General features: G+C 60.1%; 40 protein-coding genes and 2 tRNA genes (2 of these 42 running past the window's edge). 14 read left to right on the top strand and 28 right to left on the bottom strand.

The annotated features are described in order from the left end of the window. The 9 genes from K6U75_05175 to K6U75_05135 all read right to left on the bottom strand — a co-directional run. A protein-coding gene (locus K6U75_05175) for an AAA family ATPase (GenBank protein ID MCL6474427.1) crosses the window boundary here: on the bottom strand, positions 1-1,567 show its 5' portion. It extends 284 nt beyond the left edge of the window; 1,567 of the gene's 1,851 nt are visible here — the first part of the coding sequence; the start codon lies at positions 1,565-1,567; its stop codon lies off the left edge, out of view. Positions 1,568-1,855: 288 nt separating this feature from the next. Beyond that, positions 1,856-2,044 (bottom strand): helix-turn-helix domain-containing protein, encoded by a 189-nt coding sequence (locus tag K6U75_05170; protein ID MCL6474426.1) that lies wholly within the window; start codon positions 2,042-2,044, stop codon positions 1,856-1,858. Between the two features lie 172 nt (positions 2,045-2,216). After that, the gene (locus tag K6U75_05165; protein ID MCL6474425.1) at positions 2,217-2,525 is read right to left on the bottom strand and encodes a hypothetical protein; all 309 of its coding nucleotides are present in this window, start codon (positions 2,523-2,525) and stop codon (positions 2,217-2,219) included. 5 nt (positions 2,526-2,530) lie between these two features. Beyond that, positions 2,531-3,448: a tyrosine-type recombinase/integrase gene (locus tag K6U75_05160; GenBank protein ID MCL6474424.1), complete on the bottom strand. Its 918-nt coding sequence runs from the start codon at positions 3,446-3,448 to the stop codon at positions 2,531-2,533. 90 nt (positions 3,449-3,538) lie between these two features. Beyond that, positions 3,539-3,605: transfer RNA gene (locus K6U75_05155), tRNA-Gly, on the bottom strand. A gap of 77 nt (positions 3,606-3,682) precedes the next feature. Beyond that, on the bottom strand, positions 3,683-5,113 hold the full coding sequence (locus K6U75_05150; GenBank protein ID MCL6474423.1) for an MATE family efflux transporter: 1,431 nt from the start codon (positions 5,111-5,113) through the stop codon (positions 3,683-3,685). A gap of 88 nt (positions 5,114-5,201) precedes the next feature. Further along, positions 5,202-8,213, bottom strand: a complete 3,012-nt coding sequence (locus K6U75_05145; protein MCL6474422.1) for a hypothetical protein — start codon at positions 8,211-8,213, stop codon at positions 5,202-5,204. 109 nt (positions 8,214-8,322) lie between these two features. Continuing rightward, positions 8,323-8,883, bottom strand: coding sequence for a phosphatase PAP2 family protein (locus tag K6U75_05140; GenBank protein MCL6474421.1), 561 nt, complete (start codon positions 8,881-8,883; stop codon positions 8,323-8,325). Beyond that, positions 8,883-10,334: a menaquinone biosynthesis decarboxylase gene (locus K6U75_05135; GenBank protein ID MCL6474420.1), complete on the bottom strand. Its 1,452-nt coding sequence runs from the start codon at positions 10,332-10,334 to the stop codon at positions 8,883-8,885. The genes K6U75_05140 and K6U75_05135 overlap by 1 nt, the downstream gene beginning before the upstream one ends. 163 nt (positions 10,335-10,497) lie before the next feature. Between K6U75_05135 and K6U75_05130 the strand changes: the two genes are divergently transcribed. From K6U75_05130 to K6U75_05115, 4 genes are all read left to right on the top strand, one after another. Continuing rightward, positions 10,498-11,943, top strand: coding sequence for a tetratricopeptide repeat protein (locus K6U75_05130; GenBank protein ID MCL6474419.1), 1,446 nt, complete (start codon positions 10,498-10,500; stop codon positions 11,941-11,943). Continuing rightward, positions 11,940-12,818 carry an NAD(+)/NADH kinase gene (locus tag K6U75_05125; GenBank protein ID MCL6474418.1) on the top strand — a complete coding sequence of 293 codons (879 nt, stop codon included), beginning with the start codon at positions 11,940-11,942 and terminating at the stop codon, positions 12,816-12,818. The genes K6U75_05130 and K6U75_05125 overlap by 4 nt, the downstream gene beginning before the upstream one ends. A gap of 2 nt (positions 12,819-12,820) precedes the next feature. After that, positions 12,821-14,482, top strand: coding sequence for a DNA repair protein RecN (gene recN / locus K6U75_05120; GenBank protein MCL6474417.1), 1,662 nt, complete (start codon positions 12,821-12,823; stop codon positions 14,480-14,482). Positions 14,483-14,528: 46 nt separating this feature from the next. Continuing rightward, positions 14,529-14,604 (top strand) — tRNA-Ala (locus K6U75_05115). A 92-nt stretch (positions 14,605-14,696) separates the two neighbouring features. Here the strand turns inward: K6U75_05115 and K6U75_05110 are convergent. Next, positions 14,697-16,034 carry an MFS transporter gene (locus K6U75_05110; GenBank protein MCL6474416.1) on the bottom strand — a complete coding sequence of 446 codons (1,338 nt, stop codon included), beginning with the start codon at positions 16,032-16,034 and terminating at the stop codon, positions 14,697-14,699. 69 nt (positions 16,035-16,103) lie between these two features. Further along, positions 16,104-18,626 (bottom strand): mannose-1-phosphate guanyltransferase, encoded by a 2,523-nt coding sequence (locus K6U75_05105; GenBank protein MCL6474415.1) that lies wholly within the window; start codon positions 18,624-18,626, stop codon positions 16,104-16,106. A gap of 203 nt (positions 18,627-18,829) precedes the next feature. On the opposite strand from K6U75_05105, the gene K6U75_05100 reads away from it, so the two are divergent. Continuing rightward, the gene (locus K6U75_05100; protein MCL6474414.1) at positions 18,830-20,086 is read left to right on the top strand and encodes a phosphopentomutase; all 1,257 of its coding nucleotides are present in this window, start codon (positions 18,830-18,832) and stop codon (positions 20,084-20,086) included. Positions 20,087-20,089: 3 nt separating this feature from the next. Here K6U75_05100 and K6U75_05095 read toward each other — a convergent pair whose 3' ends face one another. The 7 genes from K6U75_05095 to K6U75_05065 all read right to left on the bottom strand — a co-directional run bounded on the left by K6U75_05095 (position 20,090) and on the right by K6U75_05065 (position 29,133). Next, the gene (locus tag K6U75_05095) at positions 20,090-20,536 is read right to left on the bottom strand and encodes a hypothetical protein (GenBank protein MCL6474413.1); all 447 of its coding nucleotides are present in this window, start codon (positions 20,534-20,536) and stop codon (positions 20,090-20,092) included. A gap of 106 nt (positions 20,537-20,642) precedes the next feature. Continuing rightward, positions 20,643-21,956 (bottom strand): O-acetylhomoserine aminocarboxypropyltransferase/cysteine synthase, encoded by a 1,314-nt coding sequence (locus tag K6U75_05090; GenBank protein MCL6474412.1) that lies wholly within the window; start codon positions 21,954-21,956, stop codon positions 20,643-20,645. Between the two features lie 93 nt (positions 21,957-22,049). Continuing rightward, a complete protein-coding gene (locus K6U75_05085; protein MCL6474411.1) occupies positions 22,050-22,871 on the bottom strand; it encodes a sulfite exporter TauE/SafE family protein in 822 nt (273 codons plus the stop codon). A 1-nt stretch (position 22,872) separates the two neighbouring features. After that, a complete protein-coding gene (purH, locus tag K6U75_05080; protein ID MCL6474410.1) occupies positions 22,873-24,453 on the bottom strand; it encodes a bifunctional phosphoribosylaminoimidazolecarboxamide formyltransferase/IMP cyclohydrolase in 1,581 nt (526 codons plus the stop codon). A 73-nt stretch (positions 24,454-24,526) separates the two neighbouring features. After that, on the bottom strand, positions 24,527-26,284 hold the full coding sequence (locus tag K6U75_05075) for an NFACT family protein (protein ID MCL6474409.1): 1,758 nt from the start codon (positions 26,282-26,284) through the stop codon (positions 24,527-24,529). Further along, positions 26,272-27,594 (bottom strand): hypothetical protein, encoded by a 1,323-nt coding sequence (locus tag K6U75_05070; protein ID MCL6474408.1) that lies wholly within the window; start codon positions 27,592-27,594, stop codon positions 26,272-26,274. The genes K6U75_05075 and K6U75_05070 overlap by 13 nt, the downstream gene beginning before the upstream one ends. A gap of 111 nt (positions 27,595-27,705) precedes the next feature. Continuing rightward, positions 27,706-29,133: a family 10 glycosylhydrolase gene (locus K6U75_05065; GenBank protein MCL6474407.1), complete on the bottom strand. Its 1,428-nt coding sequence runs from the start codon at positions 29,131-29,133 to the stop codon at positions 27,706-27,708. A gap of 170 nt (positions 29,134-29,303) precedes the next feature. Here K6U75_05065 and rpoZ point away from each other — a divergent pair, with 170 nt between their 5' ends. Beyond that, a complete protein-coding gene (gene rpoZ / locus K6U75_05060) occupies positions 29,304-29,840 on the top strand; it encodes a DNA-directed RNA polymerase subunit omega (protein ID MCL6474406.1) in 537 nt (178 codons plus the stop codon). A gap of 14 nt (positions 29,841-29,854) precedes the next feature. Continuing rightward, a complete protein-coding gene (gene dnaJ / locus K6U75_05055) occupies positions 29,855-30,994 on the top strand; it encodes a molecular chaperone DnaJ (protein MCL6474405.1) in 1,140 nt (379 codons plus the stop codon). Here dnaJ and K6U75_05050 read toward each other — a convergent pair. Beyond that, positions 30,991-32,154 (bottom strand): PLP-dependent aspartate aminotransferase family protein, encoded by a 1,164-nt coding sequence (locus tag K6U75_05050; protein ID MCL6474404.1) that lies wholly within the window; start codon positions 32,152-32,154, stop codon positions 30,991-30,993. The two genes, dnaJ and K6U75_05050, sit on opposite strands and share 4 nt — an antisense overlap. Before the next feature lie 109 nt (positions 32,155-32,263). On the opposite strand from K6U75_05050, the gene K6U75_05045 reads away from it, so the two are divergent. Further along, positions 32,264-32,974, top strand: a complete 711-nt coding sequence (locus K6U75_05045) for a Uma2 family endonuclease (GenBank protein ID MCL6474403.1) — start codon at positions 32,264-32,266, stop codon at positions 32,972-32,974. 4 nt (positions 32,975-32,978) lie between these two features. Next, positions 32,979-35,303, top strand: coding sequence for an endonuclease MutS2 (locus K6U75_05040; GenBank protein ID MCL6474402.1), 2,325 nt, complete (start codon positions 32,979-32,981; stop codon positions 35,301-35,303). A gap of 54 nt (positions 35,304-35,357) precedes the next feature. Here K6U75_05040 and K6U75_05035 read toward each other — a convergent pair whose 3' ends face one another. Further along, entirely contained in the window at positions 35,358-35,663 is a 306-nt protein-coding gene (locus K6U75_05035) for an RNA-binding protein (protein MCL6474401.1), read from the bottom strand. Between the two features lie 303 nt (positions 35,664-35,966). Here K6U75_05035 and K6U75_05030 point away from each other — a divergent pair, with 303 nt between their 5' ends. Next, on the top strand, positions 35,967-36,617 hold the full coding sequence (locus K6U75_05030; protein ID MCL6474400.1) for a ribonuclease H-like domain-containing protein: 651 nt from the start codon (positions 35,967-35,969) through the stop codon (positions 36,615-36,617). Here K6U75_05030 and K6U75_05025 read toward each other — a convergent pair whose 3' ends face one another. After that, positions 36,618-39,158: a hypothetical protein gene (locus K6U75_05025; protein ID MCL6474399.1), complete on the bottom strand. Its 2,541-nt coding sequence runs from the start codon at positions 39,156-39,158 to the stop codon at positions 36,618-36,620. Positions 39,159-39,346: 188 nt separating this feature from the next. Then, positions 39,347-40,522, bottom strand: a complete 1,176-nt coding sequence (locus tag K6U75_05020; GenBank protein ID MCL6474398.1) for a M48 family metalloprotease — start codon at positions 40,520-40,522, stop codon at positions 39,347-39,349. Between the two features lie 134 nt (positions 40,523-40,656). On the opposite strand from K6U75_05020, the gene pabB reads away from it, so the two are divergent. Both pabB and K6U75_05010 read left to right on the top strand, forming a co-directional pair. Beyond that, positions 40,657-42,132 carry an aminodeoxychorismate synthase component I gene (pabB, locus tag K6U75_05015; protein ID MCL6474397.1) on the top strand — a complete coding sequence of 492 codons (1,476 nt, stop codon included), beginning with the start codon at positions 40,657-40,659 and terminating at the stop codon, positions 42,130-42,132. Beyond that, complete coding sequence (locus K6U75_05010; protein ID MCL6474396.1) at positions 42,107-42,973, top strand: aminotransferase class IV; 867 nt, start codon at positions 42,107-42,109, stop codon at positions 42,971-42,973. Before pabB ends, K6U75_05010 begins: the two co-directional genes overlap by 26 nt. Before the next feature lie 134 nt (positions 42,974-43,107). On the opposite strand, the gene K6U75_05005 is transcribed toward K6U75_05010, so the two are convergent. From K6U75_05005 to K6U75_04995, 3 genes are read right to left on the bottom strand one after another with little or no spacing between them, the layout of a single operon-like run. Further along, a complete protein-coding gene (locus K6U75_05005; protein ID MCL6474395.1) occupies positions 43,108-43,956 on the bottom strand; it encodes a radical SAM protein in 849 nt (282 codons plus the stop codon). A gap of 4 nt (positions 43,957-43,960) precedes the next feature. Then, complete coding sequence (locus K6U75_05000; GenBank protein ID MCL6474394.1) at positions 43,961-45,058, bottom strand: hypothetical protein; 1,098 nt, start codon at positions 45,056-45,058, stop codon at positions 43,961-43,963. Positions 45,059-45,081: 23 nt separating this feature from the next. After that, positions 45,082-45,798 (bottom strand): helix-hairpin-helix domain-containing protein, encoded by a 717-nt coding sequence (locus K6U75_04995; protein MCL6474393.1) that lies wholly within the window; start codon positions 45,796-45,798, stop codon positions 45,082-45,084. Positions 45,799-45,987: 189 nt separating this feature from the next. Between K6U75_04995 and K6U75_04990 the strand changes: the two genes are divergently transcribed. Both K6U75_04990 and K6U75_04985 read left to right on the top strand, forming a co-directional pair. Beyond that, complete coding sequence (locus tag K6U75_04990; protein MCL6474392.1) at positions 45,988-47,214, top strand: hypothetical protein; 1,227 nt, start codon at positions 45,988-45,990, stop codon at positions 47,212-47,214. A 122-nt stretch (positions 47,215-47,336) separates the two neighbouring features. Next, positions 47,337-50,048, top strand: a complete 2,712-nt coding sequence (locus tag K6U75_04985; protein ID MCL6474391.1) for a hypothetical protein — start codon at positions 47,337-47,339, stop codon at positions 50,046-50,048. Here the strand turns inward: K6U75_04985 and queG are convergent. The 3 genes in view from queG to K6U75_04970 are tightly spaced (at most 39 nt apart) and all read right to left on the bottom strand, a layout consistent with a single transcriptional unit that may run on beyond the window. Next, positions 50,017-51,099, bottom strand: coding sequence for a tRNA epoxyqueuosine(34) reductase QueG (queG, locus tag K6U75_04980; protein MCL6474390.1), 1,083 nt, complete (start codon positions 51,097-51,099; stop codon positions 50,017-50,019). The genes K6U75_04985 and queG overlap by 32 nt on opposite strands. Before the next feature lie 39 nt (positions 51,100-51,138). Then, the gene (locus K6U75_04975; protein MCL6474389.1) at positions 51,139-54,516 is read right to left on the bottom strand and encodes a tetratricopeptide repeat protein; all 3,378 of its coding nucleotides are present in this window, start codon (positions 54,514-54,516) and stop codon (positions 51,139-51,141) included. A gap of 19 nt (positions 54,517-54,535) precedes the next feature. After that, positions 54,536-57,671, bottom strand: partial view of a methyltransferase domain-containing protein gene (locus K6U75_04970; protein ID MCL6474388.1) — the 3' portion only. The gene runs 647 nt beyond the window's last position; the window shows 3,136 of its 3,783 coding nt (coding positions 648-3,783); its start codon lies off the right edge, out of view; it ends in the stop codon at positions 54,536-54,538.

Below are 57,671 nucleotides of genomic sequence, written 5' to 3'. Positions count from 1 at the left end.
AGGCGTTCAACACAGTGCGATAACCTGGAAGAGGTTCGCCTAATTCACGCCTAACCTCTTGAGTGTTTAATGGCTTACTCGCACGATACAGCACTGCCTCGATGCGCTGAAGTAGCACTCGCCACTCCATTGTTTCTGCCTCGCCCACGTAGCGCAGGTTGCCATCCTGCCACTGCAGCATCAGGCTGCCACCTTGCGAGGTTCTACCTTCGTAGGAAAGCACCAAATTGCCCTCGCTCTTCTGGTTCAGGCTCAGTAGCATATCAAACATACCACTCAAGGCATTCGTTCCAGCAAACCTATCGCTGAAAGCCTCGCCTTCTGCCTTGCGCTCATGGTGAAGCACCACCAGTGTAAACCGCAACTTGCGCTGTAAATCAATCAGGGGTGATACATCCTGGATCACACGTGAAGGGTGGAGTTCATCACTCAATCGCCATACCCCACGCAGGGTATCCAACACCACCACGCTGTAACCCCCTTCGCGAATCTCAGCCAGAAGATTCTCACGCGATTCTCCTGCGCACAAACGCACGTGGCACTGTTCAGGCAATTCATCATCCGCGAAGCTGGCGAGGCGCACGCGCCAATCTTCGATACCCTCCTCGCTCAGGTAGAGTATTCTCTCGTTGTGCCACTCCAGCACTCCACCACGAAACAGGGCTTCAGTTTTCCCAACACGTGGCTTGCCTGCCAGCAGGTGGCTCCTGCCCTTACGGATGATTCCTGAAACACCGAAGAAGGGCAGGCTCGCCTCTGTTGAAGATTCGTGGGCAGGCGCGTTCTTCAGTTCGTGGAGAGTATACAGGTGGTTAACACCTTGAAGCTTGCAACCCCTTATATATTGCAAGGTTTCATGCAAGGTCTGGGGTTCACTAGCCTCCACAGGCTTCGCCTGCGCCAGCAGTTCGCGAATCTGCTGTTTGAAAATAGCCTTCGCGTTCTCGCCGTGTTGGGCCACACACTTGAGCCACAGTTCATTCGCATCTTTCACGCCTTGTGGTGGCTCGATTAGCCTCACGTTCTGGAACAGCTGCGAAGCCTTCTGCGCGAAGGTTGCGCCCCCTGAATCAGGTTCCTGCCAAACCACCACCTTAAAGCCTGCCAACAGTTCAGCGTGATATTCGCTCAAACTGTTTGCTCCCGCAATGCCCAGTGCTGGCACGCCCATCTGCCACAGTGTTAAGGCATCACTCTCTCCCTCTACCAGCACAATTTCGCGCCTGCCCTTTTCACGCCATTGGGGAAGCCACCACTCGCCATACGCTAACTGGCGAGGCTCAGCACCCTTCTGCCACCTGAAGCGATCGCCTGCCAGTGTCACACGATAGCGAATCGCCTGCAGGTCGCCTTCAGCATCGCGATACTTGAGCAACACAGCAGGCTTACCCTGATACATACCTTGCGTAACCTGCGCCTGGCGCAACAGTTCAGCCTCAAGGTGTTTCGCCTTCGCGAAGGCTTGCAGTGTTAATCCTTCGCCTTCAGGGTGCTGGTGGCTTGCTGGTTCTTCGCACAGGAACAGATGTTTGGGTTCAATGTTCAGCGCGTTGCAGATCGCTTGCAAGGAGCATCCTGCAAAGCAGTGAAGAAGCACCCTTTCATTTTGCAGGGTAATGTGAAGGCTTGGCTCGTGATCATCGTGCGCAGGGCAGTGCGCCAACCAGCTGCCATCGCGCTGTTGGCGCACATTGCCCAATCTGGCTAACACATTTTGCAACTTTTGTGGTATAATCATAGTGTAATCTCCTGGTGCAACCTCCTATGGTTGTAGTGGCTCGCTCAGCTACCAGGTGTCTCGCCTGCGCGTGTGGCTTGCTCAAAACCTGGCGCAGGCGAGTTTCGTTTTGGAATGCTAAGGCGTTAGCTCACCCTGCCTCCTTATCAGTTTCTGCAATTGTGCCTCAGGTATCTTGTGGTTCCTCCCTATGCGCACAGCGCGAAGTACACCCTTGTGGATCCACCTGCGCACGGTTTCCCGGCTTACGCCCAGTTCCTGCGCTGTTTGCTTCACACTCAACAGTTTGTACTGCGTTTCTTGCATTTAGCACCTCCTAAAGCAAAAAGCCTGCTAAGATTCGCCTGTGCTGTAAAACAGCAATCCGGGTATCTTAGCAGGCTAGTTTCAATCCTCTAGCGCATCGCGCCAGCATCTACATTATACCACACCTTGCCACAAACTGCAAGGGTTTGTGTAGATGTTTTTCTGCGCAGATTCATGCCTGTTGCACGAAGGCAGATTCTTTCTGCGCCAGCAGGGCTTCACCTTCTGGTGTGCGCTGTGAAGGTTCAGCCAGTGCCAGTGCTATCACCACCTCTTCTTCGTGAAGCAGGCTTGCTGAATCTTCTTCACCTTCCCACTGCGTGCGATTCACCTGCACATACCTGCCTGCTGGTGTGCGATAGATTTCGCTCCAGCGCGTTTGTGGGTTGCCATTGCGCCTGAAGGTATCCAGCAGTTTGGTGGCAGTGGTGGTGTTCAGTTTGTATACCTTGCCTTCTGCTTCGAAGTAGTGGGTAGCCATCTGTTTCACCTCCTTTCACGCAAGGTTTTCAGTGGGCTGTGCTGTTCGTGTGCGCGTTTCAAATCATCTTCTACCAGTGCCAGGTATTGCTGTGTGGTTTTCAGGTCGCTGTGCCCCATCAGCAGGCGCAGGTGTTCCAAATCAATCCCATTGCGCAGGCTCCACGTGGCAAAGGTTCTGCGCAACTGGTGTGCGCCTAACTGAATACCAGCACGCTTGCCTGCCTTGCGCACCGCCAGTTTCAAGCCATCCAGAGTAAGTGCGCCATCTGCGCCATGCCACAGTGGCTGTTGTGCAGAAGGCTTCGCAGGGCACGCCTTCAGGTATCGCAGTAAGGCAAGCCTTACTTCTGCGCTCAGCACCACCATGCGCTGTTTACCACCTTTGCCACGCACAATCAGCGCGTTCTGCAGAACATCACCCACGCGCAACTGGTGGCATTCGTGAATGCGCAAGCCTGTATCCAGCAACAGCAGAACCAGTGCCTTATCGCGCAGGCGTAGCCAGTGCCTGCCTTCACACGCCTGCAGTAAGGCTTCCACCTGCTCAGGGTTCAGGGCAGGCTTCAGCACCTGTTCACGTTTTGGTGGTTCTACCTTCGCGAAAGGGTTGTGTTCCGTTAAGCCTTCGCGTATGCACCAGTTCCAGAAGGTTCGTGGTAGCCTGTAGGCGTTGTGCAGGGTGTGGGTGCTTACTGCTTGTGCTTGCTTGTGTATCAGCCACTGGCGAATGTGGTGGGGTTGCACTTCCTCTAACTGCTGGCAACCTTGCTGGCACAAGAAAGCCACAAAGCCACTTACCATATCGCTGTAGGTTTCCAGTGTTCGTGATGTAAGCCTGCGTGCCTGTAGTGCTTCCATCCACAACGTGAATGTGGTGTTAATGGTGTTTGTGTCCGTGATGTGCAAGCTGAGTATCTGCATGTGTTGCGCCTCCCGTGTGTGTGTTTGGTGGCAACACAACATGTTGTGGTTTTCAGGCTGATGCAGGGTGAAGAGGCACAAGATGTAGTGTGGTGGGTGAGGCTTTCAGCGCGACATCCAGCTTGGGAAGCTGGCGTTCTGCCACTGAACTACTCCCGCTCGCTCTACGTTAATATTCTACACACTCCCGCAGGAGTTGTCAAGCGATTTTGAGGGTGCTCAGTGAGCACCGGGTCACACTTTGACCCGTTTCCAGCCGCCACGCTGGAAGAACACAGCGGTGAGCAAACCAGAGACCATCATCGAAGCCGCCATCGCCCACCACGCGCCGTGCGTGCCGTAGCCCAAAGTCAATGCCAGCAGGTAGGCAAGCGGTAGCCGGAACAGCCACATGGTGATAAAAGTAATCCATGTTGGCGTGCGTGTGTCGCCAGCTCCCTGAAACGCTCCCGAAAGCACAATCGCCAGCGCGAGAAAGGGTTCCGCATAGGCGTTGATGCGCAGGTAAGCTGCGGCTACTTCCACCACCAGCGGGTCGCTGGTAAACCAGCGTGCAAAAGGATAGGCAAATATATAAAACACTATGCCCATGATGGTCATAATCACGCAGGCTTGCGCGGTTGCCATCCATGCGTAGCGGGTAGCGATGTCCGCCCGTTTTGCGCCCAGGCTCTGCCCAACCAGTGCCGTCGCCGCCATGCTGTAGCCCAGACCAGGCATGAAGGCGATGGATTCGGCGGTTAAGCCAATCGGTAGTGCAGCCAAGGCGGCGGTTCCCTGTGGCGTCGCGGAGAGGATGCGTGTGTATCCCAGCATACTGGTGATGCGCAACAGCGCCTGCAGCGATGCGGGAGCACCGATGTTCACGATGCGCTTTGCCCACATCATATCCAGTCGCTGGAACCGCACGGCTTTGCCCATCACCGGATGCCTGCGCAGCGCCAGCCAGAACATGACAAACCCAAACCACTGCGAGATGGTCAAGGCAGTTGCTGCGCCTGCCAGACCCATGCGAGGAAACGGACCGATGCCGAAAATCAGCGCGAAGTCCAGCAAGATATGCACGATGTTCACGAGAACCATCACCTTCAGCGGCGTGCGCATGTCGCCCATGCCACGAAAGACTGCCCCCAGCGCCTGCCCCACAAACAGGGGCACCACGCCCAGCAAGGCAATGGAGAAGAAGTTAATCGTGGCACGCTCGGCGGAAGGTTCCATCCCCATCAGGTGGAAAGCAGGCTTCGCCAGCAGGTAGCCAACGACCATGCACACCGCGCCCATGAGTGCCGCCACGGTGAGCGATTGTCGCAGCGCTTTACGCGCATCTTCCAGCACCTGCCCCCCAACGAACCGGGCAACCAGCGCGGCAGTGCCTGTCCCCACGATGAACGACACAGCCATCAGCAAAAACATGCCCTGCCCCGCCACGCCCACCGCTGCCAGCGCATCCCGTCCCAATCGCCCTACGAACATGCGGTCCAGGAAAGCGTTGGTGGTTTGCAGCAGGTTGGTGGTGACGGCAGGGAGACTGATGTGCCACACGTCGCGTGCGATGTCTCGCCACGACGGCTCTCTCTGCGTGCGCAGGGCAGAGGGTAGCATCGCCCGAGCGGAGTCCGCATCCGCCCGGTCTGATTTTGATGAGATGGACGTAGGCTCCGGCATCCGCAAGTATCTACCTGTAGAGATGACGCACTTTATCTTACCATATCCTTCTGCCTGATACCAGCGGAGCGCGGAGGAGAACCACCTGCTACCGCTCAATCATGCCCCACGGAAAAACCGGGGCTTGTCCACGCGATTCGCCAGGAAGCCAGCGGCTGTCATCAAAAGAGAGCGTGTACCACCCCTTCGATTCGCGGTCGGTCACCTTCCAGCCGGGGTCGGAAATCACCCACCTTGTCTGCCCGTTGGGCAGGCGGACGCGCATCTCCAGCAACAGCCCGCCAGGACCGTCCACGTTGTCCACCTGCAGGGCAAGCAGGTTCCTTCCCGGCTTGAGCAACCGGGTGACATCGTAGCGCTCGGCGACTGCGAAGTCATCGTCTTCGCCCACGAAGACGCCGTTCACCCACAGGCGGTACCGGTTGTCTGCACTCACCCACAGCGTCGCTTCGATGGGCCTCGCGGGGAGGTCAAAAGTGCGCCGGGCATATACCGTGATGTTCGGCGTTTCCCATTGCCCCGGCAGCCATATCCACTCGGCGCGCCAGTCTGCACCTATCACTTTGGCGATGTCGGGGAAGCGTGCTGGCGCAGGCGGCTGGCGAAATACCCACGTCTCACCCTCCCGCACGCGCTGCTGGATGCGGAAGCGATGACCCGGCTGGGAACAGGCGAGAGTTATCCGATAGCCTTCGCCCTCTTTTTGCACGCGCAGGTCTAACAGCAACCCCCGATAGAACAGGTTCCGCACGCCCGCGAAGGTCAAATCGCTGGGCAGTTTGGGTGATATATGTAAACCGTCCACACGCGCCTCCACCCCCAAAAAGCCATACAGGAAGTAGGTGGGAACCAGTCCGCTTTCGGGGAAGGGGATGTCGGTGCCGACAGCCCAGCCGTTGATATACGGCTTGCCGCCGAAATACATGGGATTGCCGCCGCAGAGGCGGTCGGGCTGGTCGTAACGGCACAGGATGCCCCACAGTCGCTGCCAGGCGTTGTCCGCGCCCAGCCAGCGGTGCCGCGCCATCAGGTCAAAGAAAGAGGTATACAGAATCGCGCCGCCGTTCTCGCAGTGCGTGTCGAACGGCTGGGAGGGTATCTCCCCCTTGCCTTCCAGATACCACCATCCGGAACAGTCCAGCGTGTTGACGCGCGGCGCGAACTCGAAGAAGTAGGTGTCCGCTTTCCCTGTGGAGGTTGGTTCTTTTTCCATCCAGTGGTAAATACGCCTCGCCTTTTCGGTATCGCCCAGACCGTATGCCAGCGCTTCGATGTTGACGTAGGTAAAGCCGTAATCGTGGCGGTTGCCGTGGATATCCACACAGCCGATGAACCGTCCCGCCGACTCGTTCCAGAACGTCTCTTCGTAGCGGCGTTTCACCTGTTGTGCCAGCTGGCGATAGTAGCTGGGTGTGCGTGGAGTGGGAGCATTGGGCGTCTTTTCTTGCGACATCACCGACTCGATCTCCGCCATCGCCTGTAAACTGGCATAGAAGTAGATATTCTCATAGGCGGAGAGGTGTCCGAAGGGGATGTTATCCCAGTAATTCGAATGTAAACCTTTCGTGGTGCCGTCGTGTTCGGGGCTGGTGATGACGAACAGCCCTTCCGCGCCTCGGCACTCGGTGAGCTGCCATTCCATCGCGCGGCGGATGCGGGCGATGTTGTGTCTCAGAAACTCTTTGTCGCCCGTCCAGCAGTAGTAGCGCCAGCAGCCCAGGATGAAGTTGGCGTTGGTGGTGAAGTGGCGGGCGTCGTACTTCTCGTTGTCGGGGAAGGGCCACTCCTTGCGGTCGCCCCAGGTGTAGACGTAGCCGTCTTCATCCAGTTTATAGTGCAGCAGATGCGCCCGTTCGCGGGCGTGAAATCCGGGTAACGCCACCCAGTAGCGCGTCCGCGCCAGCCATTCCATCCAGTCGGCAAAGGCGGGCGATAACGGCCAGCTGAAGGCGCGTTCGTAATAGAAGCGGTTCATCAGGTCATCCAAACGCGAGTTGGAACTGAAGAAACGCGGATAGAAAGCGGGCAGCCGTCGTTCATCGTGGGGCAGGAGTTCGAGAGTGACGGTTGCCCTGGTGCGCAGGCTCAGTCGCAGTCGGTCGGCGGTCATCGCCCAGCGCAGCTCGCCGTTGAGGTTTCGCCACCGATAGTCTGCCGTGCCGTTGCCGGTCATCTCCAGCCAGTCTCGCGCGTGCATGCCCCAATCCAGCTCATCGCGCCGTTTCAGTTGCTCCACTGGCAGGTATCTCCCGGAGTCGGAGAAGAAGCGACGGAAGGGGATGCGTTCGGGGTCGGTAACATCTGTCCCGTCGTAGTCCCACGGCGTCAGTAGAACCCACTCCTTGACTTCGCTTCCTTGCACGGTGATTTGCAGCCGATTGCCCTCTAGCGAATAGAGGACGTCCGCCTGGCGAACAGCGAACAGCCACAGGCGCATGCAACGTTCCCTCTCTGCCACCGGCTGTCCATCGCGCAGGGGCACCGACCCGGGCAGTCGTCGTTCCAGGGTGGCCCACCAGCCGATGGTGCCCACCGGGTCGCTCATCTGCACGCGGTAGCGACCAGCGGGCTGAGGGACAACCACCAGACGAACCCATCGGTTGTCCTGCACATTGGTGAACTTCTGGTGGGCAATCTGCTGCCAGGCACCGTTCTCCCATCGCCACAGACTGAGGGTCATGCCGCTACCAGTGGTGAGCCATGTCGGGCAGTTGACCTCCACGACGGTCAACCCTGGTTCACCGAGTTCAAACTCCTGCGCCAGGGTATGTCCGGGCTCGAGGCGCAAAGCTTGCTGACGCACTGCTGAAGCAAAGGATTGCCGGGGAACCAGCAATGTCGCTCCTCGCCATATCAGACGATGACCCTCGATGCGACCTTCGCCTGTCGGCGGTAGGCTCAGCACGGAATCGTCACCCGCCACCAGCCCCAGAAAACGCGACGGAACGTAGTTGCCCTTGCCCAAGGGGTCTACCTGCAGGCTACGCAGCCACCCGCCCTCTACCCGGATGCGCAAGAAGGGATTGTCCACAGTGATGACATCTGCAGCGACGAGGCAACTGACTTGCAACGCCAGCACAATCGGTCCCACCACTCGCATAGGAGACCTCCAGAGATCTTGCTTTATGCCTTTTATATTTCACCACGCAATCTTACCGCTCCCCTGCCCAAGCAACCCATGTCTGCAACTGCCGCAGCCCGTAAAACCACTAACGAGCAAGTTTGCGATGTTGCACCCACGCCACCACCAGGTACCCGCACACCGCCCCAATTAGTGCGCCCGCCACCACATCCGACGGGTAATGCACGCCGCGATACACCCGCGACAGCATCACCAGCAGCGTCACCACCCACGCTCCCACCACCACGCCCGGATAGCGTTTCCAGAACGCTATCGTCAACACCATCGCCATCGCCGCGGTGGTGCAGGAGTGTCCGGATGGGAAGGACTTGCTGAAGATACGCTCATCCGCCGCCACCAGCGCGCCTGCCAGATTGGACGGACGCGGGCGGTCCCACGTTCGCTTCACTATTTGCGTCGCAACGCCCGACATCAGCCACGCCCACAGAAGGCTGGCAAAAGCACGGCGATAAAGGACTGCCCACAGTTGGTCGCCGTACCGCCGCGCCAGCGCCAGCACTATCAGCGCAAGCAGAACCTGCACCCATCCCACCCCCAGCCACGTCATCGCCCAGAAGAAGTCGTTCAGCCAAGGGTGGTGCCACCCGTGGTTAATCCAGAAGAAGAGGGCGCGGTCTGCTTCCGCCATCAGTCCAGCCCCAGCTGCTGCCAGATTTGGTCGATACGCGCTTTGACCTCCGGCGACATCCGGATGACCGCGGGCCACTCGCGGGTGAAGCCTTCGGAGGGCCACTTTCGCGTGGCATCGAAGCCGATTTTGGAACCGAAGCCCAGCATCCGCGAGGCGTGGTCGAGCACGTCAATCGGTCCGCGCGTCACCAGCATGTCGCGCTCAGGGTCGATATTGTTGGTGAACCGCCAGATGACCTCGTACATGTCATGCACGTTCACGTCGTCATCCAGCACAATGATTATCTTGGTGAACATAAGTTGCCCCAGCCCCCACAGCGCGTTCATCACCTTGAAGGCGTGCCCCGGATACCGCTTCTTGATGGAGACAATCGCCAGATTGTGGAAGCACGCTTCTACCGGCAGGTTCATATCCACAATCTCGGGCACCATCAATTTGATGATCGGCAGGAAGATGCGTTCGGTAGCTTTGCCCAGCCAGGCGTCCTCCATCGGCGGTCGCCCCACGATGGTGGCGGGGTAGACAGGGTTTTTGCGGTGCGTGACAGCGGTCACGTGGAAAACAGGATACAGGTCGGCGAGGCTGTAGTAGCCCGTGTGGTCGCCGAACGGTCCCTCCATCACCCGCTCGCCCGGGTTGACGTATCCTTCCAGCACAATCTCGGCGTCGGCAGGAACCCACACGTCGACGGTCTTGCATTTGACCAGCTCCACGGGCTGACGGCGCAGGAAGCCAGCGAACATCATCTCGTCGATTCCGGGCGGTAGTGGCGCAGTAGCGGAGTAAGTCAGTGCGGGGTCTCCGCCCAGCACCACCGCCACCTGAATCGGTTGCTGCTTTTCCTCGGCGGCGCGATGATGTTCCGCGCCCACTTTGTGCAGCTGCCAGTGCATGGCAGTGGTGTTTCGGTTCAGCACCTGAATGCGGTACATGCCGACGTTGCGCTTGCCCGTGTTGGGGTCGTGCGTGAACACCAGCGGCAGGGTGATATAACGTCCTCCGTCCTCGGGCCAGCACTTCAGGTGGGGCAGTTTCTCGATGTCCACCTCATTGCCTGTAATAACCACCTGCTGGCACAAACCGTCGCCGCTGCGCTTTTTGGGAGGCATGTCCGCCAGCCGCAGCAGCTTGGGCAACATGCCGATTTTCTCGATGAACCGCTCGGGGATTTCGGGTTTCAACAGGTTCTCGATCTCGCAGGCAATCTCCTCGAAATCGTTTACTCCCAGCGCCAGACTCATTCGCTTGCGCGAGCCGAAGGTGTTGATGGCGATGGGAATGTCGTAGCCCTTGGGTTTTTCGATGAGTAATGCGGGACCGCCCGACTTCATCACGCGGTCTGCCACTTCGGTAACCTCCAGCACGGGGTCCAGCGGATAGGCGATGCGCTTGAGCTCCCCTTGCTGCTCGAGAACGCTCAGGAAATGCTGAAAATCACGGTATGCCATAAGCTGCCTTTCCCTCCTGTTGGAATCAATGTACCAGAAAAGAGTATGCTGGTGCAAAACCCGACACCCGTGCGCCCAGCAGGACGGCATTGGGGGCAGAATTGCCTCTCCTCCGCGCTATCTGATATAATCAGAGCGTACCGCTAGCCGGGGAGGGAAGAGGATGATGCTTCGTCGTTCCGTTTGGTGGATTCTGCTTTCCCTCGCTGCGCTTGTTGCTTTCGCAGACGAGGTGGACAATCTGGTTGCCCGAGCGGTAAAGCAGTATCAGGCAGGCAATGTCCAGCAGGCGATAGAGACGCTGGAGGGTGCGCGACAGAAATCTCCCAACCACAAGGGCACATTGCAGTGGCTAGGGTTCCTGTATCTGCGCGTGGGTAGAGCGGCAGATGCTGTACCCGTGCTGGAGCAGCTGGTTCAGCTGGCGCCCGACGATGCACAGGCGCATAACAATCTGGGCAACGCCTATCTGCATACGGGACAACCCGACAAAGCGCTGGCGGAGTACCGCACCGTGCTAAAGCTGAAGCCCGATTTCGCCGACGCCCACTACAACATGGCAAATATCCTGATGAAGCAGGGCAAGCTGAACGACGCCATAGTCGCATTCCAGACCGCCGCCCGATTAGCTCCTCAGGACCCCTATATCTGGAACAACCTCGGCGTGGCACTGATGGGGGCGAACCGCCTGAAAGAGGCGATAGAGACGTATCGCAAGGCGGCTGCCCTGGAACCGAAAAACCCACAGGTGTGGACTAATCTCGGGCTGGCTCTGCACGCCGCAGGTAACCTGCGCGATGCGGAAGCGGCTTTTGTGAAGGCGCTGGCAATAGATGCTCGTTCCGCAGGGGCGGTGCTCGGTCTGGCGCAGACCTATGCCTCTCAGAAACAGGACGCCAAAGCGATACCGCTTTTCCAGCGTGCTGCCTCCATGCAGCCCAATTCGTTTGTGGCTCACTATAATCTGGGCGTGCTGTATGCCCGTGCCAACAACTCCGCCGAAGCGGAAAAGGCTCTGCGCCGTGCGCTGGAACTGCAGCCGAATCACCGCGATACCCTGCTCGCGCTCGCGTCGCTCTATCAAAAGGACAAACGCCTGACGGAGGCAGAAAACACCTACCGTGCGCTGGTGGAAGCCTACCCCAAAGATGCCGAAGGCTGGTGGCAACTGGGCGCGGTGCTGGTATTGCAGAACAAGAACGAAGAAGCGGTGCAGGCTTGGGAGAAACTGCTCGTGCTGTCGCCGCAACACCTGAGAGGGCGTGTCGCGCTCGCGAACCTGCTGTACCGAATGAACCGCGACTCGGAAGCCGAGGCGCACTACAAACTGGCTCTCAAACAGGATGCCCGTAACATCGAAGCACTCAATGGGCTGGGGCTGGTCTGCGACCGACAGGGCAGGCTTCAGGAGGCGGAGAACTACCTGAAACAAGCGATAGCGATAAACCCCAACTACGCCTACGCCCATAACAACCTGGGCGTGGTGTACGAGAAGATGGGCAAGAAAAACGAAGCTATTGAATGCTACCGACGGGCATTGAGCATTAATCCCAACTATACCGACGCCCGCAACAACCTGCAACGGTTCACCAGAACCACCACTCCATGAGCATGATGATGTTACAGCGCGTGGGCCTGATAGTACACACCGATAAGCCCGACGCCCTGCGGTTTACCCGTGAGGCGGTGGAGTGGCTGCGTCAACACGGTCTGCAGGTGCTTCTGGAACCGGAAATCGCCAGCGCGCTGGGAATGCCTGAGTACCAGTGTGAGGAATCCGCCCTTTGCCAGAGCGACCTCCTCATCGCGCTGGGTGGCGACGGAACCATCCTGCGAGCGAGCCACCTTGCCGCCTCACGGGCGATCCCCATCCTCGGGGTGCATTTGGGGCGTTTTGGCTTCATCGCGCAGGTCAAGCCTCAGGACCTGCGCGCCGCCATCGCAAGGGTACAGGCGGGCGACTTCACAATCGAGAAGCGCCTGATGGTGCGGGCGATTGTCTACCGTGAAGGCAAGCCGATATGTGACGCCCTCGCGCTCAACGAGGTGGTGGTGACCAAAGGGGCGGTAGCCCGCATGATTACCCTGCAAACCTATGTCAACGATACCTTCCTCGCCACCTATTCCGCCGATGGACTGGTGGTGTCCACACCGACGGGTTCCACCGCCTACTCACTTTCGGCAGGGGGTGCGATTGTGGACCCCGCCTGCGAGGTGTTGCTGTTGACGCCCATCTGCGCCCACACCCTCAGCGCGCGACCGCTGATACTGCCCGCCGAGAAACAGGTGAAGGTGGTGGTAACCGCCGACGACGGAGAGTTCCACCTGCAGGCAGACGGCGGAGAAGCGGTGAGCCTGCGTTCTGGAGATGCGGTTCGTGTTTTCCGCGCCCAGGAACGCACCCACCTGATCGTGTTTGACCCCGACGAGTTCTACACGAAACTGCGCGACCGCCTGTTGTGGGGAGAGAGGGTCAACGTGTAGCCATGCTGGTCGAGCTCGCTGTGGAACAGATAGCCATTATCGACCGGCTGAGCCTGCGTTTCGAGCCGGGCTTGAACGTGCTCACCGGCGAGACGGGCGCAGGCAAGTCCATCCTGATCGACGCGCTCAGCCTCGCACTGGGCGAGCGAGCGGAGGCAGAGATGCTTCGTGCCGGGGCAGAACGCGCCCAGGTCACCGCCGTGTTCGACGTATCCGCCTCTCCTCGTCTTATCGCCCGAATACAGGATCTCGGCGTCGTCCCCGAAGAGGGTCTGCTCTACCTGACGCGCGAACTGTTCTCAGGCGGACGTTCCCAGGCGAGAATTAACGGACGTCCGCTGCCCGTGGCTACCCTGAAAGCGGTAGGCGACCTGCTGGTGGACCTGCACGGTCAGCACCAGCATCAGTCCCTGTTCCACACGAGCGAGCAGATGCGCTTTCTGGACGAGTGGTGCGGCCAGGAGGTGCTGAGCCTGAAGGCGGAACTGGGCGAGTGCGTGCGTGAGATGCGTGCCCTGCAACGCGAACTGAGCACCCTGCAGGCGGATGCTCGTGAGCGGGCACACCTGCTGGACCTCTATACATTCCAGAAGCAGGAGATCGAGCAGGCACATCTGACGCCCGGCGAAGAGGAAGAACTGCTTGCCGAGGAGCGCCGCCTCGCGCACGCCGAGAAGCTGTTCGCATCGGCAGAGACAGCCTACGAACTGCTTACCGCGGGCGAACCGGCAGCGGTAGACCTGCTGGCTCAGGCGGTGCGCACCCTGGAGGAGATAGTGCCTATTGACACCGACCTGCAGCCGATGGTGGAAAACCTGCAAAACGCACTCTACGCCGTGCAGGATGCCACCGCCGACCTGCGGGCTTATCGCGACCGGGTGGAGTTCAATCCCGAACGCCTGAACGAGGTGCAGGACCGCCTGCACCTTATCCGCACGCTGAAACGCAAATACGGCGACACAGTGGAGGCGGTGCTGGATTACCTGCGCGAGGTGACCGGGAAGATGGAGCGATTGCAGGGAGGGGAGGAAAGGGCGGAAGAGCTGATGCGCGCGCTTCGGCAAGCCGAGCAAAGGGCACAGAATCTGGCACAAGAGCTGAGCCGACTGCGCCGCGAAGGGGCGCGTCGTTTCGAGCAGGCGGTGGCGCAGGAACTGGGTGAACTGGCGATGCCCCGCGCCCGATTTGAGGTGAAACTGACGCCCAAGCCTCTGGAGAGCGACGGCGTGGACGCGGTAGAGTTTCTGTTTGCCCCTAACCCAGGCGAGCCACCCCGACCTCTCTCCAAAATCGCATCGGGTGGCGAGTTGTCGCGCGTGATGCTGGCGATTAAGAGCGTGCTGGCGGGAGTCGAAGACGTTCCCACACTGGTGTTTGACGAGATTGACATCGGCATCGGCGGGCGTACCGCGGGCGTTGTGGGGCAGAAACTGCAGTCCCTCAGCCAACAAAGGCAGGTACTGTGCATCACCCACCTGCCTCAGATTGCCAGTCGTGCCCGGGCGCATCTGCTCATCGAGAAGCGCGAAGCGGAAGGACGCACCGTGACCGCCGTCACCCCTGTGGAGGGCGAAGCCCGCGTGCGCGAGATTGCGCGAATGCTGGGCGACACGGGAGAGAGCGCATTGCGCCATGCGCGGGAGATGCTGGAAACGGTTCATTGACCAGCTTGCAAACATTTCCAAAATAGTGTATACTATGCCACGGCGTGGGGCAGTAGCTCAGCTGGGAGAGCGCTACAATCGCAATGTAGAGGTCGGGGGTTCGAATCCCCCCTGCTCCACCAATTTTGGCTCGGAAGGGGCAGTGCTGGCCGCGGTTGGTGGCAACAGGGCGCGACCATAGCCGAGCCGCGCCGCGAAAACAACAGTGGTACGCCTAAGCAGGCGCACCCGCGATATTCGGGTAAACCTTCTCCACTTCGCCTCGCTCGATGTGTTCCGAGTCCTCGCGGAACTGCCTCTCGTTGAACAGCACTAGGAACACCAATCCCGCAACCACAGTGATGGCGATGGGCACGATGAAAATCAAGGTCCAGTTATGCAGTGGTGTCAGTTTGTCATTGACCATTACCGATTGCGTGGTCAGGAAGTAATCGTGGACACGTCCCGACAGGAAGTGCCCAATGAGCATCCCCAAGCCGTTCGTGGCAAACACCAGCAGCCCCTGCGCACTGGCACGGATGTCTTTCGGGCTGAGACGCTCGACCGCAATCATGCCACCCGCGAAGAAGAAGGAGTAGCAGATGCCGTGCAGGGTCTGCGCGGCGATAACCAGCCATGTCGGTTCCCCAATGGCGAATATTGCATAGCGCACTGGCCAGGCGAGAATGCCCAGAAAGATGGTGGTACGCATGCCCAGATAGCGGATGGAGGGGTACAGCAAGACCATCAGTAAGACTTCGCCCACCTGCCCCAGTGTCATGGCAAACTGTGCGGTACTCTCTGGCAAACCAACACCCCCAAGACGCAGGGTCGGGTGCCGCGGCTCCGTCAGGAACAGGAAGGTCAGGTTATAGTAGAACGGGAGCTCGATGGCTACAATGAACGAGATGGTCAACAGCACCGCGAAGTTGCGGTTGACGCGCAGCTGCAAAGCCTCCAAAAAGGCGTAAGGGTTCTTGGCCTCCTTGGCAGGCGGGGTATTGGGCAGGGTCAGGCAATACAGCCCCATCAGGATGGACACAATGCCCGCCACCACCAGACTGTCGCCCGTGTGGCTAACGCCAGGGGTGCGCACCTCCCAGAAGCGCAGGTATGCCGCCATGAACCACTGCACCGCAATCCAGCCGATAGTACCCCACACGCGGACGTTGCCGAACTTCTGTGCGTCCTTCATGTGGTGAAAAGCGATGGCGTTGGTCAGCGCAATGGTAGGCATATACAGCACAGCGTAAAGCAAAATGGACGTCCACAGCGGCCAGAACTCCGTCTGTCGCCACGCGATAAACAGCAGAATCGCGCCGACAAAGTGAGACACCGCCGTGAAGATTTGCGCAGGCATCAAGCGGTCAGCAATCCATCCCGCGATGAGCGGCGAGATGAGAGAACCAAAGGCGGTCGTGCCGAACACATAGCTAATCTGCTTGCCCGTGAAGCCCAGATGTTGCATGTGCCCGCCGATAACGACCGCCCATGCCCCCCACACGGCAAACTGCAAGAACATCATGATAGACAAGCGCAGGTACAGAACACCATTGCCCCTTCTTTGTTCCATCCATCTTCCCTCCAACGGAATGTGTTTCGCTGGTATATCTTCGTTCAGAGCGAGCCGTTCACCTGCCGCTTAGGCGGTTCCCCTTTCCTTCATCTGCTCGATGCGCTGCAGGTATTGCGTCAGCAGAATCTCTGCCGCCTCAGGGCTTTCCGCTTCCGCATACAGATGGAACGACGGCTCGGCAGCATCGGGCAGGATGAGTGCCCATCGCCCATTCTGGTAGACCTTGATGCCATCGATAAGCTCTACCTTCCCGCTGTCGCGGCACTCTTTGGTCATCACCCGCATCACCGTGCCCTTCAGCTCCCACGGGCACTGCACAGTGCGCTTCACGAGGAAGAAATCGGGTATCCGCTCTGCCAGCTCATGCAGGGTGGTTTTTGCCCGAGAGAGCAGCTCCAGCAGCTTGACGAAGGCGTACAAGGCGTCGAAGGACGGCTGGAACTGCGGCAGGATGAAACCGCCCTCACCGTCGCCAGCCATGAACACTGGCTCGCTCTCCGAGACGGCGATGCCCATCAGAGAGCGTACGTCGGTTTTGGTGCGCACCACCGTTCCGCCATGCTGGGTCACCAGAGGCTCGATCACGCTGGAGGCGGTGACCGGTACCGCGATGCGTGCGCGCCGATACCCGATGGAAGCCGCGAGAGCATACAGGATAAGCAGGCGCTGGTCAGACAGGATACTGCCGTGCGCGTCGACGATACGCATGCGCTCGCCATCGCTCTCGAACAGAACCCCGACATCCGCTCGCAGGCTCTGTACAATCTGCTGGAGATTGCGCAGATGGTCTTGCACCTGTTCTTCAGTATGCGGTGCGCGGTCGGGGTCTGCATAAGCGTTAAGAGCGATGACCTCGCAGTTCATCTTACCCAGAATCGTGGGGAAAATGGACGCCATGCGATGGAAGGCGAAATCCAGCACCACCCGATAGCGTGGCTCGCCCAGACAACGCGAGTCCACGTGCTGGAAGAAGTCCGACTGGTATTGCTCGATGGCGCGCGAGGCAAACTCGATTTCGCCCACCTCCTCGATATCCGTGCGCACGATGTCCTCGCGGAAAAAGACGCTCTCTATCTTGCGCTCCATGCTTTTGGAGATATAGATACCGTTCTTATCGAAGAACTCGATGAGCGTGAGGCGCGGGTTATACGGTGCGATGCGCACGTTCATGCCGCCCGCCGCACCGCTGGCGCGGATATGATGACGGGCAATCGGCACGGGCATCGAGCGCAGGTCGAACACGTTCACTCCCACCGACAGCAAACCGCTCATCACGGCGTGCTTAATGGCTCGCGAAGATTTGTGCGAGTCACGTGAGAGCAACACCGCTGCCCCTTTGCGCAGCAACACACCATATGCTGCCGCCAGCTTGGTGGCAAACTCTGGGGTCACCTCCACATTGACAATGCCCGCTACTCCCAGATTGCGGAATAACGACCCCTGCCACTTCTTTCCCCATATCAGGCTCATGGTGACGATGGAGCCGGGTTCGATGAACTTGTCCGGCCATATTTTCAGGTTAGGGCGCACGGTGCTCCCTTCACCGATGGTCACGCGGTCACCAACGACTGCGCCTTCCAAAAGGTTGACCTCCCTTTTGACCGTGCTGTGGCTGCCGACGACCGCCGAAGCAACGTGTGCGTTTGTGCCCACGTATACCGAGTCCCACAACACGCTGCGTTCGACCACTGCTCCCTCTTCGATGATAGTGTTATCACCGATGACGCTGTACGGTCCCACACGCGCTCCACGTTTGATGGTGGCATGCCTGCCGATGTAGACGGGCTGATGCACCTCCGCCTCTGGACTGATCTGCGCTCCTGCCTCCACCCAGATACCCGGCGCGTACTCTATCGCCGGCAACTGTAAATGCACCTTGCGCTCCAGCACCTGCTCATGTGCCTCGCGATACTGCTCGATAGTGCCCACATCACACCAGTACTCGTCCGGCTCCAGGATGTATCCGTACAGGGGCTTGCCGTCGCGCAGCAGCTGCGGGAAAATGTCCTGGCTCCAGTCGTAAACCCGCTTCGGTTCCATCAGGTTCAGCACCTCGGGTTCAATCACATACATGCCCGTGTTCACCGTGTCGGAGAACACGTTGCTCCAGTCGGGCTTTTCCAGGAAGCGCTGAATGCGTCCGTCCTCGTCGGTAATCACCACGCCGAACTCGCGGGGGTTGGGCACATGTGCTAATGCCAGAGTGGCTGTTGCCCCTTTCGAGCGGTGGTAGCGGATGAACTTACCCAGATCGATATCGGTGAGGGCATCTCCAGATACGATAAGAAAAGGCTCATCACGTAACATATCTGCCGCCTGCCGTACCGCCCCTGCTGTCCCCAAGGGGCTCTCTTCGGTCACATACTCGATACGAACTCCCCAGTCTTCTCCTTTGCCGAAATATCCTGAAATCTCATCGGCGAGGTAGTACAGGGTGACCACGATATCGGTAATACCATGCTGTTTGAGCAGCAGGATGATATGTTCCATAATTGGACGGTTCATCACGGGTACCAGAGGTTTGGGACGGCGGGAGGTCAACGGGCGCAGCCTGGTGCCTTCTCCGCCAGCCATCACGATCGCTTTCATAGTAGATACCTCCTCTCAGTGGTTAGATTCTCCAGCACCAAAACGTCAGGATGCTTACCGCCCCTTCGTCGGATGCCTGGCTCCTTTGCCAGACGGTATGTTATCATTATTTTAGTTCCTTCTCTTCCGTCCGTTTACCTGCTATTCCGCTCTTGCACGGAACAGCACGTTCCAGGTATAGTCAAGCACAAGAGGGAGGACGCATGATACGACGGGTTATCCTGTTGGTAATGGACGGTTGTGGCGTCGGCGCTGCTCCCGACGCCGCGCAGTTTGGCGATTTCGGCGTCAACGAACCCAACACGCTGGCACATCTGGCGGAGGCGGTGGGAGGCTTGCACCTGCCCAACCTGCAACGGTTGGGGCTGGGGAATATCCTCCCGATACAGGGCGTGCCTCCAGCACAGCCCCCACTTGCTGCTTATGGGAAGATGCAGGAGAGATCGGCGGGCAAGGATACGGTGACAGGGCACTGGGAAATGATGGGGGTTATCACCGAAGATCCCTTTCCCACCTACCCGCATGGCTTCCCGCCCGAGGTTATCTCGGCATTCGAACGGGCAATCGGCACGAAGATACTGGGCAACTATCCCGCTTCCGGCACCGAAATCATCAAACAGCTGGGCGAAGAGCATCTGCGCACGGGCTATCCGATTGTGTACACCTCGGCGGACAGCGTGTTCCAGATAGCTGCACACGAAGAGGTCATTCCGCCACAGCGGCTATACGAGATGTGTCTCATCGCCCGAGAGATACTGAAACCTCCCCATCACGTGCAGAGGGTGATTGCCCGACCGTTCGTTGGCAAGGACGCTTCTTCCTTCCGACGCACGGAAAACCGCCGCGATTTCCCTCTGCCTCCGCCTTACAACCTGATAGACCAGCTTGCCGAGACAGGACGGAAGGTCAATGGTATCGGAGTGATTGGGCAGGTCTTCGCGGAGCGCGGTTTCGCTTACTCCGTGCGTACAGGCAGTAATCCGGAGCACTTTCGAGCCACCCTGCAGGCAATGGAACAACCCGCTGATTTCATCTTCACCAACTTCGAGGACTTCGACATGCTCTACGGACATCGCAATGACCCGCAGGGTTTCGCAAGGGCACTGCAGGAGTTCGACGCAGGGTTGACCGAAGTACTGCAGCGACTGCGTACGGGTGACCTGCTCATCCTTACCGCCGACCACGGCAACGACCCCACCACTCCCAGTACCGACCATTCGCGCGAGTATGTGCCGCTGTTGTGTTACAGTCCAGACATGGAGCAGGGAGTAGACCTCGGCACACGCGATTGCTTCGCCGACATCGCTGCCACCATGGCGGATGCGTTCGGTCTGGAAGCGAAGTGGGGGGAAGGAAGCTTCTACCCGATGCTGCGAATGCGTGCGTCATTGACCTCACCCCCAACCCCCTCTCCCGAAGATTCGGGAGAGGGGAGAGGTCAGGGGATGAGACGATGGTAACCGCTAAGGTTGCGCGGGCGGTTGCCCCTGATCCTGCAGTCGACGCCGCTGGCGCAGCTGCGGTTGGGGTTGCGTTTCCGCTCCTGCGGCGCGCGGGCGTATCTGCGGACGAGGCAGTTCCGTGGATTTGACCAGCTCCAGCGTCCTCGCGGAGAATTGATATAGCATATTGCCCCGCACCACGTACACGTAGTCGCTGTTCGCCGCTATCGCAACTTGCCCCAGCGCGAGTCGCTCCCCGATACCGGGGAACGGTTGGCCCGGGAACGGCTGTCCTGGACCGGGTGGAGGCGGTACCGGTTGCCCCGGCGGTTGCATGGCTACCACGCCGCCCGGCGCCGGGGGCATCTCCAGCTGCGCCTGCGTCTTCTGCCACAACATCAGCACGGAGGCAATCAACACCACAACACCCAGTGCCCATACCAGACGATTCTGCCCTGCGGTTCGCATCCTGTGTTCCTCCTTTGCTACCCCATGCGGAGTTGCACAGCCCGCCAGCCGCGCAACTCTCGTGGAAGTTTCTCCGATTCTGTAGACGCGACCACACGGCAAAGGTTCACACCCGCGCCGCCTTGCGCAAAGCCTGGTCCAAATCGGCGATGATGTCTTCTACGTCCTCGATACCGATGGACAGGCGGATGAAGTCGGGGGTGACACCGGTTTCGAGCTGCTCTTCGGGAGTGAGCTGCTGGTGCGTGGTGGATGCCGGATGGATGACCAGCGACTTGGCGTCACCGATGTTCGCCAGCAGGGAGAAGAGCTTCAGCTCGTTGATGAACTGCTTGCCCGCCTCATAGCCCCCTTTGATGCCGAAACCGATAATCGCACCGTAGCGACCGCCCTTATGGTACTTCTTCGCGGTTTCATGCGTGGGATGCGAGGGCAGCCCCGGATAGCTCACCCAGCTGACGCAGGGATGCTCTTCCAGGAAACGGGCGACTTGCATGGCGTTGTCGCTGTGGCGCTCCATGCGCAGGTGCAACGTCTCCAGCCCCTGCAGGAACAGGAAGGCATTGAACGGGCTCATGCACGCGCCGATGTCGCGCATCATCTGCAGGCGCGCTTTCAGGATAAAGCTCATGGACTTTAGCGGCTCCGGCAAATCCCACAGTACGAGCCCATGATAGGAAGGGTCGGGCGAGGTGAAGTCCGGGAAATTGCCGTTGCCCCAGTCGAACTTGCCCGAATCGACGATGACCCCACCGATGGACGTGCCGTGCCCGCCGATGAACTTGGTGGTGGAATGCACCACGATGTCTGCCCCCCACTGGATGGGCTGAATCAGCGCGGGGGTTGGCATGGTGTTATCCACCATCAGCGGGATGCCCGCTTCGTGTGCGATGTTCGCGACGGCCTCCACGTCCAGTGTGTCCAGCTTGGGGTTGCCCACCATCTCGGCGTAGATAAGTTTGGTTTTGGGCGTGAGTGCCTTGCGGAAGTTGTTGGGGTCTATCGGGTCGACAAAGTGGACTTTAATGCCCATCTTCGGCAGGGTGTGTCGGAACAGGTTATACGTTCCGCCGTACAGGCTGTTGGCGGAAATTACCTCATCGCCCGCCTTGAGGATGGTGAGGATAGCCAGTGTTTCCGCTGCCTGTCCCGAGGAGGTTGCCAGTGCCCCCACACCCCCTTCCAGCAGCGCCACACGCTTTTCGAACACGTCCACGGTGGGATTCATGATTCGGGTGTAGATGTTGCCGAACTCTTCCAGAGCGAACAGCCGCGCGGCGTGGTCGGCGTCGGTGAACAGGTAGGATGTGGTTTGATAGATAGGTACAGCGCGTGCCAGTGTGGTGGGGTCTGGCTGTTGCCCCCCGTGAACGGCAAGCGTATCGAACTTCAGTTCCGCCTCATTGGGTCCGAAAGCCATCACGAAACCTCCTTTTTGATTGATGACTTATTATATCATCTTGGTCAAGATTGGTGCAAGCGGATAGTTGAACGCGGATTGGAACTGTTCCATTCAGAACACCCTCCATGCCATTCGGATTGCGCTCACCACCAGCAGCGCAATCAGCACGTGGCGCAGCACGCGCGAGCGCATTCGTCTGGATAAAAACGCTCCCAGGTGCGCTCCAGCCATCACACCCAGCACCGAAGGGGCTGCCAGCGTGGGGTCGACATAACCGCGCAGCAGGTATATCGCCGCGCTCACACTGCCTGTCATCCCCAACATGAACGAGCTGGTTGCGGCAGCCGCCTTCAGTGGCACGTTCATCCACAGATTCATCACAGGTACTTTGATAATCCCGCCTCCTACACCCAGCAGTGCCGATATCACGCCGGCGACAAGACCCGCCCCCCATCCAGCATACAGACGAGATGGCGTGTAACAAACGGTCACACCGGTGGCATGGTCTACGTAACACGCACTTGCGCCGTTGGTGTCCTGTATCACCGGCTCAGAGCCAGCAGAAGGTTCCTGCCGCCGCCAAAGTATCCACGCCACGTAAGTCTGCAGGACGACAAATCCCAGCGCAATCCACCGAGCCTCGATCCTCTGGAAGAGCATGCTACCCAGCAGTGCGCCCAACACGGCAGCACTGACCAGCCACATCGCCAGCGGGATATTGGTGTACCGATAGCGCAGATGCGAGGTGCTGGCAACGACCGACGTGGCGATGACGCCTAACAGGCTTGTAGCAACCGCCGTTTTTTCGGGCACTCCCAGCACCAGCACCAGCGCAGGCACGAGAATAATGCCGCCGCCCAATCCCAGCAACGCGCCCAGTGTGCCCGCCAGCACCGAAGCCGCAAAAACGGTAAAGAGCCTCAGCGGTTCCATCTCAGTGCCGGAAGTGGCGCATACCGGTAAAGACCATCGCCAGACCCAGCCTGTCTGCTGCGGCGATGACTTCCTGGTCCTTCACGGAGCCGCCAGGCTGGATGATGGCGGTAACTCCGGCGATAGCCGCTACCTCGACGTTGTCGGGGAATGGGAAGAAGGCATCCGATGCCAGCACAGCGCCTTTCGCCCGCTCGCCAGCGGACTCCGCCGCCAGCCGCACCGACTGCACGCGGTTCATCTGCCCGGCTCCGACGCCCACGATCACCCAGTCCTTCGCCAGCACGATGGCGTTGGACTTCACATGCTTCACCACCTTCCATGCGAACAGCAGCTGCTCCAGCTCTTCGGGGGTTGGAGCACGCCTGGTGACCACACGAACCGCCTCCGATTGTTCCGGCAGCAGTTGCACATCACGGGTCTGTACCAGCACACTTCCCGTCAGCCCGCGCAGTATCCACCCCTCCTGGGGCGGCGTCAATGTTCCCACTTCCAGCAGGCGCAAGTTCGCTCCCCATTTTTTCTTCTCGGTGAGGATGGGTAGAGCGTCCTCGGCGAACGCGGGAGCAATGAGGCACTCGAAGAAAGTATTGGGCGCGGTAATTTTCTCAGCGGCCGCGAAGTCCACAGGTCGGTTCAGCGCCATAATGCCCCCGAAGGCGGAAACAGGGTCTGCCAGTCGGGCTCGCTCTACCGCTTCAGGAAGGCTATCCGCCACCGCCACCCCGCAGGGGTTGGTATGCTTGATGATCACGCAGGCGGGGCGGTCCTCCGCGAACTCTTTGACCAGCTCCAGCGCGGCGTCGCAGTCCAGCAGGTTGTTATAAGACAGCTCCTTGCCGTGCAGCTGCCGTGCGGTGGCGATGCTGGGTTCGGTGAAGCCGGTTGTGCGGTAAAACGCTGCCTGCTGGTGGGGGTTCTCTCCATAGCGCAGTTCCTGTGCTTTGCGCAGAGCAACGGTGAACTCTGGCGGGAAGAGCGTCTCCGGCGTGAACTGTGCCCGCAGGTATGCCGCGATTTGTGCATCGTAGAAGGCGGTGTGTGCAAACGCCTTCGCTGCCAGCCGACGGCGCGTTTCCAGACCGATTACCCCGCCGCTTGCCCGCATCTCCTGGATGATGGCTTCATAATCGGCAGGGTCCACCACGATTGCCACGCTGTCGTGGTTCTTGGCGGCGGCGCGCACCATCGTGGGACCGCCGATATCGATGTTCTCTATCGCCTCTTCCAGTGTGACGTCCGCGCGGGCGATGGTGCTTTCAAAGGGATACAGGTTGACACATACCAGGTCAATCGGTTCGATGCCAGCTGACTGCAATGCCTGCAGCTGTTCGGTTTTGCGCCGGTCGGCAAGAATACCCGCGTGGATGGCGGGATGCAGTGTTTTCACCCGTCCCTCCATCATCTCGGGAAAGCCGGTCACCTGTTCCACCGGAGTAACGGGGATACCCGCTTCCTGCAGGGTGCGCGCGGTTCCACCGGTGGAGATAATCTGCACACCCATTTCGTTCAATGCTCTGGCAAAGGACACAATGCCTGTTTTATCGGAAACGCTCAGCAGCGCGCGTCGTATCGGATTCATGCTTGCAGGCTCCTCCCGCGAAAGTTTTGCTCTTTATTGTAACCGCAGAGAGGGGATGGGGTCAAGCGACGGGTCAGTCTCTGGGCGACACGTGCAACGTCTTCTCGTGGGTGTAGGTGACGAATCCCGGTTGCGCACCGCGCGGGCGGCGCACATACTTGCGCAGGGTGTAGTCCACGGGCACTATCGAAGAGTGGCGTTGCGGGCTGTTGGCAGCGGCGAGCCGGGCGGCGTACTCCAGCACCTGTCGCGGAACCGCCTGTGGGTTATTATTGGTGCGTATGACCACGTGCGCGCCCGTCCCCGCCCGCACGTGCAGCCACCAGTCGTTTGGCTGTGCGACCCGCGTTACGAGGTAGTCATTCGCCTCGGCGTTTTCGCCCACCAGCACCTGCCAGCCGCCTGGCGCAACGTGCAGGCGGATACGTCTGCCCTCGAAATCTTCCTGCGTTCTCGTTGCGGCTTCGCCGGAAACACCCGCGGTGGGGTTCAGCCAGCCGCGCGCCGCTACCTCCTGCCGGAAGGCTTCCAGCTCGGAGAGGTCGCTTATCGATTCCAGTCTCTGCAGAGCCTCCTGCGCCTGCATCTCTTCTGTCATCAAACGATAGCGCATCGCCTCCAGCCTTTCGGCGTTCTGCTCCACGTGACGCGCACGCGCAAAGTATCGCTGCGCGTTCTCCTGCGGCGTCAGCGTGGGGTCTAAGGGGATGGTGAGAGTGGCTCCATCCGCGCTGTAAAGGTCCGGCAGGGTAACTTCCTGCACACCCTTTGGCACCTGCGACAGGAACGCCAGAAGGATTTCACCCCAGCGACGGTAGATATCCGCCTGTGTCCGCTCTTCTACTCCCTGCTGCAGCTGCTGCAGAGCGTTGCGCCGCGCACTGAGTACCCTCTGCAAGATGCCCTGCAGGCTTCGCTTTTGCTGTTCCAGCTCGGCGCGGGGTATAGCCACCGCGTAGTAGTTCTCCAGCGCCACATGGATGTTGCGGCGCGGATGTTGCTGTTCCTCCGGCAGGGAAGCCAGTGGAATCGGATACGCGCCGATGGGGCGGTGCGCTTCGTCGCGCACCAGCACAGGCTCCCAGTCTCCCGCTTTTGCCGCGTCGAACACCGAGCGAAACGCGCTCCAGAGGACAGCAGGACTGTCTCCGTTACCCAGCCGTTGCGCTCGCGCGGCGATCTCGCCCGCTAAAAAGGTGCCGATGCCCTCGAAACGGCTCCGCAACCACGCGGTAAAATCAGAAGGCTGTTCCTCCTGATACCACTGCAGGAACAGGGATTCGGACACGGCACGCGGGTCTGGACGCTCTTCGGCGGGGGGAGGCGTGTAAGTCCTGCCCGGCAACACTTCACGCACGCGGCTGATGCGTGAGGAGACCAGCTTGGCGGCGTGCAGGATGCGCTCGTCAGGAGCGATCAGGATAATGTTACTGTGCCTGCCCATCAGCTCCGCGCTGAGCAGATAGGTGTGTCGCTCATGTCCTTTCACTTCCACGTCCAGCACGCGGTCAAACCGTCGTTGGGCGATGGTCAGGATAGTGCCGCCCTGCAGATACTTGCGCAGCGCCATGCAGAAAGGGGGTGGCTGGGGCGGGTTGGGCAGACGGTGGGAGAGTAAATGCGTGCGTGCCCACTGCGGCGAGCAACTGATAAGCCAGTACACCTCGCCCACGCCGCGCACGTAAACGGTGAGCAAGATGTCATGGTCGGCAGGCTGCGCGATGTGCTGGATACGCCCGCCGTGCAAAGGCTGCAGCGCGTGTACTACCGCCGCAAGCGTGAGGCTATCGTAAGGGATACTGGGCATAGATACCTGTATTATACCTCGCACACCTCTCGTCTCCTGCCGCTGGTGAGCGGGCGCACGGAAGACGTACCCAACAACGCTCTTGCCGCCGCCTGAACTGCCAGCGCCAGTGCAATCACCAGGTCATCGTGTTCGCTGCCCTGCGCCTGCAGGCGGATATGCCCACTTCCGGTATGGCTGGCGGTGAAGGCGTGCAGTTCACGCAACAGGTCGGGGTGCGGAGGGATTGCCACGCGACGCTGTTCCATCGCCAATGCGAGAGATTCGATCATTGTCCGCTTGGTAGAGGCGGTGAAAACCACAGGCTCCACATGGATGTGCAGGTGATGATGGCTGAGGCTTTGCTGCAGCATCTCTGCTAACGGGTCGCCGACGCCGGAGGCGTCACAATACACGGTGCGCACCCACCACTCGCTGAACCGGTGGAGTATCCGCTCTATCTGAATCTGCCATCCGGTGCTGGGCATACGTTCCACGTGCACCGCCTGCAGCCGGTTGCCGGACTCGCGCAATAGCACCAGCGCGGTGTAGTCGCGGTAGCGTCCCCAATCCAGCCCTGCGAGGGTTGGGGACGAGTTGGGTCTGGCTTCTGCGAGGCTGGGCTGGATACACGCTTCGATAACCGCCTGGGGGAACACCGCCCCTGCATCGTCCACAAACTGCGCCTCGTACTCAATGGCGAACTGCCGCTCGGTCAGCAATTGCTTTTGCATCTGCAGGAAGCTGGCGGAGATACGCGGGTTACTGGTGGTGGGGAAGCGGAAGCTGCGGCACACCTCGCCCGACTGTCCGCGTTGATACCAGTGCCAGAAGTGGTTTCTGCCGAAAGGGGTGGACAGCAGCACCAGCTGCCCTTCCGTGTCCGCCAGCATGGGCATCAACACCTGCGGGATGACCTCTTCGGTGAGGTAGGCGGCTTCGTCCACCACGATGCGGTGCGCGCTTCTCCCCCGCAGGGAACGCGCCTGACGATACGCGCTGCGAGCGGTGATTTCGCCCTCGTTGACGCGCACGCGGGGATAAGGGGTCACGCGCACCTGCAGTCTCGCGCCCGTCTGTTCTGCCCAGTCCTGAAGCAGCTCCAGCGTGCGGTCGAAGAGGATGCTCGCCTGGTCCAGCGTGGGGGCAACGATCACCTGTCGGATGCCGGGGTGCAGCAGGGCGAGGGCAGCGGTCTCCACCGCCAGCGACTCTGTTTTGCCCCACCGCCTGCCACATGCCGCTACCTTCACCGGGTGAGTATCCATCATCCATTCGCGCTGAGCGGGATGAGGTGTCCAGTTCCACCATCGACATGCTGCCTGCAGGACGCGCTCGGGGGAATATGTCCACATGCAGAATCACCTCACCCTGTACTCGGACAGCAGGCACAGGTGTCAACAGCACCGGGCACTCGCTGCTACCTGGCGGGCGAGGCTCCCGCCGTGCTTTTCCGTTCTCGTAAGTTACGTTGCGCCCGCGCCTGCCCACTCACTCTGGTTGCCGTAGCGGTCGACAAGACTCACGAAAGCGAGTTTCGCCGAGGGGGGTAACGTGTAGCTGTTCGCGGTGGCGGGTAACACCTGCATGTACCACTCCCCGTTGGAGCGGTATGCCACCATCCAGCACCCAATCGGGTGTTTACCCCGAGCCTCCCACGTCAGGCGCACCCCTCCGTCCGCGAGGTACACCGTACGCACGGCGGGCGAGGACGGGGCAGAGCGGCTCAACCACCCCGCGGGGGGAACGAGAGCGGGTTGTGCGTGCAGGTCCCGTATCAGTTCGCAGATACCGCCCCTGTCCTGCATGAACGCCCGTGCGCTGAAATGGATGTTGCCCAGCGCGCCCTTCTGCTTGCGGGTCAGGCGCACCTGCTCGGCGATTTCCGCCGCGTCCCATGCGGTGTTGCTGCCATCCGCCACTTTGCTGGTGAAGTTACCCGCAAGCATGTGCCTGCCCCGCGTGTTCTGTTCCACCCACCATTGCAGTAGCGCGGGATAACTGAGGTTCGGATTGTCTATCTTGAAGTAGAGTTGAGGGACATAGTAGTCGCACCATCCCTGCTGAAGCCACTTGCGCGAGTCGGCGTAGAGTTCCGCATAGGCATCGAAGCCGCGCGTGCCTGGCGGGTAGCCCGGACGCCACAACCCAAAAGGACTGATGCCGAACTTCACCCAGCGTTTGGTGCTCTTAATCTCACGATAGACCCTTTCCACGAAGCGGTCCACGTTCTGCCTGCGCCAGTCGTCGCGGCTCAGCCTGCCGCCGGAACGGCGATAGCGCTGCCAGCTGGGCTCGTCGGGGAAATCGAGGATGTTGCCCTTTTCATCGCGCTCCTTGTAAGGGTAGAAATAGTCGTCGATATGCACACCGTCCACGTCATACCGCTTCACCACCTCCAGCATCACCGAGAGAGAATGCTCTACCACGTCGGGCTCGCCCGGGTCCAGCCAGAGGTACCTTCCGTACTGTTTGACCAGTTCGGGACGCCGCCTGCTGATGTGCTGGGGATGTATCTCCGACTTCTCGGAAGGATGTCGCGCTCGATAGGGATTGAACCAGGCATGGAGCTCCAGGCAGCGCTTGTGTGCTTCCTCAACGGCAAAGGCAAGAGGGTCATAGTAAGGTTCAGGAGGCTTGCCCATCGCGCCGCTGAGCACTTCAGACCATGGCTCGATTCTGGAATCGTACAGCACCGAACACGCCGGGCGCACCTGCAAGACAATCACGTTAAACTTCAGTTCCGCCGCCCTGTCGAGAATTGCCAGCAGCTCGGTCTTTTGCACATCGGACGGCAATCCGGGTCGGGAGGGCCAGTCGATGTTGGCAACGGTTGCCACCCACATGCCACGATATTCGCGCTGTATCTGCGGCACAGACTGCTCGCGTCGCATGCTACCCCGTCTCCTCCTTCGCTGTTCAGGAAAGAGTATAACATGAACGGCTTGTCCGAACAACCGGCTACATTCTGTGTATTTTCGAACACCCCTCTGTGCGTTGACGATTGGGCTACAAAGGCGGTATAATTCATGCGTGTGAACACAGAGAAGAGGTTGCGCAACTCATGATTCTACCCAACCCCGACAGGTTGAACCGGTTTAATAAGTATGCCCTGGTGATACTGGCGGCAAAACGCGCCAGGCATCTGCAAGAGCAGGGCATCGCCCGTCGCTCGCTGGTGAAGAGCTCCTCTGGCAATCCACTGACCATCGCGCTGGAGGAGATCGCGGCGGGACGGTTAATACCGAGCTTTAACCCCGAACCCTTGCCCGAGTTGATGGAACCGGAAGCCCACGAAGCCTTGCTGACCGCTGAAGAGTTCGAAGAGGCGATGGCAAAGGTAGCTATGGCAGTCGAGGCAGAGATTGGAGGTTCCGATAATGGTCATGGAGATACCGCAGTGGCGGATGAGGTTGAGGAAGAAGCAGAGGAAGCGGAGGAAGAGGACCTGGTACTGGAAGAGGAGGAGCTGTCTATCTCTGACGAGTTAGACGAGGTGCTGGGTCTGGACGAGGAGGATAGTTCGCCGCAAGAGAGCGACCAGCAGAGCCTTTTCGACGAGGGTCTACACAGCGAAGGTGAGGACGCAGAGCAGCGGTAGCGCGAGGTGTTTCCATGCCGGGCGAGGTTGATTATTACGAAACGCTGGGAGTCAGTAGGGACGCGACGCTGGAGGAGATTAAGCGTGCCTACCGACGGCTCGCCCGTCAGTACCACCCCGACGTAAACCCCGGCGACAAGCAAGCCGAGGAGAAGTTCAAAGCGATTAACGAAGCCTACGAGGTGTTGAGCGACCCGGAAAAACGTCGTGCCTACGACCTGTTCGGGCGCGCCGGCGTAAGAGGTGGTACTGCTGAACCCGACTTTGGGTTCGGTGATTTCGGCAACATCGGCGACCTGTTCGACCTGTTCTTCGGCACGGGTGGGTCACGCACCGAGACGCCGCGCGCGCAACGCGGCAACGATTTGCGCGTGGATGTGGAAGTTACCCTGGAAGAGGTGGCTTCTGGCGCACCCAAGACCATCCAGTATGCCCGCTTCCAGACCTGTACACGCTGCGAGGGCAGCGGCGCGGAGCCTGGCGAAACGCCCACTACCTGCGCGACGTGCCGGGGCAGCGGGCGCGTACGTCATACGCAGCATACCCTGCTCGGAACCATCTCCACCGTGGTAACCTGCCCAAACTGCCATGGCGAAGGGAAGGTGATTTCGCGTCCGTGCACCCAGTGTCGTGGCGAGGGGCGGGTACGCAATGTGGTGGAACGCACCATCCGGGTGCCCCTCGGTGTGGAGGACGGCACAGCCGTGCAGTTCCTCGGCGAGGGGGACTCCGGTAGACGTGGCGGAGATAACGGCGACCTCTACGTGGTGTTCCACGTGCGCCCGCACGACCGCTTCGAGCGGGAAGGCTCCAACCTGCACACCAGGCTGACCATCTCCTTTGCGCAGGCGGCACTCGGCGCAACGGTGAAAGTGCGCGGGCTGGATGAAGATATCGATCTGGAAGTCCCACCGGGCACCCAGCCGGGCAGTGTGTTCCGCCTGTCAGGCAAGGGGCTGCCAAACCGCCGACAGGGACGAGGTGACCTGCTGGTACACGTGAATATCCACGTCCCCACCCACCTGAACGAGGTACAGCGCGGGCTTCTGCGCCAGTTCGCTGCCGCCTGCGGCGAGCGCTTTACCGACGTCCCCGAAGAAGAGAAAAGCTTCTTCGAGAAGTTCATCAGCGGACTGAAGGGCGAGAAAGGCTAACGCCCCTTATCCTCCGCATGGCGTAATGCCTGCTCCAGGTCTGCGATCAACCTCTCCGGTGGTTCCAGCCCGACGTGCACCCGCAAGCCCCATCGTTGTTCCCCATCGTAGTCCTCGATGAGCATCGGCAGGGCAAGGCTTTCGTATCCACCCCAGCTCACGCCGATATGGAACATCCGCAGAGCATCCACCACGCCCACCGCCGCCTCGCGCGAGTTGCACTTGAGCGTGAACGAAAACAGCCCGCTGAAGCCGCTCATCTGGCGTCGTGCCAGCTCGTGTTGCGGGTGAGAGGGCAGCCCCGGGTAAAGCACCCGGTGCACGGCAGGATGCTCCTCCAGCCATTGCGCCACCTGCAAAGCGTTCTGCTGGTGCTGGTACAGTCGCGCAGGCAGCGTGCGCAACCCGCGCAGGATAAGCCACGCGGCGAAGGGGTCCAGAATACCGCCAATCAGCGTCATCTCGCGGTGAATCGCCTCGATATGCTGGCGTGAGGTGCAAACCACCCCAGCAATCACATCGCTGTGCCCGCCCAGATACTTGCTTGCCGAATGCACCACAATGTCCACTCCCAGCTGCATCGGTCGCTGGAAGAGGGGTGTTGCCCACGTGTTGTCGATAATCGTGGTAATGCCGTGTGCTCGGGCGAGGGAACAGACCTCTTGTAGCGGTTGCAGCCACAGGTTGATGCTGGTAGGGCTTTCCAGGTAAAACACGCGGGTATTGGGTCGCAGTGCCTTCTCAAAATCCTCCATCCGGTCGCCGCGCACGAAGGTTACCTCTACCCCGAACCGACTCAGGTAATCCTGAAGCAGGGCACGGGCAGGATAATAGACATGTTTCACGCACACCACATGGTCGCCGCTGCGCAGCTGGGACATCAGCGCCGCGCTGATGGCTGCCATCCCGGACGCAAAGCATCGCGCGTCCTCTGCCCCCTCCAGTGCGGCAACTTTAGCCTTCAGGATGTCAGTGGTTGGGTTAGACTCGCGGGTGTAGATGTGACGTCCCGCCTTCCTCGACCGCGCCTCCACACTGGGAGCGGTGAACAGGCTGTTCTGAAAGATAGGCGGCACCACCGCACCCAGATACCGCTCCGGGTCCTCACCCCAGTGAATGCATATCTCCTCAAAACTCAGCGGTTCTCTCTCCTCGTCCACCACAGGCTTGCCTCGTCGTCCGATTTCGCTTCGCCTGTTATGATACACCGTTGGTACGCAGAATGCCTGCTCCTCTCTAATCTGCTATAATAGGGGATGGTGATGCACAATGGCAGTACAGCAGCTACCCAGAACAATCATCTATCCTGAGTCGGACGGTCAGCCGATGGCAGACAATACCAAGCAGCTGGAATATATCGTCTACCTGTACGATAACCTGTCTGCCCTCTTCGCCGACCGCGAGGATGTGTTCGTCGCTGCCGATTTGCTCTGGTATCCGGTGGAAGGGCATCCCGAAATCTGCGTGGCTCCCGATGTGTTTGTGGTCTTCGGACGTCCGAAGGGGCATCGCGGACGTTATCTGCAGTGGGAGGAGGACAACATCCCGCCGCAGGTGGTGTTCGAGATACTTTCCCCCAGCAACCGTCACGCCGCCATGGTGGAGAAGTCGCTGTTTTACGAGCGATACGGGGTGCAGGAGTACTACATGTACGACCCCGATACGGGCGCACTGGACGGCTGGACACGACAGGACGGCAAGCTGGTGCGAGTGCCGCAGATGGAGGGCTGGGTCAGCCCGTTGCTGGGCGTTCGGTTTAGCGTGGAAGACGGCGCGCTGGTCGTCTATCGTCCCGATGGGGAGCGGTTTGTGCCCTATGTGGAGCTGCGCCGTCGCTACGAACAGGCACAGCGCGAAGCACAGCAGGAACGGCAGCGAGCGGAACAGGAGCGGTTACGGGCGCAAGAGGCGGAACGGCGTGCAGAACGACTGGCACAGCGACTGCGCGAGATGGGCATTGACCCCGAGCAGCTGACGTGAGCCCATGAACGCACACACCCTCCGGGTTCTGGAATACGACGCCATCCGGCAGAAGGTGATGGCGCACTGCGCTACCCCCATGGGCGCGGAACGGGCACGCCAGATGACACCGCGCATCGAGGAAGAGGCTATCCGCCTCGGACTGCAGCAGACTTCGGAAGCGCGCAGGTTGATAGACCTCGCCGAGGAGATGCCCCTTCGTGGCGTGCAGGACGTGCGTTCGGCGGCATCGCTGGCGCGTGCAGGAGGGATACTCCCACCCGAATCGCTGCTTTCCATTGCCGACACGGTAGAGACCGCCCGACGCCTCCGCAGCTTCCTCCTGACAAGAGAGGAGAAGTGCCCCGCGCTGTGCGTGCTGGCGCGACAGCTGGAGCCACTGCCCGAGGTGGTGAACGAGGTACGCCGCTGCCTGAAGGACGATGCCACCGTCGCCGATAGCGCCAGTCCCGAACTTGCCCGCATCCGGCAGAGACTGCGCCACCTGCACTCCCGCATCACCGAACGCCTGCAGGCCACGCTGAACTCCTCACGTATCCGCAATATGCTGCAGGAACCCGTCATCACCATGCGCGGCGACCGCTACTGCCTGCCGGTCAAGGCGGAGTACCGCGCGCAGTTTGGGGGCATCGTGCATGACGTGAGCGCATCGGGCGCCACGCTGTTCATGGAACCGCAGGAGGTGGTGGACCTCGGCAACCAGATTCGCGAAGCACAGATCGCCGAGCAGAACGAGGTGGAGCGTATTCTGGCGCAGCTCAGCGCGCTTGTGGGCAAGTACAGCGACCCCATCCTACTCACCTGCGACGCGCTGGGCGAGCTGGATTTCATCAATGCCCGCGCCCGTCTCAGCGTGGAATGGGACGCCATCGAGCCTGCACTGAACACACAGGGAAAAATCCGCCTGCGCAAGGCGCGGCATCCCCTGCTGAAACCGCCGGTCGTGCCCATCGATGTGGAACTGGGCAACCGCTTCCGAATCTTGCTTATCACAGGACCCAACACGGGCGGCAAAACCGTGACCCTGAAGACGGTGGGCCTGCTGACGCTGATGATGCAGTCGGGTCTGCACGTGCCTGCCGACACCGGCACCGAAATGGCGATATTCCAGAACATCTTTGCCGACATCGGTGATGAGCAGAGCATAGAGCAATCGCTATCCACTTTTTCCGGACACATGACCAACATCGCCGCGATGCTACCCCACTGTGACGAACACACGCTGGTACTGCTGGACGAACTGGGCGCGGGAACCGACCCTGCCGAAGGAGCCGCACTGGCGCAGGCGATTTTGGACTATCTGCTGGTACGCCATGCGCGGGTGATGGCGACCACCCACTATGGCGAGCTGAAAAGCTACGCTTACGCCAGACAGGGCGTGCAGAACGCCTCGGTGGAGTTTGACCTGCAAACCCTGCGCCCCACGTACCATCTGCGTATCGGTACACCGGGTTCCAGTCACGCCATCGTCATTGCACAGAGGCTGGGTCTGCCTCCCTCGGTCATCGAGACCGCGCAGGCGCGCCTTGCCGGGCGTGAGACGGAGGCTGCCAGCATCATGCGCCGGCTGGAGGAAGAACAGCGTCACGTGGAGGAGGCGCGACAGGCAGCCGAACAGGAGCGTCGGGAAGCCGCAGCCCTGCGTCAACAGCTGCAACAGCGACTGGAACAGTTGGAAACGGAGCGGCAGCGGTTGCGCGAGGAGGTGACGCAGGAGGTTCAGCACCGCCTGCACCAAATCCTGCAGCAGGCGGAAGAAGCATATCGTCGCTTGCGCGAACAGCCCCGCGAAAATCGCGCTGCCCAGGAAGCCCGCCAGCAGGTGCGACAGGCTGCCGAACAGATGAAACGGCTGCTGACTCCACCCGCCGCCGCGCCCTCTGAGATACGCGAGGGCGACACAGTCAGGGTCACCACGCTGAACGTCACGGGCACAGTGCTGCAACTGACGCAGGAAGAGGCGGTGGTGCAGGCAGGAGCGATTCGCATCACCGTCCCGCGTGAGGCGCTGCGCCGCACCGATGAGAAGCCGGTTTCCAAGACGCCGCTGGTTTCGGTGCCGGTCAACCTGTCGCGAGCAGTGAACATCTCGCCGGAAATCATGTTGCGGATGCAACGGGTGGAAGAAGCGATCGCCAACCTCGACCAGTATCTCAGCGAGGCGTATGCCGCTGGGCTGCAGCAGGTGCGCGTGATTCACGGCAAAGGCACCGGCACTCTGCGCAAGGCGGTAAGGGATTACCTGAGCACGCATCCGCTGGTGGCTTCGTATCGGGGGGCGGATGCCACAGAGGGCGGAGACGGCGTGACGATAGTCACCCTGAAATAACAGCGAACGGCACGCCGACCGGCGTGCCGTTGCACGTGATGCTCTGGTTCGGGCTTACCAGCGTCGGTCGCGCCGCCCGGAGCCGTAGCCACCGCGGTCGCTGCGGAATCCGCCCTCGCGCCGCTCGGTGCGGGGACGTGCCTGGTTCACGGTGATGGTTCTGCCCATAAACACCTGACCGTTGGTGGCATCGATTGCCGCCTGCATGTTCTCGCGGGGAATGTCCACAAAGCCGAAGCCGCGTCCCTCGACGACACGAGCATCCTCAACGGGACCCCACGGAGAGAACAGCTCACGCAGTTGCTCTGCGGTGGTGGCGTAGGAAAGGTTTCCTACGAACAAAGAAGTGGTTTCTGGCATTTTTTTACCTCATGTTTGGGAAGCGTCTCGCCTCCCGGATTTTCGTTACGGTGCTGCCGGCAGGCTCGAACGCGGTCTCCTCCCATGAGGTATACGGACCCCGGAACCGAACCGTTGCGTGCAACGAACACCGAACAGTAGTAGTATACCACAAATGTTGTGCAAAACAAGGGGTTTTTGGGCTGTTTGGATGTTTTCATAGGAAAATTCTCCGAGAGGCATTTGCGTGGTTCCATCTCTTCCTCTGAACTGCGATTTTGTGATAGTATATCTGTGCCCACTCTGTCCGTAAAGGAGACGTCCGTGACACACCAGATTGAGGATTATCTGGACGCGGTGTTTCTCGATATCGAAACTACCGGCATTAATCCCGCATGCAGTGAGCTGACCCTGATTGCACTCTATCAGGAAGACCACACCGGCAAGAAGGCGAGACTTTATGTGAATGACCTGCACGATGCGGCAGAGACCCTGCGCCACATCGAGCGAAAAGCGCAGGAATACGGCTACGACAGCATCACCGTCTGCCCGTTAGAGCAGTTTCCGCAGCACGCGGAGTTCTTCTCTCTCATCGCGACCTATAACGGTACGCAGTTTGACCTGCCCTTTATCGCCCACCACCTGCCGCAGGTGCGTCGGCTATGGCGTACGTGGCAACATCTGGATATATACCTTCAGGTCGCCATGCCCTTACGCGATATCGGCTTGCTGCGAACGCCAAACCTCAAGTTGAAAACACTTTTCAGCCACCTGCGCGTACCCCGACACCCAAGCGTGCAGATGATGCGCGGCGAGGACGCGGTGTGGCTGTGGAACCAGTGGAGGCACCTCTATAACTCCGAAGCGTTAACCATGCTGGGCATTTACGCGCTGGAAGACGTGCGCTGCACACGGCTGTTATTGCAAAGACTCATCGACGTCCGCCGCGGCTCGCCCTGGGATAGCGTGTGGTAGTTACCACGTAATCACCGCCGCCTGCTCAGGAGCCAGCCGGAAGGTGATTCGCAGCACATCATCACCGACCTTCCAGTCGAGCCCGAGCGCGTGCACCAACTCCACCGGCTGCTTCACCTCACTGGCTGGGGTCTTCAGCGCGCGCAGATCGATTCGCAACCTCACCTCGCGTTCGGCGTTCTCCGGGTTGAACACGGTAAATGTCTTCTTGCCGTAGCGTTCCACCCAGCCACCTTCGGCGGTGGCGTGTGTGATTGGCTCCCAGCCAGCCTCCGCCACGCGCCGAATCAGCGGGATGTACTTCTGGAACAACGCACGGTCGCGGTTATACCATGCCGGGTTCTGCCAGTAAGGGTTATCCGCGGCGTTATGGCTGAACATACTGGGATAGATACCCCAGAACAGGCATCGCTGGAAGTAGCGCTCCACCTGCCCCCCGAACGTCTCGTAATCGGTGTTCATCAACAGGACATAGGGTTTGTGGTAGCTCATGCTGCGCCAGATGTCCATCTGTGCAGGTGAAACGGGCGTCCATGCACCGTTTTGCCACCAGTTGGTTTCCGTGCCCGACACATCCAGCTGCGCCATCAAAAAGGGGAACCGCCATCCCACCGCGTTGGCGAACAGCCATTTACCGCGCCGGCGCATCTCCCCTGCCAGGTAACGGGTATACTCCCACGTGCTGAATATCTGGAGAATGGCGGGGCGCAAGTCGCCTTTGCGAAACACCAGCGGCACGTCCGCCGTTGCAAAGTGCTCCTCGCGATAGTTCAGCATGTCGGCTCCCATCTCCAGAGAGTCGAGATACTCGCCGTCCAGCCCTTCCGTGCCCGCTTTTGTGTAGGCTTGTTGCGCGTGAGAAGGCGGGAAGTTCAGGTAGGCTTTGGAAGGGTCATCGGGCGTGGAGGGGATATCCGGGTCGGGGTTGAGCAGGAACATCGCGCCGTCGTTCCAGGGTGTCACGCTAATCTGACGATAGATTTTGCCGCTCTGGTCGGAGATGATACCGCATTTCAGCGTCGCCCGCGCCTGCGCTTTTTGCCAGTTGTCACCCAGTTTGCCCTCAGCGTACTGCTGCAGGCAGTCGTCTGCGCCGGTGTCGGTGCGTGGGAACGTTCTGGGCATGGGCATCCAGTAGCTCATCGGCTCGGTGTAACGGAAAGAGAGAATACCCAGCTGGTCATCCTCCGCCACGCTGTTATCGCCCTCGTGGAAGACGATGCCGAAATCCTGCACGTTCTGCACGGTGTGCGGTGCGGTGAAAGCAATCCAGATACCCTGTTTGGGCACGCGGTTGCGGAACCAGTCGGGGAAGGCGGTGATGTAGCGCTGCAGGGCGGATCGAAAACCCCACTGCGGGTCGGCAGACCATAGCAGCAGGTGGAACTGAGCGCGATGGGGGAACTTGCGCGTCTTGCCGCTGAGAACGGCATCGAAGGCGGCGCACGCCCAGCCCCACTGCGGACTGGCAAACAGTCTCACGAGACGCGGGGCGTCCATCCGCCAGCCCCACGCGACGCACCAATCCTTGCCCGACAGACACGCCAGCGGATACACGCTCATCATGCCGTTGGCGCCGGCGTTGACGTGTATCAGATTCGCCATCTCCATACCGGTTGCCGCTGTCTGCTGTCGGATGTCGTCATGCCAGATTGCGCCCTGCATCTGTAGCGGCGCTGCCCAGATGAGGCTCACCGCGCGGTCGGGACTGCCTTCCCGGGTGCTCAGCGTGGCGATTGCCTGCAGAAGACCTCCCTGCTGTTCGTAACGCACCTCCAGCCGCACGTCTTTCGCCCTGCCCGTCCAGACAAGGGGGTTGCGGCTGGTCCACCTGCCGCCGAACGGCACGAGAACGTCGGGGTTTTGCATTTCGCGCAGGAACCAGCCGCCCGGCAGTTTGCCCTTCGGCAAGGGCTTGCCCCGCCACAACAGTTGCGTCACCAGTCCGGCGTCGTCGAACTGTACCTGCAGGTCTTCCGCCCTGCCCCAGCGCACTGCGCCTTTGCTCGCACGCAAGGTGGGCTGGCGAGTGGTTTGCATATCCAGCACCTGCAGTCCCTCCAGGAGCTCCATCTGAATGTCGTCGAACCACACGGTACCCGCGTGATTGCGCAGTAGCAGGTGTACATACACCTTGTCGATGGGCTTGCGGGGGATGACCAGCACCTCACGCCGCTCCCAGTCGTGTGTGCCGGTGCTGAAAGGTGCAATCAAACCCCATTGGGGAGTGCCGTCGGTATACCGCAGGTCGATATACAGCGAATAGCCTGCATCTGCACTACCGGAGACATCCTGCGCTTTGCTCCATGCCGAAATCCGCAGGGGGACAGGCTTGCTCTGGTTCAGCTCGATCACGTGCATCACGCCGCTGCGCAAATCGGCTGTTGCGTTGTGCAGGCGGATGCTTGCCTTGCCCCCGCGCTTCACCTGTTCATCCCAGGCGAAGGTGCCTTCCGTCGCGGTCCATGTCTGCAGCGGCTGTTTCTGCGCCGCAGCGGCAAGTGCAAAGCCGATAACCATCAGGACGCTGAGCATTTTCAACGGATGTTTCCCTCCTCGTGCCACGTCGCGGATGCCCCTGTGTAACGCCCACCATTTTCGAGAATACGACGGCGGGCAGGCTCCGTCCTGTGCGACACACCATGAAGGGCAAGGCTCGCGCCGAGCGGAAAACTCCTCCCCGCCCGCGGGGAGGTCGGGTGGGGCTTCGCCTCACCAGCAGGTTCGCTTCAGTATGCCCGCTGAATCAGCTCGTTCCAGAGGGCGCGCTTGATGGCGTTGGAGACCTGCTCCGCCAGCTCGTGCATACTCTTGCCGTACAGGGCGGCGTCCTCAGGCTCGATGGTGAGTATCGGGTGGCTGCGCGCTACCACCGTACGCCTATCACTGGACAGGCGGATGTCAAACATCTGGATGCCGTCGTTCAACAGGCTGTCCAGTCGCTCGCTAATCTGCCGGGCGCGCTCGGCGGAGGTTTGTCCGTCGCGGTCAGCAGGGGCAAACACGGGAACGCTGTCCAGGTAGACCTCCACCAGACTGCGGTCCTGCACTGTTTTCTCTCGCAGTTCCACAGGCAAAATACGCGCCACCGCCCTGCGGTTGACGGGGATGTTCAGCTCGCGGAACAGGTTCAGCATCGCCTGGGCGCGCTCGCGCGAGGGAGGGTGCGTGCGGAAGATACCCAGTTGCCTCTCCGGTCGCCGCGCTTCATCGCGCGCCAGTCGCTCCATGAAGGTCAGCATGCCCACAGGATTGTACTTCGTCTGCATCAGATACAGGATGGCAGCGCGGTCGGCGTCTATTTCCGCTTCCTGAGTGAAGCCGTTCAGTTTGGCTATCTGATACAGCTGAACTCCCATCATGACATTGCTTAAATCCCGCGCCGGCGCGCCGGACAGAACCATCACCAGCAGAGCGGGCAGGGTTACCCGGCGGTTAATCTTCTCGTTCTCCTGCCCCAGACGCAGCAGATGATGATGTGCCGCGTGTGCGATTTCGTGTGCCAGCACCGCCGCCAGCTCGTGGTCGGACTGCACATAGTCCAGCAAACCCTTGTTCACATAGATGAACCCGCCCGGCAGCGAGAAGGCGTTGACGTCCTTATCATCCACCACCTTGAACGTATACTGAAACTGTGACCTTTTATTGATGCCCCACGTGATGGGGATGTTGGAGACGTTGGCTACCGCGGCAATCTCCTGCCCAATACGGTTCACCCGCTCCACCAGAGCGGGGTCATCAATGATGCGCAGGGTGCGTTCAATCTCCTGAGCCGCTTCCCTGCCCATGCGCACTTCGGGGTCCTCTTCCGACTTGGGCTGCGCGAAGACCTCTGTTGCCAGCCCCCCGAGCATGAGGCTGACCACGAGCAACCATATCACACGGGCACGCAGAAACCATTTCATGGTGTGAAACCTCGCAATATTTTCCCTTCCATTATAGCATACGAAAGCGCCGAGCTTTGTATTCCCAAGACTCAGACGATTTGTGCCAGACAACGGTTTCAGCAGGCGTCTCCAACAGGTATAATACCGCCAGAATGAGTGAACCGCTGCCGCTATACAAAACCGTTATTCCATTGCCGGCGTCCCTGTCGCTCTCGCAGATTTACGCGCGATGCAACCTCTGCCAGCCACACACGGTCGTGCTGGACAGCGGTGCCGAGCCGTCGCCGCGAGGAAGCTTCCGGCTGGCACGCTATTGCTTCATCGCGCAAGAGCCATTCGGCGTGCTGGAAGCATATCCCGACCATGTGCTGTGGCGAGATGCTGGCGGTATCCTGCGCATGGAAGACGACCCGCTGCGCGTACTTCAGGGTTTCTTGCGGCGTTTCCATCTCCCCTTGTATGATGCGCCCACGCCGCTACCTGCTGGGGTGCTGGGCTATCTCGGCTACGGGCTGAAGGCGTTCATTGAGCCCTGTCCGAACCGCCTTCCCGCCCCCAACCGGCTGCCATTATATTGGTTTGGCTTTTACGATACAATTGCCACGATAGACATCGATGCGTGGAGGGTGGTGCTCACCTCTACCGGCCTGCCGTTCAGTGGTGCAACCGCCCATCGATGGGCACAGCAACGCCTTCAGCAAGCAGCGACACGCTGGGAAAAGGCTCTCATCGGTCAGAGGATAGTGTCCGAACCCGCCGTTTCCTGTGGAGAGCCGTTCCCCATGTGGGCGCGGAAAGATTATCTGCACGCGGTGCAGCAAGCCCAGCACTACATCGCGCAGGGAGATATCTATCAGGTCAACCTCGCACAGGCATATCAAGCGCACTTTCGCGGAAACCCCGCGTCGCTCTTTCTGCGCATACGCGAGGTCTCGCCTGCGCCGTTCAGTGCGTTCATCGATACCGGACGGTTTTGCGTTATCAGCGCATCGCCGGAACGTTTCCTCCACATGAACCCGGTGACGCGCACCGTACACACACGCCCTATCAAGGGAACGCGCCCGCGCTCGGCAGACCCCGACGAGGACTGTCGGCTCGCCGAAGCACTGATGCACAGCCCCAAAGACCACGCGGAGCACATCATGATTGTAGACCTGGAGCGCAACGACCTGGGCAGGGTGGCAGAAATCGGCTCGGTGCAGGTGGCGGAGATGATGGCGCTGGAAGGCTATGCGCAGGTGTATCACCTCACCAGTACCGTGCGGGCGCAGCTGCGCGACAACGTAGATGTAGAGACCCTCTTGCGCGCCACCTTTCCCGGTGGCAGTATCACGGGCGCACCGAAGGTGCGCGCGATGCAAATCATCGAGGAGCTGGAACCGGTTGCCCGTGAGGTTTACACCGGCGCCATTGGCTACATCGCGTTTCACGGAGGTCTGGACCTCAATATCGCCATTCGCACCGCCGTCATCCGAAACGACCAGATTACCCTTTACGGCGGGGGCGGTATTGTTGCCGAATCGGAACCGGAACGCGAGTACGAGGAGATACGCGCCAAGCTGTGCGGGTGGTTTCAGGCGATGGAGACAGGCAGACAGACCCATGCAGTGGATATGGTACAACGGTGAACTCGTGCCTGCCGAGCAAGCCCGTTTGAGCGTGCTGGACGGGGCAGTATTGCACGGCGCGGCACTGTTTGAGACCCTGCGCTGCTACCGTGGCTTCCCGTTCCGGCTGGAACAGCACCTGCAACGGATGCGACGGTGGCTGGCGGCTCTGCGTTTGTTCGCGTCGGCACGCCAACAGGTGGATCTGCGTACACCGTTCATCGAGCAAGCGGTAGCCAGTCTGATTCGAGCCAATGACCTGCAGAGTGCAGACGCCCGTCTGCGCCTGACCGTGACCGCAGGCAGCGAGTGGTCACAACCCGCCTGCTTCTTGACGGCGACCGTGCTATCGCCGCAGCAGATAGCCCGATGGCGCGAGGGTGCAGGGGTTTTATTGCGCCCTGACCCGCGGGCAGGCACGGGCGAACGCCCCAAATGGAGCAGCTACGCCGCACATCTGGAGGCGCAGTATGAGGCACAGGCGCTGGGGAGGGAAGAGGTCATCTGGTTCAACGCACAGGGAAACATCACCGAGGGAGCCACCAGCACCGTCTTTGCATGGGATGGACGTCATCTGGTAACACCTCCGTTGCACGAAGGCATCCTGGCAGGAATCACTCGCGAGACGGTGATCCAACTCTGCGCTCAGGAGGGTATCCCCTGCATCGAGGCTCCTCTGTCCGTGGGCGAACTCCTGTCGGCAGAAGCGGTGTTCCTGACCAGCTCGGTGCGCGAGATCGTGCCCGTCACCCAGCTGGAAGACCGCCCCTTGAAACCCCACCCGCTTGTCCAGCAACTGCAAACTGCCTACAGGCAACTGGTCGAGAAGGAACGCGCCCATGACACCAGTGCAGGGCTATAGGAACCGGCGCGCTGTCCAGCGGCTGCGTGAAGCCGGCTCGCACGAGGCGAAACCTGCACCTTTCACAGGCAAGAGGCAGGCTCACCCTGCCCCGTACACCTGCGGTGGCGCAAGGTATTCGGGGAAACGCTCTCTCAGCGCGCGGCGGACGAGGTAGCAAAGATGACACGCCTCGATGTAGCCCGACTGCACGGGGTAGCCAAACCTCCGGGCGAGCTCGGCGGGACCTCCCTCCACCAGCGGCGCACATATCGGATGCTCCTCCGCCCGATAGCGCGCCACCAGCTCGGAGAGGGGAGTTTGCCACAGGTTGCCCATGCATAACCCCTGACAGAGATGCACGTTACCGTAGGCGTCCACATGTACCCGTCCGGGGTCGCGCAGGTTTTCGTAGGGACATTCGGTGAAGATATGCCATGGGCGCGTTGGTAGTCCCTGCGACAGTTTTTCCACCGCCCTTCCTCGAAAGCGTACCCCACCCCCACAATGGGTTCGCCCTTTTTTCCCTGCTCTTCTTCGGGATAGCTTACCGTCGGCGGATCGATGGAAATCATCCCGCAGGAAATGCCGAGCTGCTGAGCCGCCGACATCGCACGCTTCGCCGCCGTGTCTTCCTCCGAACCGCTGTGGAACTGGTCGTCGCTGAAGCTGATGAAGCCGATACCCGCCTCCTGCAACGGCTTCAGCCAGAGCATCGCGTCTTCCACGCTGGTGGCAAAATAGCCATTGGTGACGATACCCGTGTGGAAGCCCATTTGGCGTGCGATACGCACTGCCTCCAGTAGCAGCGGATAGTACAGAAATGGCTCACCGCCTTCGAAGAACACCGTTTGCACCGTACCGACCTTACGTGCCTCCTGCAGCACCGCTTCCACCTGCGCCAGCGTGAACGTACCCTTCGCGCGGGGACTGCTGTAGACAAAGCAGTGCTCGCACTCATACGGGCATTTGTAGGTCAGCAGAAAATGGATGCCGGTCAACATCTCATTATCCCTGTGCTGCCATGCAGTCCAGCGCCTCGTCCACCATGGACAGGTAGTTTTCCACCGGCACATAGCTGGGGATGGAGTTGCCTGAACCTACCGCATACCTGCCTCGCGCCCCGCAGGTTTCTATCAGATAGCGGGTGCGCTGACGCACCTGCTCCGGCGTGCCTGCGGAGAGGATGTTCAGGTCGAGCCCGCCCAGCACCGCGATGCGGTCACCATACTGCTTCTGAAACTCCTGCACGGGGATAATGGCGTCCTCAAAGGAGTGCTTGCCGTCGATGCGCACATCCTCGATGAGGTCTTCCATAATCGCCTGCAGGTTGCCGCAGGAGTGCAGGAAATAGGGCAAGCCGCGCTCGTGCGCCATCTGCGCCCATCTCTTGTGCCACGGCAGGCAGTATTTGCGCAGCGCATCGGGGGCAATCAACGTGCCCGACCGAAAGCCCATATCGTCGCCGGGGAAGACCACGATGAGCCTGTCCAGCTGCAGCAGGTGCTCGTAGAACTGGGTGATGAGAGTGCCGATACGGTCGCTCACCGCCTGCACCAGCGCAGGGTCGTCATACAGCGCAAGACATAATCCCTCCAGCGACATCACCCACGAGAGATGCTCGAAGATACCCGCCGCGTGAGAGGAGATAAAGCCCATGCCTTCGGGCAGATGTTCGTTGATGTACTCCAGCACGAAGAAATCCACGTCTTCGATGCGAGGCCATGGATATTTTTCAAAGTCCTCCCGGTTGCTGATGGCGCCCTGATGCTCGTCTGCCCATGCACGCTGCTTGCTGGAGGCGGTATCGGCGGTGACGAGGTGACGCTCCTGAAACGGCAAACCGATTTCCAGCCGCACGAAGTCATAGCCCATGCGGTACCAGAACTCGATCACCATATCCAGAAAAGCCTTCAGCGATTCGCGGTCGCCCTGCGGGGTAACCCACTCCCTGCCCATCAGTTCGGTAACAATCGGGCGCATCACCACGTCGTCCACGATGTATTCCACCAGCGGCGTGCGCCGCTGTGGAATCCGCCCCATCAGGATGTCCACGAACTCCTGCGCATTGGGTTTGGGGTTCTTCACAGGAACATGTCGCCACATCGTTATATCTCCTCCTGCCAGAATTACCGCACCACCACGTAGGGGCGTATCTGCTCCAGCTTTTTGGGACCGATGCCGCGCACCTCGATCAGCTCATCCACGGATTGAAAGCCGCCGTTTTGCTTACGGTACTCGATGATGGCGCGGGCAGTGGCGGGACCGACTCCGGGCAAGCTCTCCAGCTGCTCGGCGCTCGCGGTGTTCAGGTTGATTTTGCCTGCAGGAGGCTCCTGACGCCCTGCTGACCCTCTAACCGTCACCCCGCTGGGCGAGACACTCCCCACCCGACCTTCCACCGTTACCGATTCGCCTTTGCGGGGCACGTATACCTGCACCCCGTCCTCCAGCGGCTGCGCCAAGTTTATCAGGTCGGGGTCCGCTTGATTGCTGAAGCCACCTGCTGCCCTGACTGCATCGTCCACACGGCTGCCGCGCGGGATGCGCACGATGCCAGGATTTTTGACCGCCCCTGCCACATGCACCACTATCTCGTTGCTTTGCGCCTGCGGTGTGTCCATCTGGGTGGCGGAGGGCGTACCTTCGTCCTCACCCGAAGAGTTCGCATCAGAAGTATGCGAGGTTCCCGCGGGCATGCCAGCGGGTGGAATCAGAGCAGGCGGGCTCAACAAAGACAACCCCTGCCACAACAGGATACCGCAGGTGAGTGCCACCAGCGCGCCAACCGTCCACAATCCTTTCGGAATGCGTTCCATGACCACGGTTACTGTTTCCTTCGCCACCCACAGGCAAGCTCCTGTGATTCGCATAAGGCTTCCATATGGCAGTGAGCATGATGTACCTGTCATGTAGTTACTAATACAAAAATGCATGAGAATAATTTTCAAAAATTTTTCGCATTTACTGCTCTTTTCTCAGTGAATGGCACGATTCTTGCATCTTTATTAAGCTAGAAAAGGAGGTGCATTCTAATGAATCGCCCGAAGCACACCATGAAGTGTCTATTCATGATGCGTAGCCTCATCACTTCTCTGCTGTTGTTGATTTTCGCACAGATTGCCCTTGGCTACGACGTGAACAAGGATTTGCGCAATTTGGGTCCTCCGGCACATGACCTGACGGTCGTCCTCTCCGGCTCGGAAACCGTCACCAACCACTACGACGGATACCCATCCGGACGCTTCCAGTCCTTCGCCACCGGTCCCATCGGAGCCAACACCGCCATGCGATGGGACAACTTTAAAGATGGCGATAACAACATCATCGACACTGGTCAGACCGTCCATGTGGGCTGGAGCACCGCCGACCACAGCAGCCATGTCAAGGACATGTACTGGACGGACGCTACCGGCAGGCGCATCCCCGGTAGCGTGGTGCTCAACATCACCAGCGGATGGAGGTATGTGTTTGGGCTGGAGGGAATGCTACTTTCCTGGCGCAACGAAATCATGCCGGAGGAGGGGAACCCTGTCCCGGTACAGATTCGCGACGTGCGCATTGCAAGGCTCCCCGGCCCCCTGCCGCTGGAGGAGTTGAATGCAGAGAACCGGATGCTGGAACAGATTCTGCAGCCGCTGCCCGACGGCGAGTGGTTCGTGGTGGGTCCGGGAGAGGCCTTTGGACTGGTGATACCGCCACCCAACCCGGGCACCGCTATTGTGCTCAGATACGAGGTGACCGGGCTACCACAGGGCGGTCTCGCGCCCCAGTCTAGCGCTGTCTCCGTGGACTACGTGCAGTTTGTGGCGCGCCCTGCCTCCATCATCGGCACTGTCTCCCTGCTGGACTTTCAGGGCAACTCTTCGCAGGTTCCCGTGCGCGTACAGATACGCTCGGAGTCGGGCATTCGCGAAGAGGTGGTTGCGCTGGACGAGACCGGCTACTTCGAGATAGAAGACGTGGAGCCGGGTGAGTATGACCTCTCGTTCAAAGCCAGTCACTGGCTAAGACGCACGTTGCCTGCGGTGCAGGTGCCGGGCGACTGGCCCGCATGGGTAGAGGTCGAACTGCAGAACGGCGATATCGACGGCGATAACGAAGTCACACTTTTTGACTTCGGTGCGTTGGTCGCCGCCTTCGGCAACATGCCCGGAAACCCGAACTGGAACCCCGAGGCAGACCTCGACGGGGATGGAGAGGTGACCCTGTTCGACTTCGGCATTCTCGTCCAGAACTTCGGCGCCATTGGGGACGAGTAGATTCGACCCTCCTGCCCCCTCTCTGCGAGAGGGGGCTTTCCTTGCGACATGCTGTTCGTTTGACTTGCCCCGCCGACAGGAGTATAATACCTGCAGTGAGGCAGCAGAAAAGGGGTGGTCGTTTGCGTCTCCGAAGAGTCATTGTCACCTGTGCCGTATGGCTTGCTCTGCTCTATCCTGCGCTCGCACAGGTACCCGTTACGAACTTCCTGCCCGATGTGGATGTTCTCTATATCGAGCGGACACCTCGCCTCGCGTTCGACCCCGGCGACCTGAGCTACACCACTGGACTGCCTTCGCCCGGTCAGCGTATGGTCTATCTGGCGCATGTGAAGAACTGGGGCACCGCAGCTGTCTCTGTGCCTTACGAATGGTGGTTTGATGGCGCACTGGCAGCGTCCGGGCTGGTCACTATCCAGCCGGGGCAAGAGGTCACCGTACCCTACGAGTGGTTCTGGGAGAGCACCGATCACACCCTGGAGTTTCGCGCCGACCCCGCCGGCACCCTTGATGAAATCTCAAAGCTGAACAACCGCGTGGCAGTCCGCACGAACGCCTTGCTGGTGGGATTATGGGTGGAACAGAGCCTGTACAACTACTTCCACAACAACCAGTACCTGCTGAACGACGGGGCGAACGGCTTCGAGGACTGGGCACAGCGCATGATTCGCCGCTGGAACGAGTGGCTTGCCAAAGCGAGGTTTCCCTCCTCGCCGAACGGAGCACTCGACAGGGTGGCGCTGGACAAAGTGGTCGTCGTGCCCGACGGCGCGCTGCCTCTTGCGGGGGGACTGCCCACGAACAACCCTGACGCCCGAGACCGCACGGTGGACATGCAGTGGGGTTACCCTTACCACCCCGAAGACATCCAGCCGAACGGCTTCTATGGGTTCCGCTGGAACGGACCGTTCTTCATCGACTTTGGCAGTATCCACGAAATGAACCACGCAAGGTATCATATCGACCTCTACGGTTTCGATGTTCACCAGTCCGCTTACCCGGGTTACCCTCTCCCCATCCAGATAACCGATGATTACGGCAACCTGGTCGCAGGCACACCGCTAATGCCTAAAATCGCCTGGGAGGGCGTGTATTATAACAAGTGGCGTGACATCATGGGAGCAGGCTCACCCTTCTATGATGCATACAGCGCAGCGGTATGGAACTGGAAACATCACAAACGCGGACGCGGCAACATGAACGCCCCGCCCGACATCGGCGTTTTCCTCAACGACCTGCCCGACTCCAATCACATCCAGTTTGTGGACCAGAACGGCATACCCATCGCTGGGGCACAGGTGGACATCTATCAGGCGGGACCCTACCCGGGCATCTACGGCAAGTCCTACGACAACATCCCCGACATGAGTTTTGTCACTGATGAGAACGGCATGATCCATCCGGGAAGCAACCCGTTCGGATATCCCAGAGTCAATCGAGGGGTGCTAATAATCAAGCTGCGTTATCGCGGTCAACTCTATTTCCTGTTCCAGGAGATTACCGACTTCAACCTGCAACGCTGGATGGCACCCCAGGGACAGCTCTTTACCCATGGCTATTACGTGCGCCAGATAGACCTGCGCGATAATCCCACCACCGTGCCGCGTGACCGCTGGCGGGGCAACTATTTCAACGGCATTCATTTCCAGAGCTTCGTGCGTTACAGGACAGATAACGCCATCAACTTCACATGGAGCGGCTCACCTGCCCCCGGTGTCGACGCCGATAACTTCAGCGTGTACTGGCTGGGTGATATCCGCTTCACCGAGGGCTGGAAAAAGTTCACCATTACCGCCGATGGCGGAATCCAGCTCATTATCGACGACCGGCTGGTGTTCGATGCATGGGACAACACGGAACTGCAGACGTGGGAGCCGATTATCTACACCTCGCGCGACGCGCCGTTCGTGGTACCGGGACGTTCCTCTCCGCAGGGTGAGTACCACCGGGTGCAAGTGCGCTATCGCCACCACACGGGTACCGCGCGAGTGCAGGTAAGCTGGGCGGATGAACCCCCTCCCGCCGATTCGCCGCTGAACGCATGGAGAGCGGATTATTACACCACGAAAGACCTGCAGGGCTATCTGACCAGCCGGCTGGAAACGCGCATCGACTACGCTTATGGAGAAGGCTCGCCAGACCCTGCCCTGACCGGTGACAACTTCAGCGCGCGCTGGACGGGAGACTGGTACTTCGCTCCGGGCATCTATCGCTTCACCGCTACCACCAGCGACGGTATGAGGATCTGGATAGACGGCACAAACGTGCTGGACAGATGGTTTACCCAATCGGAGACCCAATACACTTTCGAACGCACGATACAGGAAGGTACGCACCGTATCGTGGTGGAATACTTTGAGGAGGATGGCACAGCCACCGCGAAAGTAAACTGGCAGCTGCTGAGTCTGCTTTATGACGGAGAAGTCTCGTTGGATGGCTGGCAGGCATCCCCGCAGGGTATCGTATTGCAGATGCAGGTCGGTGCGAACAGCTTCACTGTAACGCTGGACGAGCAGGGAAGATTTCGCATTCCTGTAACTATTCCTGCCGGCGTGTACGACGTCCGTTTGAAAGGCGTGCACTGGCTGAGCCAGACACTGCGCAACGTACGCTTTCCACTTGCCCTGCCGCTGCGTTTCACCCTCCTCAACGGTGACATCGACGGAGACAACGAGGTCACCCTCTTCGACTTCGGGCAGCTGGTGGCAGCTTTCGGCAGCGTACCCGGCGATGCAAACTGGAATCCCAATGCCGACCTTGATGGCGACGAGGAGGTTAACCTGTTTGACTTCAGCATCCTGGTCAGGAACTTCGGGAAGACCGGGGACGAGTAGCACACCGCTCTATCGCCCACTCCAGATGCTCGCGCACCATCGGGTCGGTTTCGTGTATCAACTCTTGCTGAAGCACCTGCAAAGCCTCTTCCTGCCCGCTGTTGCCGAGCGCGACCGCCACGTTGCGCCGAAAGCCGCGCCACTTCGCACGTTTCACCGGGCTGCGACGAAAGGCGGTGCGAAACTCTTCTTCACGCATTCGCAGTAGGTCTACCAGCTTCGGTGCAACAGTAATCTCCCTGGCCGCGAACGCAGGTTCGTAGGTCGGGGAGGCGCGTTCAGGAGCGTGAGGACGCGGATGATTAAAAGGACATACCTCCTGACAGATGTCGCAGCCGAAGACGCGGTTGCCCATCTGTGAGCGGTGCTCTTCAGGAATGGAGCCGCGCAGTTCGATGGTCAGGTAGCTGATGCAGCGACGCGCGTCCAGCACATACGGCGCGACGATGGCTCCCGTCGGGCAGGCGTCGATACAGCGCGTGCAGGTGCCGCACCCGCCAAAAGCTGGCTGGTCATACTCCAGCTCGATATTCAGCAGAATCTCGCCGATGAGAAAGTACGAGCCGCGCCGCGTGTGGATAAGCATGGTGTTTTTGCCGAACCAGCCCAGCCCTGCCCGCCATGCCAGGTCGCGCTCCAGCACCGGACCGGCGTCCACATATATCTTCGCCTGACAGTCGGGGCGCAGCTGGCGGATATACTCCAGCAGTTGCCGGAGTCGTTGGGTCATGACCTCATGGTAGTCCTCGCCGAGCGCATAGCGGGCGAAGACACCGCGTGAGGGGTCATTCGTCACTATCGGCACGGCAGGGGCGTAGTTCAGCCCCACCACCACCGCGCTTTTCGCGCCGGGAAGCACCTGCTGGGGGTCACAGCGGGCATCGGCCGTGCGGTGCAGGTAGTGCATCTCGCCGGCGTAGCCCTGCTCCAGCCACCAGCGGAAAAAGTCGGCACGGGCAGGGGCGTCCAGCGGCGCAAACCCCACGAGGTCAAAGCCCAGCGAATGCGCACGCTCACGAACCGCTTGAGTGATGGCAGCCCGTTCAGACATCCTGAGGGTATTATACACTGTTCAGGATGCCTCTGTGCCCTAAGCCACGCGCTCGCGCAGTTGCTCTTTCACCAGTTCGAGATTGTGGCGGGCGGCGTGGTGGTCGGGCTGCAAGGCAAGCACCTGCTGAAAAGCCATCATTGCCGCCTCGTACGCGCCCATCTGGAAATAGGCGTTGCCCAGCACGAAAAAGCCCTGAACGTTGTGCGGGTCGCGCTGTAAGCCTGCCGTGTAGGTTTCCACCGCCGCCTCATACGCGCCCAACTGGTAGAGCGCGTCCCCGGCGTTGAAGAAGGCGTTGGCGTCCTCCGGATTCAGCTCGATGGCGCGGGTGAAGCAGGATAGTGCGCCCTCATAATCCCCTTGCGCCAGATACACCCTGCCCAGGTTCACCCATGCTGGAGCGAACTGCGGCTGCGTGACGGTCAGCTCGGTGTAGTCCGCTTGCGCTTCCTGCCAGAGGTTCAATCTCTCGGCGCAGGTGGCACTGTGCCAGCGCCATTCGGGGTTGTTCTGGAAGGCACTCGCCAGCCTGCGCCAGATGGCATAGGCATCCGCCCATCGCTCCGCCTCCTCATAACGTGTTGCCAGCTCCCGCGCGATTTCGGGGTTCTTAGGGGCGTCGCGATAGGCTCGCTCCAGTTCCTGCAGGGCGGTTTGCTTTTCGCCACGCGTGAACAGCAACTGCGCCAGCAGATAGCGTGCCTCGGCGAAGTTCGGATTTTCCGCCAGCGCACGACGACATTCCGCCTCACTGTCTTCCAGACGCTCCAGTCCCAGATATGCCTGTGCCAGTCCGTAGTATGCCTTGAAGCCGCTGACGCTGGTGTCTCCGCCCACAAAGCTATCGCTGTCGCGTGCGGCGATGGCGCGCTGGAACGCTTCTGCCGCCTCTGCATATCGGCGCAACGACAGATAAGCGTAACCGTCAGCAAAGTGCAAGCCGGGGTGGTCGATGCCTCGTCGAAGCGCACGCTGGTGGGCCTCCAGCACCTGCTCATGCTTGCCTGTGGCGAACAGGGCGTTTGCCAGCAGCACATAGCCCATCACGGCATGGTCGGCGTAGGGCTCGATGGCGTCCACAATGGGATCGAGCTCACGGGCGGCGTCGGCATAACGCCCTGCCACATAGTAGGCGTTGCCCAGATTGAACCGCTGGAACAGGTCGTTGGGGTTTTTCGCCACCTCTTCGCGCAACATGCGGATGGTGCGCTCGTCTTTGCCGCGGGCAGATGCGATGTCGTGCCGATAGCCGAGATGTCGGATGCGCACGCCTTTCAGGAAGGCGATTTCGTAGCCGTTGCGCTGCAGAGAAGGGGTCACCTGCTCGTGAATGCGACCCTCGAAGCGGGTGATGGGCAGGCGACGGAACAGTCTGCAGGTACGGTGGACAAACGTGCTGGTGTTCTGCCCTTCGCCGATATCGTTGATTATCTCCACGAGGTAACCGGCGAACTGCGGGTCGCGGATGGCGTTCAGCAGTCCCTCACCGCATCCTTTCTCGAGCCGCTCGTCGGCATCCAGCCACAGCACCCAGTCGCCGGTGGCGTGCTGCAGGGACACGTTGCGGGCATCGGAGAAGTCATCGCGCCAGGGATGGTGCACCACCTTCGCCCCATATCGTCGCGCAATCTCCACCGTGCGGTCGGTCGAGCCGGTATCCACCAGCACAATCTCGTCCACCACTCCCTGCACGCTCTTCAGGCAGTCCTCTAAAAACTGCTCTTCGTTTTTCGCAATCATGCACAGCGACAGGCGCGGGGCATCGGAAGAGTGTTTCTTGGGGGGGACGGGGCTTGGCGCCTGCAGCACGGTCGTACGGGCAGTAGCATGCGTTTCTGGCTGTTGCTGCAGCAACCGCTCGGCGTGCTGTAAAGCCTGCTGGTGCGCCTGCCTGCCCCGCTTGAGAATGCGTCGGCGCAGCTTCTGCACCAGGTCGCGCAGCAACTGCCTTGCCTCCTCGCAGTCGGGGTTCAGTTCCACGGCGCGGGTGGCGTGCCTCAGTGCCTCCTGCGAACGTCCCGTCTGCAACAGGATGTACGCGAGATGATAATGCAGTTCGAAGTCCTCACCGTGCTGCAACCCCTGTCGTAGAACGCCCTCCGCCCGTGCGATGCTACCCGCCTGGAAATAGGCAACCCCCAGCCCGCAATAGGCTTTCAGCTGGTCAGGGTCCTCGCGAAGCAACCTCTCCAGCAGCACAATCGCCTCATCCGGGTTGTCCTGCGAAACATGTTCGGCGGCGCGCAGGATGATGGTCTCCGTGCTTTGTGCGCCGGCAGCCTCTTCGCGGTGCGCACGCAGCCTCGCTGCCGCGACCTGCGCCGCACGCTCCCATGTCAGGTTTTCACGCACCCACCGGGCAGCGCGCTCGCCGACTGCTGTGGCTTCGTCGTAGTGGTGGAATACCTGTTCTATCAAGGCTTCCATCGCATTGCGGTCGGGCTTTGCCCAGAAGGGGCGGTTCACGGTTTCCATGTCACCGACGAGGTTGTCGGGGAAGTACTCCACCTCCGCGGGAATGAGGAAGGCACGTTCGGTGTTGCAGAAATCCTTCGCCGCACCAAAGTCGGTGACAATGACCGGCAGCCCGCACGCCATTGCCTCGGCAATCGGCAACCCGAACCCCTCCCCGCGATAGGGATGCACCAGCACATGGCAGGCGCGATACAGGGCGTTCATCTGCTGCTCGTCCAGCTCCTCGGCGATATAAACGATTTCGGGCACCTCGGGCTGCCGCTGGAACCAGCGAATCTGCTCCAGGAAGTTCTGCCCGCGGTAGAACGTGTTCGTGCCAAAATCTTTGATGACCAGCGCCACATCGTCGTTGCGGGTAAAGGTGCGCGTGTAACCGTCCAGCAAGATATCGATACCCTTGCGAGGGATCGAGCCTCCGACAAACAGGAACCGAAACCGTTTCTGCGTGGGCAGTTCCAGCGGCGGAACGGGTTCGAAAAAGCTTTCGGAGACACCATTGGGTACCACGAACACCTTATCGGGATGCACCCCATCGCGCACGTAGCAATCGCGCACGAAAGTGGAAGGAACCCACAGCTCATCGACGTTGCGGTTGATGGCATCCACCCAATCCAAAGGGATAGAACCGAACTCCCATGGCTGTATGACGATAAAGCGCTCCGCCTCCGGGCGTTGCCAGTTGGGCGGCCAGTGATGCCGAACCCACACATCCACGCGGGAAGGCAGACGACGCAGGCGATCCTCAATGTACTGCCAGCGGGCGTCGCCATGCAGCACCATGTCATCCGTGGGATGCGGTACCAGATAAAACTCCCACTCCGGAAACGCCCGATGCAACGCCAGCACCAGTTCGCGGTTCACCACTGCAAGGCTGTGCCGTGCCAAAAAGGCTCCTTCCCACACAATATGCAATGCCTGACCACCTGATGCCTTCTTCATCTGTTCCACCCCCTGTTTGCTACGCCGCCGTCCGACCCTGATAACGCGCCTGCAAAATGCCATCGTAGCGACTGCCCGTCCACCATATCCGTCCCAGCAGATTCTCGGGCAGATCGTCGATGACCTCGATATCCGCGCAGTGTTCGGGGTCGAAGCCTGTCGAAACGATGAACTGCGCCAGCAACTCGTAGGCTACCTCCGCGCGGAAAGCGTTGTAGGCTCCGGCATATAGCTGCAATAGCGCGCCGTCACCCGGTGAATGCTCCCTGAGATATTGCTCGACAACGGGTTGCCAGGTCTGTGGCTCGTTCCAGTCGGGCATGGCTAGAAACGCTTGCTGGCACCTCAGCACCTGCTCATATGCCTCCGCAGTCACACGTGCCGTCTCCGACCACGTATAGCGCTTCAGGATGTATTCGCGGAACGCTTCGCGTCGGGCGACATCTCTGTCCTCCCACGCTGCCAGTACTGCTTCCCGCACCGAGTCGATGTCTGCGGGGTTACAGTAGTAAGCGAACTCGCCGAAATACTCCCGCTCTGCACCCTGGTTGCCCACCACGATAGCACAACCCGCCAGCGCAGCTTCCATGCTGGTTAAGCCGGGTGTTTCCGCCCACGAGGGCATCGCGTGCACTCGCGCAGCGGCATACGCGCTCGCCAGCAGGTCGGGAGCGAGTTCTCCCACAAAATGCACGTTCTTGCCCGCCCAGCGTTCGCAGAGCACGCCATATTCGGGGTCGGACACCTTGCCCGCGAGCACAATGGGAATATCCGTATCTCGCAACGCCCACATCAGCATCAACTGGTTCTTGAAGGGCTCGATCCGTGCCGCGCACAGCACAAAGTCGCGCAACCCGAAACGCTGCATGAAGGCATCGGGGGTCGCCTCAAGGAACCTCTCTGGACGGACAGCGTTGGGAACTACGTGCGCGGGCTTATCGCTCAGTCCAAAGTATCGGCGCAGACTGGACAGCTCCCACCGACAATTCGGCAAAAGCAACTGCGCACGTTCCACCACCTGTTGCTTGACGTACCGCACCTCTTCCGGCTCATCCAGCGACGCCGCATCCAGCCCCTGCACGTGCAGATTGCCCTGCTTCCACGCCCGCAATGCCCGTTCGACCTGCGCAGCGTCCTCCTGCCGGAACACCGCCGCGCCGACCGTCACCGGATAAAAAGCGGCGTTGTCGCGGAAGATGGTCGAGACCACGATGGGTTTCTCCGCGCGGTTCAGCTGGCCTACTTTATCTGCATGATAGAGGCTGAAGACGTGCATCAGGTTATACGGCTCATCGGATAGTCTTAGCGATAGGGAGACATCCGCCACGACCCCCTGCTGTCGCAGCGCAAGCAGGGTCTCGAACAGCTGCGTTTCGCCGCCGCCCAGCATGTGGAGCGCGTTCTGGTGAGTGAGCATCAATACCCTGCACCGCACTGGTTCTATGCGTTGCCCCTTCCACCCAAAGGCGAACAACCACGAGCACGTTGCTTCGGGGTCTATCAGATGCACCGTTGCGTGGAAAGCCTGTTCCAGCTCGGCGCGCCAAGCTTCGGAGTCTGCAGGGAACCGGGGCGTAGCGATGAAGAAGCTACCGCCTTCCCGCAGCCGAGCCACTGCCTCACTCCATCCCTCACCAAAGGCGATGAGGGCATCTGCCTGTTCGTTATCCGCGACTACCTGCCATTCCGGTGCAGACAGCGCAGGTCCGACAGGTCCAACCACAACCACACGTCCCCCCGATGAACGTTGCAGTCGCAGCCACAGCCGTTGCCACCAGTTGGGAGGGGGAGCAGATTTCTGCTCGTCGGTGGATAGTGCCAGTATCTGCGAGAGATTCCTCTGGACAACCTGCACCCTGCCCGCAGCCACGTCTGCTGCGAAGCGGAAAAACTCTTCTGCACTGGCAGGCAACAGGTCGTTCCCTTCCCATCCCTTACTCAGGAGTAACTCGGCATAGCGAATCTGGTCGGCGAGAGCACTCATTGCCGCGCAAGCGGAAAGCAGAAAACCGTGTGCACCGTCCTGATAGCCCTGAGTCTCGTCGTAATAAAAGCGGAAGGCGTAGGCCATTGCTGCGGCAAGCGTCTGCCACGAGCAGGGAGCGCGTTTATCTAACATCTGCTGCGCTGCACTCTGCGAATAGTAGTTCAGCTTGTGCATGTAGCGTTCCAAAGTGGGCATCGAGTGGTGTTCAATAGCACACTCCGGGTTGTCGGGCGGGAAGAGAGCGATCTTGCCGAAGACCTTTACCCCTTCGTGTGCCCCACCAAGCCACTGAAACCTGCCCTTGCGCAACAGCATCGGCGCTTTGTAGCCCGGATACCATTGACCGGCATACTGTATCCACTTTCCCAGGAAGTAGTTCTTATAGGTGAGTTTGACCGCAGCTACCTCATCGTCCAGCGCAGGCAACATCTCTGCCAGTGCCTCCACCAGCGCAGGGGGCACTCGCTCGTCGGCATCGACGTAGAAAACCCAATCATAACTGGCGTATTGTGCGCTCACGTTGCGGGCGGCGTCGAAGTCACGGATGAGAGGATGGGTATATACCTTGTCGGTGTATCGTCGGGCGATTTCCACCGTGCGGTCGGTGCTTTCCATGTCCATCACGATAATCTCGCCCGCCCAGTCCTTCAGGCACTCGATGCACTGCTCGATGTTGTGTTCCTCGTTGCGCGTATGCACGATAACGCTGACTGGCAACCGTTGCTCCAAGGCTTTGCCCTCCTCCCGCGGCTGCTCCCACACGGTCGGCTCCGGCAGCGAAATGGTAGCTTGCCGCCCACGGTAGCCGCGACAGACTGCCACAAAAATCTCATGGTCGTCACGCGCGTCCCCTGCGATGTCGAACTCCATTGTCGTATGAGGCAGTCCCTTCGAGCGCAACTGACCATACACCTGCACGTCTTCAAACTGGCTGTTTAGCAGGCGGGAGAAGTCCTCCAGCGTCATCAGCGACACATGATAGGGGTCGGGATAGTGAATATAGACGTTTTTGTTCGGAGTGGATAGGATGACCGCGCCGTCTGGTTTGAGAACGCGTGCGATCTCGGCAAAAAAAGCCTGCATCTGTTCTACCGGTACATGCTCAATGACTTCGAAGCTCACCACCGAGTGAAAGGAGCCGTCCGCAAAGGGCAACCCCTGTGTCTCA

Source organism: Bacillota bacterium, assembly GCA_023511455.1.
Lineage (GTDB): Bacteria > Armatimonadota > HRBIN16 > HRBIN16 > HRBIN16 > HRBIN16.
This window is presented reverse-complemented; position numbering and strand designations above follow the sequence as displayed.

What these genes read in the sequence shown, in the direction of transcription:
- K6U75_05170 (MCL6474426.1), bottom strand. Translation starts at nt 2,044, where the DNA reads ATGCAAGAAACGCAGTACAAACTGTTGAGTGTGAAGCAAACAGCGCAG.
- K6U75_05165 (MCL6474425.1), bottom strand. Translation starts at nt 2,525, where the DNA reads ATGGCTACCCACTACTTCGAAGCAGAAGGCAAGGTATACAAACTGAAC.
- K6U75_05160 (MCL6474424.1), bottom strand. Translation starts at nt 3,448, where the DNA reads ATGCAGATACTCAGCTTGCACATCACGGACACAAACACCATTAACACC.
- K6U75_05150 (MCL6474423.1), bottom strand. Translation starts at nt 5,113, where the DNA reads ATGCCGGAGCCTACGTCCATCTCATCAAAATCAGACCGGGCGGATGCG.
- K6U75_05145 (MCL6474422.1), bottom strand. Translation starts at nt 8,213, where the DNA reads ATGCGAGTGGTGGGACCGATTGTGCTGGCGTTGCAAGTCAGTTGCCTC.
- K6U75_05140 (MCL6474421.1), bottom strand. Translation starts at nt 8,883, where the DNA reads ATGGCGGAAGCAGACCGCGCCCTCTTCTTCTGGATTAACCACGGGTGG.
- K6U75_05135 (MCL6474420.1), bottom strand. Translation starts at nt 10,334, where the DNA reads ATGGCATACCGTGATTTTCAGCATTTCCTGAGCGTTCTCGAGCAGCAA.
- K6U75_05130 (MCL6474419.1), top strand. Translation starts at nt 10,498, where the DNA reads ATGATGCTTCGTCGTTCCGTTTGGTGGATTCTGCTTTCCCTCGCTGCG.
- K6U75_05125 (MCL6474418.1), top strand. Translation starts at nt 11,940, where the DNA reads ATGAGCATGATGATGTTACAGCGCGTGGGCCTGATAGTACACACCGAT.
- recN (MCL6474417.1), top strand. Translation starts at nt 12,821, where the DNA reads ATGCTGGTCGAGCTCGCTGTGGAACAGATAGCCATTATCGACCGGCTG.
- K6U75_05110 (MCL6474416.1), bottom strand. Translation starts at nt 16,034, where the DNA reads ATGGAACAAAGAAGGGGCAATGGTGTTCTGTACCTGCGCTTGTCTATC.
- K6U75_05105 (MCL6474415.1), bottom strand. Translation starts at nt 18,626, where the DNA reads ATGAAAGCGATCGTGATGGCTGGCGGAGAAGGCACCAGGCTGCGCCCG.
- K6U75_05100 (MCL6474414.1), top strand. Translation starts at nt 18,830, where the DNA reads ATGATACGACGGGTTATCCTGTTGGTAATGGACGGTTGTGGCGTCGGC.
- K6U75_05095 (MCL6474413.1), bottom strand. Translation starts at nt 20,536, where the DNA reads ATGCGAACCGCAGGGCAGAATCGTCTGGTATGGGCACTGGGTGTTGTG.
- K6U75_05090 (MCL6474412.1), bottom strand. Translation starts at nt 21,956, where the DNA reads ATGGCTTTCGGACCCAATGAGGCGGAACTGAAGTTCGATACGCTTGCC.
- K6U75_05085 (MCL6474411.1), bottom strand. Translation starts at nt 22,871, where the DNA reads ATGGAACCGCTGAGGCTCTTTACCGTTTTTGCGGCTTCGGTGCTGGCG.
- purH (MCL6474410.1), bottom strand. Translation starts at nt 24,453, where the DNA reads ATGAATCCGATACGACGCGCGCTGCTGAGCGTTTCCGATAAAACAGGC.
- K6U75_05070 (MCL6474408.1), bottom strand. Translation starts at nt 27,594, where the DNA reads ATGTGGACATATTCCCCCGAGCGCGTCCTGCAGGCAGCATGTCGATGG.
- K6U75_05065 (MCL6474407.1), bottom strand. Translation starts at nt 29,133, where the DNA reads ATGCGACGCGAGCAGTCTGTGCCGCAGATACAGCGCGAATATCGTGGC.
- rpoZ (MCL6474406.1), top strand. Translation starts at nt 29,304, where the DNA reads ATGATTCTACCCAACCCCGACAGGTTGAACCGGTTTAATAAGTATGCC.
- dnaJ (MCL6474405.1), top strand. Translation starts at nt 29,855, where the DNA reads ATGCCGGGCGAGGTTGATTATTACGAAACGCTGGGAGTCAGTAGGGAC.
- K6U75_05045 (MCL6474403.1), top strand. Translation starts at nt 32,264, where the DNA reads ATGGCAGTACAGCAGCTACCCAGAACAATCATCTATCCTGAGTCGGAC.
- K6U75_05040 (MCL6474402.1), top strand. Translation starts at nt 32,979, where the DNA reads ATGAACGCACACACCCTCCGGGTTCTGGAATACGACGCCATCCGGCAG.
- K6U75_05035 (MCL6474401.1), bottom strand. Translation starts at nt 35,663, where the DNA reads ATGCCAGAAACCACTTCTTTGTTCGTAGGAAACCTTTCCTACGCCACC.
- K6U75_05020 (MCL6474398.1), bottom strand. Translation starts at nt 40,522, where the DNA reads ATGAAATGGTTTCTGCGTGCCCGTGTGATATGGTTGCTCGTGGTCAGC.
- pabB (MCL6474397.1), top strand. Translation starts at nt 40,657, where the DNA reads ATGAGTGAACCGCTGCCGCTATACAAAACCGTTATTCCATTGCCGGCG.
- K6U75_05010 (MCL6474396.1), top strand. Translation starts at nt 42,107, where the DNA reads ATGCAGTGGATATGGTACAACGGTGAACTCGTGCCTGCCGAGCAAGCC.
- K6U75_05005 (MCL6474395.1), bottom strand. Translation starts at nt 43,956, where the DNA reads ATGTTGACCGGCATCCATTTTCTGCTGACCTACAAATGCCCGTATGAG.
- K6U75_05000 (MCL6474394.1), bottom strand. Translation starts at nt 45,058, where the DNA reads ATGTGGCGACATGTTCCTGTGAAGAACCCCAAACCCAATGCGCAGGAG.
- K6U75_04990 (MCL6474392.1), top strand. Translation starts at nt 45,988, where the DNA reads ATGAATCGCCCGAAGCACACCATGAAGTGTCTATTCATGATGCGTAGC.
- queG (MCL6474390.1), bottom strand. Translation starts at nt 51,099, where the DNA reads ATGTCTGAACGGGCTGCCATCACTCAAGCGGTTCGTGAGCGTGCGCAT.
- K6U75_04975 (MCL6474389.1), bottom strand. Translation starts at nt 54,516, where the DNA reads ATGAAGAAGGCATCAGGTGGTCAGGCATTGCATATTGTGTGGGAAGGA.